Annotated in this window: 60 protein-coding genes and 1 pseudogene (1 of these 61 running past the window's edge); 35 read left to right on the forward strand and 26 right to left on the reverse strand. The window is 62.9% G+C overall.

The genetic code is table 11. The features are described from left to right. The 3 genes in view from JQ600_RS03940 to ychF are tightly spaced (at most 39 nt apart) and all read left to right on the forward strand, a layout consistent with a single transcriptional unit that may run on beyond the window. Positions 1-99 carry the end of a 50S ribosomal protein L25/general stress protein Ctc gene (locus tag JQ600_RS03940; RefSeq protein WP_192737673.1) on the forward strand. The gene continues 642 nt to the left of window position 1, outside the view, so 99 of the gene's 741 nt are visible here — the last part of the coding sequence; its start codon lies beyond the left edge, outside the window; the stop codon is at positions 97-99. Positions 100-120: 21 nt separating this feature from the next. Beyond that, positions 121-726, forward strand: coding sequence for an aminoacyl-tRNA hydrolase (pth, locus tag JQ600_RS03945; protein ID WP_212270069.1), 606 nt, complete (start codon positions 121-123; stop codon positions 724-726). A gap of 39 nt (positions 727-765) precedes the next feature. Then, on the forward strand, positions 766-1,863 hold the full coding sequence (ychF, locus tag JQ600_RS03950) for a redox-regulated ATPase YchF (protein WP_212034260.1): 1,098 nt from the start codon (positions 766-768) through the stop codon (positions 1,861-1,863). Positions 1,864-1,949: 86 nt separating this feature from the next. On the opposite strand, the gene JQ600_RS03955 is transcribed toward ychF, so the two are convergent. Continuing rightward, the gene (locus JQ600_RS03955) at positions 1,950-2,243 is read right to left on the reverse strand and encodes a DUF4282 domain-containing protein (RefSeq protein ID WP_192737670.1); all 294 of its coding nucleotides are present in this window, start codon (positions 2,241-2,243) and stop codon (positions 1,950-1,952) included. 211 nt (positions 2,244-2,454) lie between these two features. Here JQ600_RS03955 and JQ600_RS03960 point away from each other — a divergent pair, with 211 nt between their 5' ends. The 3 genes from JQ600_RS03960 (at position 2,455) to JQ600_RS03970 (ending at position 3,683) form a co-directional block, all read left to right on the forward strand. Next, positions 2,455-2,916: a MaoC family dehydratase gene (locus JQ600_RS03960; RefSeq protein WP_212388493.1), complete on the forward strand. Its 462-nt coding sequence runs from the start codon at positions 2,455-2,457 to the stop codon at positions 2,914-2,916. Positions 2,917-2,924: 8 nt separating this feature from the next. Further along, positions 2,925-3,407 carry a MaoC family dehydratase gene (locus JQ600_RS03965; RefSeq protein WP_212388494.1) on the forward strand — a complete coding sequence of 161 codons (483 nt, stop codon included), beginning with the start codon at positions 2,925-2,927 and terminating at the stop codon, positions 3,405-3,407. A 135-nt stretch (positions 3,408-3,542) separates the two neighbouring features. Next, positions 3,543-3,683, forward strand: coding sequence for a hypothetical protein (locus JQ600_RS03970; RefSeq protein ID WP_192737667.1), 141 nt, complete (start codon positions 3,543-3,545; stop codon positions 3,681-3,683). Positions 3,684-3,745: 62 nt separating this feature from the next. Here the strand turns inward: JQ600_RS03970 and JQ600_RS37175 are convergent, their stop codons facing one another. The 7 genes from JQ600_RS37175 to JQ600_RS04000 all read right to left on the reverse strand — a co-directional run bounded on the left by JQ600_RS37175 (position 3,746) and on the right by JQ600_RS04000 (position 9,139). Beyond that, positions 3,746-3,877 (reverse strand): hypothetical protein, encoded by a 132-nt coding sequence (locus JQ600_RS37175; RefSeq protein ID WP_283814718.1) that lies wholly within the window; start codon positions 3,875-3,877, stop codon positions 3,746-3,748. A gap of 174 nt (positions 3,878-4,051) precedes the next feature. Continuing rightward, positions 4,052-4,474 carry a hypothetical protein gene (locus JQ600_RS03975; RefSeq protein WP_212270073.1) on the reverse strand — a complete coding sequence of 141 codons (423 nt, stop codon included), beginning with the start codon at positions 4,472-4,474 and terminating at the stop codon, positions 4,052-4,054. 155 nt (positions 4,475-4,629) lie between these two features. Beyond that, entirely contained in the window at positions 4,630-5,571 is a 942-nt protein-coding gene (locus JQ600_RS03980) for a hypothetical protein (RefSeq protein WP_212388495.1), read from the reverse strand. A gap of 278 nt (positions 5,572-5,849) precedes the next feature. Beyond that, positions 5,850-6,284: a nuclear transport factor 2 family protein gene (locus tag JQ600_RS03985; RefSeq protein WP_212388496.1), complete on the reverse strand. Its 435-nt coding sequence runs from the start codon at positions 6,282-6,284 to the stop codon at positions 5,850-5,852. Between the two features lie 196 nt (positions 6,285-6,480). Further along, a complete protein-coding gene (locus JQ600_RS03990; protein ID WP_212388497.1) occupies positions 6,481-6,747 on the reverse strand; it encodes a hypothetical protein in 267 nt (88 codons plus the stop codon). Positions 6,748-6,960: 213 nt separating this feature from the next. Continuing rightward, complete coding sequence (locus tag JQ600_RS03995; protein WP_212465211.1) at positions 6,961-7,410, reverse strand: nuclear transport factor 2 family protein; 450 nt, start codon at positions 7,408-7,410, stop codon at positions 6,961-6,963. Positions 7,411-8,326: 916 nt separating this feature from the next. Then, entirely contained in the window at positions 8,327-9,139 is an 813-nt protein-coding gene (locus JQ600_RS04000) for a hypothetical protein (protein WP_212390477.1), read from the reverse strand. A gap of 134 nt (positions 9,140-9,273) precedes the next feature. Between JQ600_RS04000 and JQ600_RS04005 the strand changes: the two genes are divergently transcribed. Next, the gene (locus tag JQ600_RS04005) at positions 9,274-9,465 is read left to right on the forward strand and encodes a hypothetical protein (protein ID WP_212489695.1); all 192 of its coding nucleotides are present in this window, start codon (positions 9,274-9,276) and stop codon (positions 9,463-9,465) included. 222 nt (positions 9,466-9,687) lie between these two features. Continuing rightward, positions 9,688-10,074: a hypothetical protein gene (locus JQ600_RS04010; protein ID WP_212390476.1), complete on the forward strand. Its 387-nt coding sequence runs from the start codon at positions 9,688-9,690 to the stop codon at positions 10,072-10,074. A 118-nt stretch (positions 10,075-10,192) separates the two neighbouring features. Here the strand turns inward: JQ600_RS04010 and uvrB are convergent, their stop codons facing one another. From uvrB to JQ600_RS04035, 5 genes are all read right to left on the reverse strand, one after another. Beyond that, the gene (gene uvrB / locus JQ600_RS04015; protein ID WP_212390475.1) at positions 10,193-13,201 is read right to left on the reverse strand and encodes an excinuclease ABC subunit UvrB; all 3,009 of its coding nucleotides are present in this window, start codon (positions 13,199-13,201) and stop codon (positions 10,193-10,195) included. A gap of 181 nt (positions 13,202-13,382) precedes the next feature. Further along, complete coding sequence (locus JQ600_RS04020; RefSeq protein WP_212390474.1) at positions 13,383-13,559, reverse strand: hypothetical protein; 177 nt, start codon at positions 13,557-13,559, stop codon at positions 13,383-13,385. Between the two features lie 62 nt (positions 13,560-13,621). Continuing rightward, the gene (locus JQ600_RS04025) at positions 13,622-13,840 is read right to left on the reverse strand and encodes a hypothetical protein (protein ID WP_212270080.1); all 219 of its coding nucleotides are present in this window, start codon (positions 13,838-13,840) and stop codon (positions 13,622-13,624) included. A 119-nt stretch (positions 13,841-13,959) separates the two neighbouring features. After that, positions 13,960-15,177: an NAD(P)-binding domain-containing protein gene (locus JQ600_RS04030; RefSeq protein WP_212489696.1), complete on the reverse strand. Its 1,218-nt coding sequence runs from the start codon at positions 15,175-15,177 to the stop codon at positions 13,960-13,962. Further along, positions 15,167-16,072 carry a LysR substrate-binding domain-containing protein gene (locus JQ600_RS04035; RefSeq protein WP_212390472.1) on the reverse strand — a complete coding sequence of 302 codons (906 nt, stop codon included), beginning with the start codon at positions 16,070-16,072 and terminating at the stop codon, positions 15,167-15,169. The genes JQ600_RS04030 and JQ600_RS04035 overlap by 11 nt, the downstream gene beginning before the upstream one ends. 89 nt (positions 16,073-16,161) lie before the next feature. Between JQ600_RS04035 and JQ600_RS04040 the strand changes: the two genes are divergently transcribed. From JQ600_RS04040 to JQ600_RS04060, 5 genes are all read left to right on the forward strand, one after another. Then, on the forward strand, positions 16,162-16,923 hold the full coding sequence (locus JQ600_RS04040; protein ID WP_212390471.1) for a sulfite exporter TauE/SafE family protein: 762 nt from the start codon (positions 16,162-16,164) through the stop codon (positions 16,921-16,923). Between the two features lie 23 nt (positions 16,924-16,946). After that, complete coding sequence (locus JQ600_RS04045) at positions 16,947-17,183, forward strand: hypothetical protein (RefSeq protein WP_212270084.1); 237 nt, start codon at positions 16,947-16,949, stop codon at positions 17,181-17,183. Between the two features lie 141 nt (positions 17,184-17,324). Then, complete coding sequence (locus JQ600_RS04050) at positions 17,325-18,032, forward strand: glutathione binding-like protein (RefSeq protein WP_212390470.1); 708 nt, start codon at positions 17,325-17,327, stop codon at positions 18,030-18,032. A 149-nt stretch (positions 18,033-18,181) separates the two neighbouring features. Then, complete coding sequence (locus JQ600_RS04055; RefSeq protein WP_212390469.1) at positions 18,182-18,877, forward strand: glutathione S-transferase family protein; 696 nt, start codon at positions 18,182-18,184, stop codon at positions 18,875-18,877. A gap of 132 nt (positions 18,878-19,009) precedes the next feature. Further along, complete coding sequence (locus tag JQ600_RS04060; RefSeq protein WP_212390484.1) at positions 19,010-19,657, forward strand: VOC family protein; 648 nt, start codon at positions 19,010-19,012, stop codon at positions 19,655-19,657. A 14-nt stretch (positions 19,658-19,671) separates the two neighbouring features. On the opposite strand, the gene JQ600_RS04065 is transcribed toward JQ600_RS04060, so the two are convergent. After that, a complete protein-coding gene (locus tag JQ600_RS04065; protein ID WP_212390468.1) occupies positions 19,672-20,463 on the reverse strand; it encodes a crotonase/enoyl-CoA hydratase family protein in 792 nt (263 codons plus the stop codon). Positions 20,464-20,548: 85 nt separating this feature from the next. On the opposite strand from JQ600_RS04065, the gene JQ600_RS04070 reads away from it, so the two are divergent. Next, positions 20,549-21,148, forward strand: a complete 600-nt coding sequence (locus JQ600_RS04070) for a TetR/AcrR family transcriptional regulator (RefSeq protein WP_212390467.1) — start codon at positions 20,549-20,551, stop codon at positions 21,146-21,148. A 135-nt stretch (positions 21,149-21,283) separates the two neighbouring features. Here JQ600_RS04070 and JQ600_RS04075 read toward each other — a convergent pair whose 3' ends face one another. Next, positions 21,284-22,000, reverse strand: coding sequence for an HAD family phosphatase (locus tag JQ600_RS04075; protein ID WP_212390483.1), 717 nt, complete (start codon positions 21,998-22,000; stop codon positions 21,284-21,286). Next, positions 21,997-22,200: a cysteine-rich CWC family protein gene (locus JQ600_RS36675; protein WP_249133849.1), complete on the reverse strand. Its 204-nt coding sequence runs from the start codon at positions 22,198-22,200 to the stop codon at positions 21,997-21,999. Before JQ600_RS36675 ends, JQ600_RS04075 begins: the two co-directional genes overlap by 4 nt. A 100-nt stretch (positions 22,201-22,300) precedes the next feature. On the opposite strand from JQ600_RS36675, the pseudogene JQ600_RS04080 reads away from it, so the two are divergent. Both JQ600_RS04080 and JQ600_RS04085 read left to right on the forward strand, forming a co-directional pair. Continuing rightward, positions 22,301-23,872, forward strand: a pseudogene (locus JQ600_RS04080) (DUF1800 family protein). 5 nt (positions 23,873-23,877) lie between these two features. After that, complete coding sequence (locus JQ600_RS04085; protein WP_409410642.1) at positions 23,878-25,107, forward strand: DUF1501 domain-containing protein; 1,230 nt, start codon at positions 23,878-23,880, stop codon at positions 25,105-25,107. 180 nt (positions 25,108-25,287) lie between these two features. Here JQ600_RS04085 and JQ600_RS04090 read toward each other — a convergent pair whose 3' ends face one another. The 3 genes from JQ600_RS04090 to JQ600_RS04100 all read right to left on the reverse strand — a co-directional run bounded on the left by JQ600_RS04090 (position 25,288) and on the right by JQ600_RS04100 (position 27,923). Further along, positions 25,288-26,229: an aldo/keto reductase gene (locus tag JQ600_RS04090; RefSeq protein ID WP_212390466.1), complete on the reverse strand. Its 942-nt coding sequence runs from the start codon at positions 26,227-26,229 to the stop codon at positions 25,288-25,290. 288 nt (positions 26,230-26,517) lie between these two features. Continuing rightward, entirely contained in the window at positions 26,518-26,979 is a 462-nt protein-coding gene (locus JQ600_RS04095) for a GNAT family N-acetyltransferase (protein WP_212269252.1), read from the reverse strand. A 131-nt stretch (positions 26,980-27,110) separates the two neighbouring features. Further along, positions 27,111-27,923 (reverse strand): PAS-domain containing protein, encoded by an 813-nt coding sequence (locus JQ600_RS04100; RefSeq protein ID WP_212269251.1) that lies wholly within the window; start codon positions 27,921-27,923, stop codon positions 27,111-27,113. Between the two features lie 243 nt (positions 27,924-28,166). Between JQ600_RS04100 and JQ600_RS04105 the strand changes: the two genes are divergently transcribed. Beyond that, positions 28,167-28,520 (forward strand): DMT family protein, encoded by a 354-nt coding sequence (locus JQ600_RS04105; RefSeq protein WP_212390465.1) that lies wholly within the window; start codon positions 28,167-28,169, stop codon positions 28,518-28,520. Between the two features lie 3 nt (positions 28,521-28,523). Here JQ600_RS04105 and JQ600_RS04110 read toward each other — a convergent pair whose 3' ends face one another. The 4 genes from JQ600_RS04110 to JQ600_RS04125 all read right to left on the reverse strand — a co-directional run bounded on the left by JQ600_RS04110 (position 28,524) and on the right by JQ600_RS04125 (position 31,447). Next, positions 28,524-29,021 carry a hypothetical protein gene (locus JQ600_RS04110; protein WP_212390464.1) on the reverse strand — a complete coding sequence of 166 codons (498 nt, stop codon included), beginning with the start codon at positions 29,019-29,021 and terminating at the stop codon, positions 28,524-28,526. A 184-nt stretch (positions 29,022-29,205) separates the two neighbouring features. Next, positions 29,206-30,366, reverse strand: a complete 1,161-nt coding sequence (locus JQ600_RS04115; RefSeq protein ID WP_212390463.1) for a PQQ-dependent sugar dehydrogenase — start codon at positions 30,364-30,366, stop codon at positions 29,206-29,208. A gap of 69 nt (positions 30,367-30,435) precedes the next feature. Then, the gene (locus JQ600_RS04120; RefSeq protein ID WP_212269248.1) at positions 30,436-30,612 is read right to left on the reverse strand and encodes a hypothetical protein; all 177 of its coding nucleotides are present in this window, start codon (positions 30,610-30,612) and stop codon (positions 30,436-30,438) included. Positions 30,613-30,793: 181 nt separating this feature from the next. Beyond that, on the reverse strand, positions 30,794-31,447 hold the full coding sequence (locus JQ600_RS04125; RefSeq protein WP_212390462.1) for a glutathione S-transferase family protein: 654 nt from the start codon (positions 31,445-31,447) through the stop codon (positions 30,794-30,796). A 640-nt stretch (positions 31,448-32,087) separates the two neighbouring features. Here JQ600_RS04125 and JQ600_RS04130 point away from each other — a divergent pair. The 3 genes from JQ600_RS04130 (at position 32,088) to JQ600_RS04140 (ending at position 34,884) form a co-directional block, all read left to right on the forward strand. After that, positions 32,088-33,290 carry a pyridoxal phosphate-dependent aminotransferase gene (locus JQ600_RS04130; protein ID WP_212390461.1) on the forward strand — a complete coding sequence of 401 codons (1,203 nt, stop codon included), beginning with the start codon at positions 32,088-32,090 and terminating at the stop codon, positions 33,288-33,290. Positions 33,291-33,613: 323 nt separating this feature from the next. Further along, the gene (locus JQ600_RS04135) at positions 33,614-34,144 is read left to right on the forward strand and encodes a DUF992 domain-containing protein (RefSeq protein ID WP_212390460.1); all 531 of its coding nucleotides are present in this window, start codon (positions 33,614-33,616) and stop codon (positions 34,142-34,144) included. 260 nt (positions 34,145-34,404) lie between these two features. Then, a complete protein-coding gene (locus JQ600_RS04140; protein WP_212390459.1) occupies positions 34,405-34,884 on the forward strand; it encodes a DUF992 domain-containing protein in 480 nt (159 codons plus the stop codon). A gap of 96 nt (positions 34,885-34,980) precedes the next feature. Here JQ600_RS04140 and JQ600_RS04145 read toward each other — a convergent pair whose 3' ends face one another. After that, positions 34,981-36,495, reverse strand: coding sequence for an outer membrane protein (locus JQ600_RS04145; RefSeq protein WP_212390458.1), 1,515 nt, complete (start codon positions 36,493-36,495; stop codon positions 34,981-34,983). Between the two features lie 284 nt (positions 36,496-36,779). Then, positions 36,780-38,294, reverse strand: coding sequence for an outer membrane protein (locus tag JQ600_RS04150; protein ID WP_212390457.1), 1,515 nt, complete (start codon positions 38,292-38,294; stop codon positions 36,780-36,782). 298 nt (positions 38,295-38,592) lie between these two features. Between JQ600_RS04150 and JQ600_RS04155 the strand changes: the two genes are divergently transcribed. The 7 genes from JQ600_RS04155 to JQ600_RS04185 all read left to right on the forward strand — a co-directional run bounded on the left by JQ600_RS04155 (position 38,593) and on the right by JQ600_RS04185 (position 45,941). After that, positions 38,593-39,630: an AraC family transcriptional regulator gene (locus tag JQ600_RS04155; protein ID WP_212468008.1), complete on the forward strand. Its 1,038-nt coding sequence runs from the start codon at positions 38,593-38,595 to the stop codon at positions 39,628-39,630. A 203-nt stretch (positions 39,631-39,833) separates the two neighbouring features. After that, the gene (locus JQ600_RS04160) at positions 39,834-40,712 is read left to right on the forward strand and encodes an SAM-dependent methyltransferase (RefSeq protein WP_212390455.1); all 879 of its coding nucleotides are present in this window, start codon (positions 39,834-39,836) and stop codon (positions 40,710-40,712) included. Next, on the forward strand, positions 40,705-41,304 hold the full coding sequence (locus tag JQ600_RS37360; protein ID WP_212269239.1) for a TetR/AcrR family transcriptional regulator: 600 nt from the start codon (positions 40,705-40,707) through the stop codon (positions 41,302-41,304). The genes JQ600_RS04160 and JQ600_RS37360 overlap by 8 nt, the downstream gene beginning before the upstream one ends. A gap of 119 nt (positions 41,305-41,423) precedes the next feature. Continuing rightward, positions 41,424-43,487, forward strand: coding sequence for an elongation factor G (locus JQ600_RS04170; protein WP_212390454.1), 2,064 nt, complete (start codon positions 41,424-41,426; stop codon positions 43,485-43,487). 167 nt (positions 43,488-43,654) lie between these two features. Further along, on the forward strand, positions 43,655-44,497 hold the full coding sequence (locus tag JQ600_RS04175) for a shikimate dehydrogenase (RefSeq protein ID WP_212390453.1): 843 nt from the start codon (positions 43,655-43,657) through the stop codon (positions 44,495-44,497). A gap of 62 nt (positions 44,498-44,559) precedes the next feature. Further along, complete coding sequence (locus JQ600_RS04180) at positions 44,560-45,186, forward strand: hypothetical protein (RefSeq protein ID WP_212390452.1); 627 nt, start codon at positions 44,560-44,562, stop codon at positions 45,184-45,186. A gap of 137 nt (positions 45,187-45,323) precedes the next feature. Continuing rightward, positions 45,324-45,941 (forward strand): hypothetical protein, encoded by a 618-nt coding sequence (locus JQ600_RS04185; protein ID WP_409363325.1) that lies wholly within the window; start codon positions 45,324-45,326, stop codon positions 45,939-45,941. A gap of 173 nt (positions 45,942-46,114) precedes the next feature. Here the strand turns inward: JQ600_RS04185 and JQ600_RS04190 are convergent, their stop codons facing one another. Continuing rightward, positions 46,115-47,251, reverse strand: a complete 1,137-nt coding sequence (locus JQ600_RS04190; protein WP_212207229.1) for an alpha-hydroxy acid oxidase — start codon at positions 47,249-47,251, stop codon at positions 46,115-46,117. A 139-nt stretch (positions 47,252-47,390) separates the two neighbouring features. On the opposite strand from JQ600_RS04190, the gene JQ600_RS04195 reads away from it, so the two are divergent. From JQ600_RS04195 to JQ600_RS04230, 8 genes are all read left to right on the forward strand, one after another. Then, positions 47,391-47,597 carry a hypothetical protein gene (locus JQ600_RS04195; RefSeq protein WP_212390451.1) on the forward strand — a complete coding sequence of 69 codons (207 nt, stop codon included), beginning with the start codon at positions 47,391-47,393 and terminating at the stop codon, positions 47,595-47,597. 181 nt (positions 47,598-47,778) lie between these two features. Continuing rightward, the gene (glmM, locus tag JQ600_RS04200) at positions 47,779-49,125 is read left to right on the forward strand and encodes a phosphoglucosamine mutase (protein ID WP_212269256.1); all 1,347 of its coding nucleotides are present in this window, start codon (positions 47,779-47,781) and stop codon (positions 49,123-49,125) included. A gap of 308 nt (positions 49,126-49,433) precedes the next feature. Next, positions 49,434-50,693 carry an MFS transporter gene (locus JQ600_RS04205; protein ID WP_212489697.1) on the forward strand — a complete coding sequence of 420 codons (1,260 nt, stop codon included), beginning with the start codon at positions 49,434-49,436 and terminating at the stop codon, positions 50,691-50,693. 278 nt (positions 50,694-50,971) lie between these two features. Beyond that, complete coding sequence (locus JQ600_RS04210; RefSeq protein WP_212269232.1) at positions 50,972-51,817, forward strand: outer membrane protein; 846 nt, start codon at positions 50,972-50,974, stop codon at positions 51,815-51,817. A 312-nt stretch (positions 51,818-52,129) separates the two neighbouring features. Further along, positions 52,130-52,945: an outer membrane protein gene (locus tag JQ600_RS04215; protein ID WP_212269231.1), complete on the forward strand. Its 816-nt coding sequence runs from the start codon at positions 52,130-52,132 to the stop codon at positions 52,943-52,945. A gap of 115 nt (positions 52,946-53,060) precedes the next feature. After that, positions 53,061-53,651, forward strand: a complete 591-nt coding sequence (locus JQ600_RS04220) for a glutathione S-transferase family protein (RefSeq protein ID WP_212269230.1) — start codon at positions 53,061-53,063, stop codon at positions 53,649-53,651. A gap of 17 nt (positions 53,652-53,668) precedes the next feature. Continuing rightward, complete coding sequence (locus tag JQ600_RS04225; RefSeq protein ID WP_212390449.1) at positions 53,669-54,139, forward strand: GNAT family N-acetyltransferase; 471 nt, start codon at positions 53,669-53,671, stop codon at positions 54,137-54,139. Positions 54,140-54,314: 175 nt separating this feature from the next. Next, on the forward strand, positions 54,315-54,527 hold the full coding sequence (locus JQ600_RS04230; RefSeq protein ID WP_212390448.1) for a hypothetical protein: 213 nt from the start codon (positions 54,315-54,317) through the stop codon (positions 54,525-54,527). Positions 54,528-54,530 lie beyond the last annotated feature (3 nt).

The following is a 54,530-nucleotide window of genomic DNA, read 5'->3' on the forward strand; positions in this document are numbered from 1 at the left end:
GCGGCTGCTGCGCCCGCAGCGGGTGCTGCTGCTCCGGCGGCTGGTGCGAAGGCACCCGCGGCTGGCGCCAAGGCGCCTGGCGGCGACAAGAAGAAGTAAGCGAACGCGGGATGCCGCGTCATGCGCCTGTTTGTCGGCCTCGGTAATCCCGGCGCGAAGTACGCGAACAACCGGCATAATATCGGTTTCGCGGTCGTCGATGAAATTGCGCGGCGTCATGGTTTCGCACCATGGCGCCGCCGTTTTCAGGGCGAGACGTCGGAAGGCACGCTGGAGCGCGAGCGCGTAGTCCTGCTCAAGCCCACGACCTATATGAACGAGTCCGGGCGCGCGGTGCAGGAAGCCGCGAACTTCTTCAAGCTCGGGGTCGGCGAGATCATCGTGTTTCAGGACGAGCTCGAACTGCCGGCGGCGAAAGTACGCGTCAAGGTCGGTGGCGGCATTGCCGGCCATAACGGGTTGCGCTCGATCTCCTCGCATATCGGCAACGACTATCGCCGGGTGCGGCTCGGGATCGGTCATCCCGGCGTCAAGGAACTGGTGCACAGCCACGTGCTGTCGGATTTCGCCAAGAGCGATCGGCCCTGGGTCGAGGCGCTGTGCGAGGCGGTCGCCGACAATGCCGGACTACTTGCGACGAACCACGACTCGTCGTTTCAGAACAAGGTGCATCTGGCGCTGCAGTCCAAGGGATTTTTCGACAAGGGCGATGACGGCGCTGCGTAACGCGCCGCCGATCGCCAGCAACAGACTTCAGGACACGTCATGGGATTCAAATGCGGTATCGTAGGCCTGCCCAATGTCGGCAAGTCGACGCTGTTCAACGCGCTGACCGAGACTGCCGCGGCGCAGGCGGCGAATTATCCGTTCTGCACCATTGAGCCGAATGTCGGCGAGGTGGCGGTGCCTGATCCCAGGCTCGACAAACTGTCCGCGATTGCCAAGTCGGCCCAGATCATCCCGACGCGACTGACCTTCGTCGACATCGCGGGCCTGGTGCGCGGTGCCTCCAAGGGCGAGGGCCTCGGCAACCAGTTCCTCGCCACCATCCGTGAGGTCGACGCGGTGGCGCATGTGGTGCGCTGCTTTGAGGATTCCGACATCACCCATGTCGAAGGCAAGATCGCGCCGCTGGCTGATATCGAGACCATCGAGACCGAGCTGATGCTGGCCGATCTCGACAGCCTCGAGAAGCGCGTCGACAATCTTACCAAGAAGGCCAAGGGCAACGACAAGGACGCCAAGGAACAGCTCGACCTCGTCAACCGCGCGCTGGTGCTGCTGCGCGACGGCAAGCCCGCGCGGTTCCTCGAACGCAAGGCGGAAGAAGAGCGTGCCTTTGGCATGCTTGGCCTGTTGACGTCGAAACCGGTGCTGTACGTTTGCAACGTCGAGGAAGGCTCGGCCAAGGACGGCAACAGCTTTTCCAAACAGGTGTTCGAGCACGCCAAGAAAGAGGGTGCGGTCGCGGTGGCGATTTCGGCCAAGATCGAATCCGAGATCGCGACGCTGTCACGCGAGGAGCGCGTCGAGTTCCTCGATACGCTCGGCCTCGAAGAGGCCGGCCTCGACCGCCTGATCCGCGCCGGCTACCAGCTGCTCGACCTCATTACCTACTTCACCGTCGGGCCGAAGGAAGCCCGCGCCTGGACCATCAACCGCGGCACCAAAGGGCCTGCGGCGGCCGGCGTAATCCATACCGATTTCGAAAAGGGCTTTATCCGCGCCGAGACCATCGCCTATGCCGACTATGTCGCGCTGGGTGGCGAAGCCGGCGCGCGCGATGCCGGCAAGCTGCGGCTGGAAGGCAAGGAATACGTCGTCGCTGACGGCGACGTCATGCATTTCAGGTTCAATACCTAAGCATGAACCGGAAAAGTGGGTACCGGTTTTCCGAACGGATCATGCTCAAACAAGAAATAAAGCGGGATGACTGTTAGTCATCGCGCTTAATGCGTCTGGCCCTGGTCGCGGATCGCTCCGAGGTGCTCGTTGATGCGGAACACGATCAGGATGAATTCTGCGGCGATGCGTGAGAACACCACGCCGACCACGACGCTGGCGATCGAGGACAGCAGCACGATGAATCCGCCGAACGGGCTGATCGCCATCGCAGCGAGGCCGGAGAAAATGCCGGATATGCCGAACAGCACGATCAGGCCGATCACCAGCCAGTAAAAGGTCTTGATGATCGTGGGCGTGATAAAGCGGTCCCACTGAAACAGGTCCTGAAAATCGAACATCGGTGGTTCTCCCGGCAAGTCGAAAAGTGATTCGCGTCCAGCCTCGCTCCTGAGAGCACAGGGCCTAGCTCCGAATGCGGTCCCGAGCAAGCCGAAGGCGCGCACCGGTTGCAACGGTGTTCGCCCGTCGGGCACGAGCCATGCGGGTGGGCGGGTTGAGATTGCTGCAAATAACGGCCACAATCGGGCTTCCGCACTGTAAAATCCCATCATGACAACGCTCACCTTCGAAGATTTCAAACCCGGCCATTTCGGTTCGTTCGGACCGCGCCACGTCACGCGCGAGGAGATCCTGGCTTACGCTGCGGAGTACGACCCGCAGCCGATGCATCTGGACGAAGCGGCCGCAGCCAAGTCGATGCTGAAGGGCCTCTCCGGGTCGGGCTGGCATCTTTGCTCGATCATGATGCGGATGATGTTCGACGGCTTCATCGGCCGCACCGCGTCGATGGGCTCGCCGGGCGTCAACGAGATGCGCTGGCTGTCACCTCTGCGGCCGGACGATGATCTGACGCTCGATATCGAGGTCGCGGAGGCGCGAGTTTCGCGCAGCCGTCCCGAGACCGGCATCGTGACGTTCAAGGGCGTGGTCAAGAACGCCGCCGGCGTGACGCTGTGCGAGATGGTGTCGCCGATCATCGTGCGCCGTCGCGCCGATGCCGCGGCGGAATAGGATCTTCGATGCGTTTCTTTGAGGACATTGAAATCGGTTCGCGGCGTGAACTCGGATCGTTCACCTTCACGGCCGAGCTGATCAAGCAATTCGCCGCGCAGTTCGATCCGCAGGCGTTTCACCTCGACGAGGAGGCGGGACGCCAATCGCTGTTCGGCGGGTTGGCGGCGTCAGGATGGCATGTCGGCTCGGTCTGCATGAAGCTCTTGGTCGCCGACGGCCAGCGCCTGACGCGCGAGGCTCTCGCGCGCGGCGAGGAAGTTGCGGTCTGGGGACCGTCGCCGGGCTTTCGCGAACTGCGCTGGATCAGGCCGGTACTGGCCGGTGACACCATTACTTTTTCGAGTGTCGTCGAAACCAAGCGCACGTCGGACAAGCGTCCCGAATGGGGCATCCTGCAGGCCCGCAACACCGGCACCAACCAGCGCGGCGAACAGGTGTACTCGTTTCTGGCCACCGCCTTCGTGCCGCGGCGGAATCCCGGTTCCTGACCCGAGCCGGTATGCTTAGCGAACCGTTTCTTGGTCCGGGCGCGTTTACCATTCTGCGAAGCAATTTATTTGCTAACACATTTTGAACTTTCTGCCTGCCATATGAGACTGAGGGGAAGTACCGAGGGGATGACCATGGCAGATCGCAGCCACCTGAAACTTGTCGGCTTTATTTTCGCTACCGTCACGCTTTGCGTGATGCTGACGACTGCGATGGTGGTGAAGGGTTATGCCGACGGCGGCTACACGCTCGAGAGCACGTCGTCCGTCCAATAAGGTCAGGCTTTGCTAACCATGGCGCTGGATCGTACCAGCACTTGGAACCGCCCGTCGCCGTGTCAGCTGTTCCAGATCAGCGTCATGAGCACCACCGCAACCGTCAGCAGTCCGACGAACCGGACCATGAGCGTGCCCATGCCATGTGCCGAATGCGGCAGTGGATGGGTTTTGTTGGGCTGACTGTTTTGCATCTCGTATCCCTGGAAGTTTGCCTACCGTTGGTGGCGGCACCCGTCCCTTGATCCCGACGCGCTGCTTATAAAGTTCAAAACAGCCACATATCAAACGAAACCGCCGCCTTCTGTTGAAGAAGACGGCGGGTGTAGGATTTTTGCAACGGTCTGGAATCAGTAGAAGATCCCGGATCAGCTGTTGCGCAGCCCGTCGGCGGCGCGCTTCCACTGCGTGACGTTGTCGGCGATCATGCGCGTCGACTTCATCGCCGCCTGGCTGAGCTGCGCATAGCCGGAGATTTCGCGCTGAACGCGCTGGCCTTCGGCATGCAAGAGATCGCGCAGGCTTTCGAGTTCCGAAATCAGCTTCTCGATTTCAGCAAGCGAGGTGCCGGCGACGCGCTGGATCAGCGAGTTGACGTTGTTGACGGTGGCTTCCGCGGTGGCATCGAGCGGCACAGTTTCCGCGGCACCGGCCGGCGGACGGCGCAGATAGGCGATGTCGTTGCGGACGAAGTCGCGGATCCCGGCCTCGACTTCCGAGACCGCGGCGAGGTTGCTGTCGACGGCATCCTCAGTTGATTCAACTTGTTCGGTTCGATTGGTAGCGTTCATCGGCCATTCCTCTGTTTCGCGATAAGCGAGCGCGGACGTCCCCCGCACGACGAAGTGAAGCGTTCCTATCAGTAGTGTGGAATTTGTCTGCATCTGGGCCAATATGCGGCAATGCTGCATCATTCTGAAAAGGATTGGCGAAGAGGCGCAGGGGCTTACCAGCTGCGCTTGAAGCCTGCGCCAAAGCTCTTGTTAACGACGCCCGACGGGGTCTCGCCGACCGAACCCGAGATGGTGACGCCGTCGAACAGTTTCTGCTCGGCGCCGACCTTGCGCAGCCATTTGTCGTCCGAGGTCGACAGCGTCTGGCCGGCCACGAAGCTGGTGCCGGTATCGGCGATGCTCAGTCGCGCCGACTGGTCGGTCTCATAGCTGCGGGTCGGATGGCTGATGATGCCGGGCACCGGAACGATGCCCTGCTGGATCAGATTGTAGCCATTCTGCAGCGTGAGCGAATATTGCTCGCTGAGCGGCAGCGATTTGCTCAGGGAGGTGCCGAGCCTGCTCTGGTCCGCCCCGGGATCGACGCGGGCTTCGACTGACGTCTTGTCCCAGATCGAGCCGACACCCGGCGCTGTGATCGCGGCCCAGGCGGTGCCGGACGATTGCGGCAGGCTGCCGCCATTGGCGAGTTTTTCCGACAGTAATTCCTGGGCCGTCAGCGTGCCTTGCCGGGCAACCGTCATGTCGGCGCCGATCCGCGCGTCCCAGAACGGGGTCAGCGTCTGCTTGACCGACACGGCGGATGTACCATTGGCCCTTTGGTTCGCCGACCAGGCGGTGTCCGCGCTGGTCGCGGCTTTCGACGCGGCGCGGGTTTTTGCGGCAGGCCCGGTCAGGGGCGCGGCATCGAGATCGAGCTGGCTCCAGTCGAGCTTGGAGACGTCGATATCCTTCATGATATCAGGGTCATTGACATCAGGCGCTACCGCGACGCCAGGCGCCGCTGCGACGTCGGGGGCTGCTTCCTCCGCCGGCTCTTCGGTATCTTCATCGGCGGGCGGCGTTTGCGCCGCCACGGCCAGCACCGCGCCCAGACTGAAGCCGGCCACCAGCAACGGCAGCCTTATCCAGCCAAATCGTGTCGTGGAAGTCATAACCCGCCCGCATTCCAAATCAGGTGCAGAATGCGTTGGCGGTGGTACGAAATTATGGCGAGGGCGCATTCGCGCGCCCTCGCACTCCGTCATGTCCGGGCCACAGCGCCGAGTGCAGCTTCGCAAGCTCGATCAAGCGCGAAGCGCGTCGTTACGCCTTTGTCGCAACCACGTCTTCCAGGGGCTGGTGAGGAGGACGTGGGTCCCCGCGATCTCCAGCGCGAAGACGCGCTTCGCGCTTTGGCCCGGCCATGACGAAACGGATTGGTGAGGGCTAACTAGACCGCTATTCGCGGCAGATGGATGGGATAACCCACCGCCTGCTCGACCAGGTCGAAGGTGTCGACCAGCACGCGGAGATTGGTCAGCTTGCCGGCCTTGAACTGCGCGAAATGCGCAACCCGCAGGCTGATCGGCTTGTTGGAATCCAGCGCGGTCAGCGAATAGCGCATCATCGAGGCGGCGGAATCGACCCCCAGCATGATCGACTCGCGGTCGAAGCGATGGACGCGGATGTTCTCTGCAATCTGCCTGACTACCTCGATCACGGCTTCCTTGCCCCGGCGCGAACCGAAGAACGGAAACATGTCGATCGGGCCATAGATCGCCCAATCGACGTCCTCGTCGAGCAGGGCTTCGAGATCGGCGGGCTGGCGTTCATTGATCGCACGATGCAACGCGCGCGAAAAACGCCAGAGACTATGCTCTGTCATTTGATTTCGTCCTTGAAACTGATTCAAACGGCAACGGCCCAGGGGGCGTCCGCGTCGACGCCGTGCAGTTGCTAAATTCTCGCCGCTAAATTCATTCGTACACTAACGATAGGCGTTTTTTGTTAAAATACAACCGACGTTTCTGCATTGCACAAATGCAGGATTTTCCGCGTTTTTACCGCCGCTGGCGCCGTTTTTACCCCTCCCGGCGGCGCACCGGCTCGCGCTCGATGGCGATTTCGGCGTCCTTGATCGCGATCACGCCGAACAGCAAAGCGCCCCCGATACCGCCGATCGCGGCGCCCAGCGGCATGAAGGTGAAGAACACCAGCATGCCGTTATAGCCTTCAAAACTCGTGGTTTTAAAGATCTCGACCCAGGCCAGCCCGGCCCCGATTCCAAGCGCCGCACCTCCCAGAGCCCCCAACGCCAAACCAAGCAGAGCCAGCAACGCGATCTTCATATGTTCTTCTGTCCCGGAAAAAGCCTTGTGGTGTGTCGCCGCCGGGGCGGTGAGGTTCAACGTCGCCGGGAAAATAAGGCGGGCTGTCATTCCGGGATGGTCCGCAGGACCAGACCTCAGGTGCGCAATTGCGCACCGGGGAATCTCGAGATTCTCAGGTGCGCAATTGCGCACCATAGTTCGATGCTTTGCATCGCCCCGGAATGACGTCGTCTAGATTTCTACCAGCCTCTCTCCCCTCAGGATCGCGCTGAGATCGCGCTCCAGCACCTGCTCGACCATGTCGAAGGTGTCGATGATCTCGCGGATCTGGGCGATGCGGCCGTCGCGGAAGGTATAAAACGCCGCGATGTCGAACTGCACCATCCGCTGATTGCTGCGCTTGCGGAAAAACACCCGGATGTTCGCCGCCACCCTGTCGCCCTCGGCGACCAGGATCGGCACCTCGCAGCGCATTTCGGAATAGCGGGCGCGGACGGTGGTCCACATCTCGCGCATCGCGGCGGTGCCCCGGCGATGACCCATGTGGGGAAGCAGATCGACCGGGGCGTTGGCGACGAACGCGACATCGTCGGTGCAGCGCGCCAGCGACCCCTCGATGTCGCCGGCATAGTAGACGTCCAGGAAATTCAGTAGGCGCTGCCGATGCAGGTCCGCGGTCATCCAGTCTTTCTCCGCCGAGTTTCAACCTGCCCCGCGGCGGCCGATCCCACAGCGAACGCCATAACACAGCGGCCGATCCGCAAAAGCAGGCACAAAGTCTGACGTCGCCAGCGTGGAAACGGTTCACTACCGTGAGCTGTGGTTGGTCAACCTGCGCTTGTCCTGGCCGGCGCGGCTAAGCTGGTTTCGAATTTCAAACAGCCTGGACGACGCGGATATAGTTTCGCATTCTCGCGACGCATTGCGCCCGAGCTTTGCTGGAAACTTCTCGCCCTCGAATTCAGAGGGCGCAGGGAATGCCGGATGCGCGCTGCACCCGCGGTCTCATGTGCGATTGTGCATAAGAGTGCTGCACATGAGCATACAGGGCAGCGGAGAGCATCCGACATTCCCTGCGCAATGGCTTTACGGCTTATAGCGTGCTCTCCCCGGTGAGACGGCCTCTATTGCCACCGTCACCCCTCGGAAGCGTTAGCTTCTTCAGAGCTTGACGCCGTTACGGGCGCCAGGACCACACGCCTTCACCGTACGCATCAGCCGCGACCGTCAATCGCAACGTCAACGTCCACCGCATCCCCGCCCCTCGTCATGACGACGGCCGACGCCCCTCTGAGTGGGACGGGATGGCTATTGATGTGCAGGTGATTTGGGGTGGAAGGAAAGAGAAATATTTTTGATTTTCGGAAATTTTGGACTTGACATGATTTCCGTAAATCAGAAGTGATTTGCCCGTCGTGCCGTTTTGCCGCGGTTGGTCGCCATTGAAGCCGTCGTCCCGGCCTAGTGCGCAATTGCGCACGGGGGCCGGGACCCATACCCACCAGCGGCAATTGGTACAGACGCTGGTCGTTATCTTCCTTCTTCACCAACGTCCGCCGCGGCGTATGGGTCCCGGCCTTCGCCGGGACGACGTAAGTCACTCCTGCGGCGTCACCTTGCGCGTGACGAGATCGATGATGAATTTGCCGCGCTTCTCGTAGCCTTCGGGCACATAGGCCTCGCCGCGCGAGAGCTTGCCGAAAATTTCCTTCGGTTTGGGAAACCCCTTGCGGCAGGCCTTCCCGATTGTTGCCGCGTCGGCATGGCGAACCGTCACGGTCACTGTCTGCGGCCGCGGCCCGGCCTTGATGTCGGAGATCTCGAAATATTTCGAACGTTCCTTGCAGGTGACGACGTTGGCGCCATAGGCGCGGATGGAATCCACCGCGGTCACGAGGAAGTCCGGCGAAATGCTGACGTTCCTGCTGTAGTCCTGGGTGAACACGAACTCCGCGACGCCGGTTTCCAGATTGCCCTGGCCGATATGGCCGGTGATGCACATCAGCCAATCCTGTTGCGCGCTCCTGGACAGGGTGATGCAGTCATTGACCTGCGAACCCGGCTGAAAGCTCCTGAAGATGGTCTTGCCGCCGCTCTGCTCGAACACGACGGCGCCGCCATTATCGGTCGCGTGCGGCTCGCATCCGCTCTCGTAATTGACCACCAGCAGCGGATTGCCCGCGGCGATGAACCTTCCGCTATGGCGATCGCTGGTCAGCTTGACGTCGCACGCGCGGTCTCCCGCGTCCGGATAATTCCTGGCCCGCGTGCAGGTCGATTCCTTGATATCGGCGGCGTCGCAAAACGTCGACAGCAGCGCACGGTCGGCATCGTCAGCGCGAGCCGGGCTGGCGAACAGGCAGGCGCCGGCAAGGGCCAGCGCGACGACGGCAGGAAACTGTTTCGGCATCGGGCGGATCATGCTTTCGGTCGGCGGGAACAATTAGCTCATGTCGGCTTGGTCGGTGCAAGGCGGGGCGGCGTTCACGCCGGGAACGAGTACGGCCTGTCCCGCGTTTCTCCTGCCATACAATGGAGAATCTGATGACCAAACCGCTTGAAAAAACCATTACGCCCGTTCCCGAGGAGAACAGGAGTCACAAGGGCGCCGGCAGCACGCCGACTGTGCCCGTCGATACCACCAAGGGCCATCGCGACGACGAGAAGAACAACATCCGCGAGCAGGGCGACCACGGGAATATGACGCAGAACACGAGTAATCGACGGTCGGGCTGAAGAAGGGCGCGCTCCACCACACTTTGTCATTCCGGGGCGCGCGTAGCGCGAACCCGGGATCCATAACCACGATGGTTAGTATGGATTCCGAGCTCTCGCTTCGCGAGCCCCGGAATGACGGAGTGCTTGGCCAATCCGTGACACGCATCACGTCTCACCCCGGCACAACCACCTATCCTGGCGGCATCAACGTCCCCAAGGGGACCACAGGAAGCCGCCGCCATGAACGCCATCACCGCTCCAAAATCCAGCTCGCGGAACCGTCTCGAAGGTTTCGTGCTGACCGCGCTGTTCCAGGGCTTCCCCACCTTCGCCGCCGCCGCGCTGATGCTCAAGCTCGTCGGCAGCCGCGAAATCGTCGGCCAGCGCTACGGCGCCGCCATCTTCGTCGTGCTGGCCGCGCTGTTTTACGCGCTGTTCACGCCGTGGCTCGCACGCAAATTCCCGAAGCGGTTCGGGCAGGGCTTCGAACCGCTGTTCTTCGACGCCAGCCTGTCCTTTATCGAAAAGATCGCGCGCTGGCGGACCCAGCCGGTGACCTCGCTGCAACTGGTAACCAACGTGATGCTGCTGTCGCTGCTGGCGGTGGGGATCGCGAGCGTGGGGTAGGGCTCGTCATTCCGGGGCGATGCGAAGCATCGAACCCGGAATCCATTACCACGATTGTGAGTATGGATTCCGGACAGCCGCTTCGCGGCTTCCGGAATGACGACTTAATGATTGATCGCTACCTCTTCTTCCACCCACCCCGATGCCCCGGCGCACCGCCGCTCGAACGCGGAGCCGGGCCGAACTCGGGGCCTGATTGCCGCGAGTCGGTGGGTTGGAAGATTTTGGTGCTGCCGCCGATGTCGGGTTTGCGCGGCTTGGCGCCGCTGGGGCGGTAGGGCAGGGATTCCGGGCCGTGCATTTCGTCGAGGTGGGGTTTGTGGACTTTGGAGGCACTGCCGCTGCCGACAGATTTCACCCCACCCCGCGCGCCTGCGGCGCGCGACCCTCCCCCTCCAGGGGAGGGTGAAGAGAAGCCGCCGCGCTTCTTCGAGGCGCTCGCCGGCAAATTCGCGGAGTCGCCGTATTTCTTCGTGCCTGCATAGGCACCAGCCTTTGCCGCCACGCCGCGCTGCTTGATGGTGGGATCGTCCACCACCGCAAGCTCTGTCGCGCGGAGGCGTTTGACTTCGTCGCGGAGGCGGGCGGCTTCCTCGAAGTTCAGGTCGGCGGCGGCTTCGCGCATTCTTGTTTCGAGATCGTTCAGCACGGTCTCGAAATTGTGGCCGATGCTGATGACGTCGTCGGCCATGCCGCCGTCGCCGATTTCCACCAGCACATGGTCGCGCTCGTAGACGCTGTTCATGATGTCGCCGATGGATTTCTTGATGCTTTCGGGCGTGATGCCGTGGGCGGTGTTGTATTCGACCTGCTTTTCGCGGCGGCGGTCGGTCTCGGCGATGGCGCGCTCCATCGAGCCGGTCATCTGGTCGGCATAGAGGATCACCTTGCCGTCGACGTTGCGCGCGGCGCGGCCGATGGTCTGGATCAGCGAGGTCTCGCTGCGCAAAAAGCCTTCCTTGTCGGCGTCGAGGATCGCGACCAGCGCGCATTCGGGAATGTCGAGGCCCTCGCGCAGCAGGTTGATGCCGACCAGCGCGTCGAACGCGCCGAGGCGGAGATCCCTGATGATCTCGATGCGCTCGATGGTGTCGATATCGCTGTGCATGTAGCGCACGCGAATGCCCTGTTCGTGCAGATATTCGGTGAGGTCTTCCGCCATGCGCTTTGTCAGCACCGTGATCAGCGAGCGATAACCGGCCTGCGCGGTGGCGCGGACTTCGCCGACGAGATCGTCCACTTGCGTGCGGGCAGGGCGGATGTTGACCGGCGGATCGATCAGGCCGGTGGGGCGGATCACCTGTTCGACGAACACGCCGCCGCTCTCGTTCAGCTCCCAGCCCGATGGCGTCGCCGACACCGCGACCGATTGCGGGCGCATCATGTCCCACTCTTCGAAGCGAAGCGGGCGGTTGTCCATGCAGGAGGGCAGGCGGAAACCGTATTCGGCCAGCGTCGCTTTGCGCCGAAAATCGCCTTTGAACATGGCGCCGATCTGCGGCACGGTGACGTGGCTTTCGTCGGCGAAGACGAGCGCGTTGTCGGGGACGTATTCGAACAGCGTCGGCGGCGGCTCGCCAGGGCGGCGACCGGTGAGGTAGCGCGAGTAGTTCTCGATGCCGGCGCAGCTTCCCGTGGCTTCCATCATTTCGAGATCGAACGTAGTGCGCTGCTCCAGCCGCTGCGCTTCCAATAGCCGGCCCTGGTTGTTGAGCTGGTCGAGCCGCAGCTTCAGTTCGGATTTGATCGACTTGATCGCCTGCACCAGCGTCGGGCGCGGCGTCACATAGTGCGAATTGGCGTAGATCTTGATGAATTCGAGATCGTCCTGCTTGTGGCCGGTGAGCGGATCGAACTCCTCGATATTTTCGACGGTGTCGCCAAACAGGTTCACGCGCCAGGCGCGGTCTTCATAGTGCGCCGGAAAAATGTCGATGACGTCGCCGCGCACGCGAAAGGTGCCGCGGGTGAAATCGGCCTGGGTGCGCTTGTATTGCAGCGCGACGAGGTCGGCGATCAATTGCCGCTGGTCGATGCGCTCGCCCTTCTTCAGCGCGAAGGTCATCGCGGTGTAGGTCTCGACCGAGCCGATACCGTAGATGCACGACACGGACGCGACGATGATGACGTCGTCGCGCTCCAGCAGCGCGCGCGTCGCCGAATGGCGCATGCGGTCGATCTGCTCGTTGATCGAGGAGTCCTTTTCTATGTAGGTGTCGGTGCGCGGCACATAGGCTTCGGGCTGGTAGTAGTCGTAGTAGGAGACGAAATACTCCACCGCGTTGTCGGGGAAGAAGCTCTTGAACTCGCCATAGAGCTGCGCCGCCAGCGTCTTGTTCGGCGCCAGGATGATGGCGGGGCGTTGCGTCGCCTCGATTACCTTGGCCATGGTGTAGGTCTTGCCGGAGCCGGTGACGCCGAGCAGCACCTGGGTGCGGTCGTTGCGCTGAATGCCCTCGACCAATTCCTTGATCGCGGTGGGCTGGTCGCCCTTCGGCTCGTACTCGGACTTGATCTCGAAGCGCACGCCGCCTTCGGACTTCTCCGGGCGGGGCGGGCGGTGCGGCGTCCAGACCTTCACGCCGCCGCCTTCGCCCTTGAATTCGGGCCGGCCCTCGCGGATCAGATCTTCCAGCGCATCGGCCGTGGCCTGCACGCCGAGCGCCTCCATCTTGTTGCGCGGCGGCCGCGCCAGCGCAGCGGCGTCCTCCTCCTCGGTGGTGAAGCCGAATTGCTTGGCGAGTTCCGGATCGAGCGTCGGGATCGTGGCGGACGTGCCGTAATTGGCTTGCGGGGCTTCGTCGAGGCCGTCCGGGCTTCGTGCGCCCGGCGGCTGCGGATTCGGGCGCAGCGGTTGCGGATAGGGATCGGCGGAACTCGGCGGAAAATTCTTCGGCGTCGACGATCGCGCGCGATGCACGGCGGCTTCGCCGCCGGAACGGCGGTCCTTCGAATTATCCGGCGGGGGCTGCAGGCCGGTGCCCGAGCCCATGCCGGCATCGCCGCGGTTGATCGCGGGATTGAGCAGTTCCGCCAAAGCGGGACCGATCGGCTGAACTTCCGGCCGGTGAGCTTTGGATTTCGGGGTTTTGCCTGATTTTTTTGGGGAGTCGGGTTTCTTCGCCATGGGGCGAATATGGGGCCAATCGGCGCGCGAAAAAAGGGCAAAGCCGGTGTTGATTCACCTCGTCATGCCCGGCCTTGTGCCGGGCATCCACGTCTTGGCTGCAGTGTGAAAAAGACGTGGATGGCCGGGACAAGCCCGGCCATGACGGTGTTGACTATTCCAATGTCAGCAGATGTCAGCGTCAGGCGAAGACGTCGCTGGAATCCACAACCGTCGCGGCAGGTGAATCCGCCTGGACGATGTCGAGATGGATGCCGCCGCACTTCGTGCAGCGCATGGTCCAGTATTCGGCGCCGGCCTTGCCGGAGATGATGCGCAGCACGGCGAGGGCGGCGCTGCATTGCGGGCAGTTCGACATCACCTGCCTGGATGGCTGCGCCGGCGGATTTGGTTCGGGGGACTGTATCGCAGCCGCCTGTTTCAGAGCGACGCCGCCGTGTAGCGCTGCCGGTTGTGGTCGATATGGGCTTTCGCATCCGCGATCGCCGCTTCCGGATCGGACCATGCAAAGCCGACTTCGAGCGTCGGAAACGACAAGCCATCGATGACGACCGGCGCGAGATCGGCTCGTTGTATCCTGGCGTGCCATTGCCCGCTCCCCGCTTCGAACGACTGAATTTCAAAGCCGCCGTAAATCATGGCTGAACTCCCGGGATCACGATCGCCCCCGCGATCATCCGGGCCTGAGCAGACCATGGATTTTCGACGGCCGGTGTGAACCGGTTCACATCTCGCGGATTTTTGCGGAAGCGGGAACTTCAGCGGCGGGCGGCAATGTGATCGGCGAGCACGGCGGCATCGTCGCCGACGCCCGACAAAAAGGCGGAATACAGCTTCGACAGATAGGGCAGGCCGAGGAAGTAGAGCCCCGGTACCTCTGACACGCCACCCCGATGGACCGGTTCCCCGCTGCCATCCCTGACCGGAAGGTCGATCCAGCTGAAATCGACGCCGTAGCCGGTGGCCCAGACCACCGCTTGGATCTCTTCCTTGCCGAGGTCGAGGCGCCGGATCGGGTCGGTGACGCAGGGCGGGTCGGCCAGCACGGTACGGGCGGCGGGGTCCGCGGGCAGATGGAGGCCGTGCTGTTCGACATGCGCGTCCAGCATGTCGAGGAAGCCGGCATGATAGAGATCCCCGTTGGCGAGATTTTCGGCGAGACCAGGGGCAATATCGAGCACGCCGTCGCGCGCCGCCTGCACCCGTCCCAGCAGCGTGATGCCGTCGGCGGCGAATCGACGGAAGTCGATGGTGTAGCCGCCATAGGCGCCCGTGATCGACGGGTTGACCCGGATCGGCCCACGCTGCTCCGCCGTCATGTCGAACAGGCGAAGGGCGCCGAACCACCAGGTCAAATCCTGACCACGATAGCGGCGCGGCATGCGGGTGTGCTGGCCGACCGAAAGAAAAACGCGGCGGCCGGCGCGATGCAGTTCGTCGGCGATCTGCGCGCCCGACGCGCCCGCGCCAACCACCAGCACGGCGCCCGGTGGCAGCTGGCCGGGATTTTTGTAGCCGCTGGCATGGACCTGAAACACCGGATCATCGCGCAGCAGATCCGGCATCAGCGGCTGCTGATAGGGCCCGGTCGCGACCACGACGTTGTTGGCCTCGATGGTGCCATCCGTGCACTCGGCGATAAAGCCGGCGTCGCCGCGCTTCAAATGCGTCACCTCGACGCCGCAGCGGATTGGCGGCGCGATGAATTCCGCAAAGGCGTCGATGAACTCCACGATCTCGCATGATGTGGCGAAGGCGTCGGGATCGCTGTGCGGAAAGGCAAAATCCGGCAGTTGCACCGACCAGTTCGGAAACTGGAATTTCAGCCCGTCCCAGCGCTCGCTGCGCCAGCGCTCGGCGATGCGCGCCCGCTCCAGCACCAGATGCGGGATGCCGCGCTGCTTGAGCCGGTAGCTCATGACAAGCCCGGCCTGGCCGCCGCCGATCACAAGCGTGTCGATGCGTTCAATTGGCATGGCGCGGGCCCTTGCGGCGGGCGGCGGGTTCGGCGGCTGCGCGGATGATCCAGCGCCGGAACGCGACGAAGTCGCGCTGGCCGGTGCGGAATTCGCGATAGACCAGGTACCAGCGCATGCCCTTGGGCACGCTCTGCGCAAACGGCGCCACCAGCCGCCCGGCTGCAAGGTCGTCGTCGATATAGGGGCGGATGCCCATCGCGATGCCGAGGCCGTCGACCGCGGCCTGCAGCGCCTGGCCGTAGAATTGAAACTCCGGTCCGCGCGCGCTGACGCGGGCGACGCTTGCCGCCTTCAGCCATGACGGCCAATCGTCGGGCGAATGCGCGACGCGCAGCAGCGTGGGCCCCTTCAGATCGCCGGGCCGCTTGAGCGAGCTGGCAAGGCGGGGCGCGCAGACCGGCAACAGGTCAGCCGCGAACAGCGGCTCGGCGATCAGCCCCGGCCATTCGCCGTCGCCGAGCTGGATGCCGCAGCTCCAGTCCTCGCCGAACGGCGCGGCCGCGCCGCCGGTGGTGATGCGCACGTCGATATTGGGTTCCTGCTTGTGGAAATCCGCCAGCCGCGGGATCAGCCAGCGCATCGCAAAGGTCGGCCCGACGCCGATGGTCAGCACGCGGACGGAGGAGGGCGCGGTGACCTGCGCGGTCAGGCTCGCCAGCGCGTCGAAGATCGGCGTCAGCCCGCTCTGATAGGCGCGCCCGGCGGCCGTCGTCACCAGGCGGTTGGCCTTGCGCTCGAACAGCGCCACCCCGAGCCGGTCTTCCAGAAGATGCACCATCCGGCTGACTGCCGCCGCCGAGACGTTGAGTTCGCTACCTGCCGCCGCAAAGCTGCCGCTGCGCGCCGCGGCTTCGAACGCCTTGATGCCGTTGAGGAAGAGCAGCCGCCGCATATAACCCTCAGGAAAACTGATGCCAGGGCAAGATAACTCAGTTTGCACGCGCCGTCCAAGCGCGGCAAAACAGTAACAAGGAGATTTCGATGACGCCGCTTTTGATCGCAGCACTTGGCTTGTTGATGGTCGCGACAGCTTTCCTGTCGGGCCTGTTCGGCATGGCCGGCGGCATGATCCTGATCGGCGTGCTGCTGGCTTTGATGCCGCTGCCGACGGCGATGGTGCTGCATGCGATCACGCAAATGGCGTCCAATGGCTGGCGTGCCTTCCTGTGGCGCGCGCATATCCGCTGGCGGCCGGTGTTCGTGTATCTGATCGGCTGTGCGCTGGCGCTCGGGCTCTGGTCGCTGACCCGCTACGTGCCGGACAAGCCGATCGCGCTGCTGCTGCTCGGGGTCACGCCGTTCATGGCGCGGCTGATGCCGGCGAATCTGAAGCCGGACCCTGACAGCATCTGGCAGGGCAGTTTCTACGGCTTCATCTGCATGGGCCTGATGCTGATGACCGGTGTGTCCGGCCCATTGATGGATACGTTCTTCCTCGGCGGCAAGTTCGACCGCCGCGAGATCGTCGCGACCAAGGCGACCTGCCAGGTCGCGAGCCATCTCGTCAAGCTGGTCTATTTCGGCGGCATCATCGATCAGGCGGCGACGCTCGATCCGGTGCTGGCGCTGGTTGCGATCGCGGCCTCGATGCTCGGCACCACGCTGGCGCGGCGCATCCTGGAAGCGATGAGCGACGCGCAGTTCCGCACCTGGGCCGGACGGCTGATCACGACGGTCGCCAGCTATTACATCCTCTATGGCGGCTGGCTCTTGGTCACGCGCTCGAGCGCGATGGCTTTCTAGTCGAGATTTTGAAGGAGGGCCCGATGACCGAGACGACAGACGCACTGGTGCTCGATCTCGTCGAATGGGTGGCGCGCGAGCCGCGGCTTTATGCCGAAGTGATCGAGACCTGGCGCACCTCATGCCCGCGGCTGACGATCTGGGAAGACGCGGTGGATCGCGGCTATGTCGCGCGCCAGCCGGTCGAGGGCCTGGGCGTGCGCGTCGCGATTACCGAAGGCGGCAAGAATTTGCTGCGGGAACACGGCCGGGCGAACTGATCCTTTCGCGCGCGTGCGGGAAGTCATCACATTCGCGCGCTCGGGACCAATTCCATTGACTTCACGGCGCGACCCGACCACATTCATGCATCCGCATCCTTTTTGCGATGCGTGCAATTTCCTTAACGCGGGACCGTGCCAATGATCGACCTTCATTACTGGACCACGCCGAACGGCCACAAGATCACGATGTTCCTCGAAGAGACCGGGCTGAAGTACAAGATCTTCCCGGTGCAGATCGGCAAGGGCGAACAGTTCAAGCCGGAGTTTCTGGCGATCGCGCCGAACAACCGCATTCCCGCGATGGTCGATCATGAGCCGAAGGGTGGCGGCAAACCGATCTCGGTGTTCGAGTCCGGCGCGATGCTGCTGTATCTCGCCGAGAAGACCGGAAAGTTCCTGCCATCAGATCTCTATGGTCGCTACGACGCGATCCAGTGGACGTTCTGGCAGATGGGCGGGCTCGGGCCGATGGCCGGGCAGAACCACCATTTCCGCAACTACTCGGTAGAGAAAATCAAGTACGCCATCGACCGCTATGTGAACGAGACCAACCGGCTCTACGGCGTGCTGAACAAGCGTCTCGCCGACCGCGAATTCATCGCCGGTGATTACTCGATCGCCGACATGGCGAGCTATCCCTGGATCGTGCCCTACAAGAACCAGGAACAGAACATCGACGACTTCCCGCATCTGAAGCGCTGGCTGGAAACCATCCGCGCACGGCCCGCGACCGAACGCGCCTACGCGCTGGCCAAAGAGGTCAATCCGAATTTCGGCCAGCCGGTCAACCGCACCGAGGAAGAGCGCCGGGTGCTGTTCGGCCAGACCGCGGCGGTGGTAAGGTAGGTTTGCGCGCTTGTCATACGCGGGCTTGACCCGCGTATCCATCTTCCCTGAAAAAGGATGGATTGCCGGGGTCATAGGCGAGCGGAAGCGACGCCGTCCTTCAGACGGCTATGCCCGGCAATGACGACAGCGACGCGCGAGACCAACTCATGACTCTCAAACTCTTCGAACTCGTCGGCGCCGACGCCGCGCGCCCGTTCAGTCCGTACTGCTGGCGGACGCGGATGGCGCTGGCGCATAAGGGGCTTTCCGCGGAAACCATCGCGTGGTGTTTTACGGAAAAGGACGCGATCGCGCCGCACGGATCCGAAAGGGTGCCGGTGCTGCTCGACGGCGACACGTCGGTCGTCGATTCCTGGACGATCGCGAACTATCTCGAAGACAAATTTCCGGACCGGCCGTCGCTGTTCGGCGGCGAGGGCGGCCGCGCGATGGCGCGCATGCTGAACTGGTGGGGCGATGTCACCGTGATCGGCGGCCTGTCTCCGATGATAGTCGCCGACATCCCCTTGAACCTGAAGCCGGTGGACGCCGCCTATTTCCGCAAGTCACGGGAAGTGCGCTTCGGCAAGCCGCTGGAAGAGGTGGTGGCCGGCCGCGACGAGACAGTCGAGGGCTTTCGCAAATCGCTCGATCCATTGCGGCTGACCTTGAAGACGCAATCCTATCTCGGCGGCGGGCAGCCGAACTATGCGGACTACATCGTGTTCGGCGGGTTTCAGTGGGCGCGCGTGGTCAGCCCGTTCAAGCTGCTTAAAGAAGACGATCCGGTCTATGCCTGGCGCGAGCGGCTGCTCGACGCTTTCGACGGCATGGCGCGCAAATCGCCGGGGTTTGCGGTGTAGGTTCCGGCGCGCGACAGCCCGCTTGACAGAAACCGGTCGTCTCCGTCATTCTTGCCGGGCTGCATGTAGGGCGCATCGGCTTTCGCCGAAGGGGCAATGCCCACCTACGTAACGTCAACCGTAGCTGCGCCCATGCCGAATCTCGAAAACCTCAGGAAGCAGGCCAAGCTCGTTCTGCGCTGGCATCGTGACCGCTATTATCCGGTCGCGGCCCAGATCAGGTCGGGGCTGCCTCGCTATGGCCAAATGACTGATTCCGAAATCCTCGCGCGACGCTTCAAGCTCGGCGATGCGCAGGAACTGGTCGCGCGGCAGCATGGCTTCGAGAACTGGCAGGCGCTCAAGACAGGACTCAACACCATGTCAGATCATGCAGCCGTCATTTCCACCAAAGCCGTCATATCAGCCGCCGAGCCGCAACTTTTCGTCGCCGATATCAAGGCTTCCTGTGATTTCTTCACCGGCAGGCTCGGCTTCACCGTCGCGTTCACCTATGGCGAGCCGTCGTTCTATGCACAGGTGAAGCGCGATGGGGCGCGGCTCAATTTGCGTTGCGTCGAGGCGGCGGTGATTGATCCCGGTCTGCGCGACCGCGAACAATTGCTCTCTGCTTCGCTCACGGTCGCGACGGCGGAAGCGATCAAGCAACTCTTCCTCGAGTTCCAGGCCGCGGGTGTCACGTTCTTCCAGACACTCAAGCGAGAGCCATGGGGCGCCAGGGATTTCATTCTGAAAGATCCAGACGGCAATCTGCTGCTGTTTGCCGGGCCGGCGGAGTAGTCCGGCAACCAACATCACCGGCCGCGATAGCTCGGCGGCCGCCGCCCGATCCACGCGGCCAGGCCTTCGCGGATGTCGCTGGTCGGCACCATGGCGGCGAACTGCTCGCTCTCGACTTGCAGTCCTTCGCCGATGGCCATGTTCAATCCTCGGGTGACCGATGTGATGATGCTGCCGACCGCAAGCGGCGAGTGACGCAGGATGCGACCTGCCAGTTCGCGCGCCGCCGGCAGCAATTCATCATGCGGCACGACTGAATTGACGAGCCCGATCTCCAGTGCCCGCGCGGGCGAAAAGGCATCGCCGGTCAATAGCAGTTCCAGCGCGCGCTTGCGCCCGGCCAGCCGCGGCAGCCGCTGGGTTCCGCCAAAGGTCGGCGGCATGCCGAGATTGATTTCCGGTTTTGCAAATTGCGCCCGGTCGCTGGCGATGGCCAGATGCACCGCCTCGGTGATCTCGCAGCCGCCGCCGAACGCGATGCCATTGACCGCGGCGATCACGGGTTTTCGGAATGCTTCAAGGCGCGCGGTCATCGCCTGTCCGCGCCGGACGAAGTCACGTATCGCCGCATTCGGGCCCTCCCGAACGCTGCCCGAAAACTCCTTGATGTCGGCGCCTGCCGAGAACGCCCGCTCGCCCGCGCCGGTGAGGATCACCGCGCCAATGCCGGCGTCGGTCTCGATACGATCGAGCGCGGCCATCAAACGATCAATCAGATCGTAATTCAGCGCGTTGAGCTGGGCGGGCCGGTTGAGCGTGATCAGCGCAATCCCGTCTTTGGTTTCGAGCAGCACGGCGTCGGACATGATGGTCTCCGCAAATGTCGGTGTCGGTGGCACCTTAGGCGCGGCATCAGATTGTGTATATTCACTGGTCGGTATACATAGAGACATGGCGAGATCGGAAACCCCCACCCGCGAGCGGATCGTTTCGGCGGCAAACGCGCTGTTCTACGCCGACGGTATCCGCGGCGTGAGCGTCGACGCGGTGGCGGCAAAGGCCGGCGTCACCAAGCGGACGCTGTACTATCATTTCAAGAGCAAGGATGACCTCGTGGCGGCCTATCTTGCCGGCCGCGACCAGCCCAATCTCGCGCTGTTCAAGCAATGGTTCGCGGAGGCCGACGGCGGATTGCCGGTAAAAATTGAACGGATTTTTCGCAATCTCGCCCGCTCGGCCCGGCATCCCAAATGGAAGGGGTGCGGCTTCCTGCGCACCTCGGCGGAGCTGGCCAACATGCCCGGCCATCCCGCGATGAAGATCGGCGCCGCCCACAAGAAGAAGTTCGAGCACTGGCTGCGCGCCACGTTCGAGGCCGCCGGGATCGCCGAAGCATCGCAGCTCGCCCGGCAGATATTGCTGTTGCTGGACGGATCGTTCGCGGTCGTTCTTCTGCACCGTGATCCCAGCTATATGGAGACCGCAGGTCAAGCCGCGCATGCGCTGACCAAGGCGGCACTGCCGGGGCGGGGGAAGCCGCGGGCGCGGTAGTCGCCAGCGGCCCGGACCTCTCAACGAGTCGTCCCGGCCTAGTGCGCAATTGCGCACGGGGGCCGGGACCCATACCGCGTGATCTACCGATTGATGCACTGTGGCCGACGCCTTTCGCAAAACAAGCGTTGGTGGCTATGGGTCCCGGCCTTCGCCGGGACGACGCAAGAATTTCGAATGCAACCCACCGCGCGTTCGCAGCACCTCAAGCACCTTGCCAAGATCATCCACCACCGCCGCACATCGCGCGCGCGACTCGTCCGTCGGCGGCACCATATCAGGCACCATGATCGTGATCGCGCCCGCGGCATGCGCGGATGTCACGCCATGATTGGAATCCTCGACGGCCACGCAGAACTCCGGGTTCAGGCCGAGCCTGGACGCCGCCAGCAGATACAGATCAGGGCTCGGCTTGCCGCGCGTGACGTCGTCGCGAGTCAGGATATGGTCGAAACGGCTGCGGATTCCGGCCAGCGTCAAATGCGCATCCGCCGTGTGCCGCGACGATGAGGTCACGATCGCCATCGGGCATTCGCTTCCCTGCAACGCATCGAGCAAGTCGACGGCGCCGCGCTTCAGCGGCAGGCCGGGGCTAAGAATCTCGTCGCGCCGTGCGATGAAGGCCTCGTTGATCGCGGGCAGCGGAAAGTCCTCGCCATAGCGGGCATGGAGCATGGCCTCGCAGTCCGGACCGGGCAGGCCGACCATCGCATGGCACAGCGTCTCGACATCATCGGTATAACCGAACGCGCCGAGCGCCGAGACCAGGCTGTCGAAGTAAACCCGCTCGGTGTCGAGCAGCGTTCCATCCATGTCGAGCAGAACGGCCCGGACGTCCCATTCGCCGGTCACGTCGCGGCCGCGCTCGAGGCGCTCGCCGCCGCCTTGCGCAGGCAAGCCGGGCACAGGCAATCGCTGCCGTCCAGCGGCATCGGCATCCGGAACGTTTCCTCGCTGCACCAGCACGGCCCGGACAGGCTGCAGGAGAACTCGGTGCCGCAGCCGGCGCAGGCGAGGCGCCGCGAGGGAGGATTGTCTGACCGATTTGGCATGAAACGGGGCGTTTTCTAACCGGGTTTTAATTCGGGGTTCATCCCGAAAGGCGTTATGATCGCGCAGATCATATACCGGGGACGTGCTGAGGGAAATCCGATGGCCCGCGATTCGCAAGCCGCATTGGTGGCGCTCACTCGCTTCGGATTCGGCGCGCGCGGCGGCGCATCCGGCGATTTCGTCAACGCGGCTTCTGATCCCCGTGGCTTCGTCAAGGCGGAGATGAGCCGCCCCAATGGGGTGCTGCTCGAAGTGCCCGGCCTGTCGTCGACCTCGGCGCTCGGCAAGGCGGTGTTCGACTATCAGTTCGAGATCCAGCAGGCGCGCGACGCGGCTTCTAAATCCGCGCCGTCAGCCGCGACCGAAGGGCCGCAACCGCCTGTCGATGCGAAAGGGCAACGGCGAAACCTGTCGCTCAACAGCATTGCCATGGACATGGCGCCGAGGGAGCTGCCGGCGAAGCCGCAGGAAAACGCCGCCGCGCCGAACGCGTCGCCCGCGGCAATGTCTCCCGAGACGACGCAGCCAAATGCGCCGAGACCGCCGCCGCAACCGCTCAACATCATCCAGAAGACGTTTCGGGCCGAAGCGCTGGCGCGGCTGCAGCGGGCCATCATCGCCGATTGCGGGTTCACTGAGCGGCTTGTCGTGTTCTGGTCCAATCATTTTTGCATCTCCGCCAACTAGGGCGGGGTGGCGCGGATGTGGGCGGGCTCGTTCGAGCGTGAAGCGATCCGGCCCTTCGTGCTCGGACGCTTCGGCGACATGCTGAAGGCGGTCGAGCAGCATCCGGCGATGCTGTTCTTTCTCGACAACCAGCAATCGCTGGGTCCGGATTCGCGCGCCGGGAAAAACCGCAACCGCGGCCTGAACGAAAATCTCGCGCGCGAAATCCTGGAGCTGCATACGCTCGGCGTCGGCGGCGGCTATTCGCAGGACGACGTGACGTCGCTGGCGCGGATCATCACGGGGTGGACCTATGCCGGACGGCAGGGCCAGCTCGGCGCGCCCGGCACCTTCGTATTCAACGCCAATGCGCACCAGCCGGGCGCGCAGCGCGTGATGGGCAAGAGCTACGAGTCCAATGGCGTGGTGCAGGGCGAGGCGGTGCTGGCGGATATCGCGCGGCACCCCTCGACCGCAAAATTCATCGCCACCAAATTCGTCCGTCATTTCGTCGCCGACGATCCGCCGCCGGCGTTGGTGGCGCGGCTGGCCGATGTATTCGGCAAGACCGACGGCGATCTCAAGGCGCTGGCGACGGCGCTGGTTGATTCCGACGAAGCCTGGAAGGCGCCGCTGACCAAAGTGCGCTCGCCGTATGAATTCCTGGTCGCGAGCGGCCGCTTGCTGGCGCAAATCCCCGGCGATCCCGGCCGCTATCTCAACGGTCTCAACGTGCTGGGTCAGCCATTATGGGCGCCCGCCGGCCCGAACGGGTTTCCCGACAGCAACGCGGCATGGGCGGCCCCTGAAGGCATGAAGTTGCGGCTCGATATATCGGCGCAGATCGCCTCGCGCCTCGCCGACACCATCGATCCGCGCGACCTGCTTGAACTCGTCGCTGCGGACGCAGCGTCGATGGAAACAAGGCGCACGGTCGAGCGCGCGGAATCGCGGCAGCAGGCGCTGGCGCTATTGCTGATGTCGCCGGAATTCCAGAGGAGATGACGCCAATGGAAACGAGCATGGACTGCTGCGAAAGCCCGACATCCCCCTCGCGCCGTGCCGTGCTGCTCGGTGGCGCTTCCTTTGCGGCCTGGGCTTATTTGCCGAAATTCGCGCGTGCTGCCGATGGTCGCGATCCACGTCTGGTTGTCGTCATCCTGCGCGGTGCGCTGGATGGCCTTGCGACCGTCGCCCCCATCGGCGACCCCGATTATGCCGGCCTGCATGGCTCGATCGCGCTGAATTCGAGCGGACCCAACGCCGCGCTGATGCTGGATTCGTTCTTCGCGCTGCATCCGGCGATGCCTGAATTCGCGCGGATGTACCGCCAGAAGCAGGCCGCGGTGATTCATGCGGTCGCGACCTCCTATCGCGAGCGCTCGCATTTCGACGGGCAGGATGTGCTCGAAAGCGGCTTTGCCGGTCCGGGCCGGGTGCAATCGGGCTGGCTCAACCGCGCGCTGGAATCATTGCCGAAGGGCGAACGCGTGATGAGCGCGCTCGGCGTCGGCCCAGCCACGCCGCTGGTGCTGCGCGGCGCGGCGCCGACCGTCGGCTGGACCCCGGTGGCGCTGCCGCAGGCCGCCGAGGACACCGCAATGCGCCTGATCGAACTCTATCGCCACCGCGATCCGGCGCTGGCGGCGGCGCTGACGCAAGGGCTCGCGCTCGACAAGGCCGCGCAAGGCGACGACATGAAGCCGAAGCCGGGCACCAATGGCGCAGGTGCGATGCGGCTGGTGGCGCGCGGCGCCGCCAAGCTGATGGCGGCCGATGACGGCCCGCGGATCGGCGCGCTCGCCTTCGACGGCTGGGATACCCACGCCAATGAAGGCGGGCCGGTCGGACGTCTGGCGCAGTTGCTGTCGGGCCTGGACGGCGCGCTCGCGGAATTCGAAAGTGGCTTAGGGGCACGCTGGCGCGACACCGTCGCGGTGGTCGTCACAGAATTTGGCCGCACCGCGCGCATCAACGGCACCGCAGGCACCGACCATGGCACCGGCACCGTGGCGCTGCTCGCCGGCGGCGCGGTGAAGGGCGGCCGGGTGATCTCGGACTGGCCCGGCCTGAAGGTAGCCAATCTCTACCAGGCCCGCGACCTCGCCCCGACCACGGACCTCCGCGCCATCATGAAAGGCGTGCTGCAGGATCAGTTCGGCCTGGCCGAGCGTGTGCTGGCGGAAACGGTGTTTCCGGACAGCGCGTCAGTGAAGCCGATGAAGGGATTGGTGGGGTAGGGCGGCGCCACTGACAGTGTCGTCCCGGCCTTGAGCTCAGATGCGCAATTGCGCATCGGGGGACCCATACGCCGCGGCCCATCGGTGAGATCGCCGGCGTTAGCGACCTTCTGCAACAATAACGGCCGCGGCGTATGGGTCCCGGCGTTCGCCGGGACGACACCGTTTATGTTGCCTCCACTACCCCTTCGTAATCGCATCGATCTCCGCCAGTTCCTGCACGCTCAACTGCCAGCTGATCGCTTTTACGTTCTGCTCGACCTGTTCGACGCGGGTGGCGCCGGCGATGACACTGGAGACTTGCGGGTGCGAGGCGAGCCAGGAGAAGGCGAGCTCGAGCATGGTATGGCCGCTCTTGTCGGCGAAGGCCTGCAGCTTCTCGACGATGTCTTCATTACGCGGCGTGACGTAACGCTCCTTGAGCGCGGGGGCTTTTGCAAAACGCGTGTCGTCGGGCGCGGCGGCGCCGCGCTTGTATTTACCGGTGAGCAAGCCGCTTGCCAGCGGGAAGAACGGCAGCAGGCCGAGCTTGTATTCCTTCGCGGCCGGCAACAGATCCTTTTCGATGTCGCGCACCACGAGGCTGTATTCGTCCTGGCAGGAGACGAAGCGGTTGACGTTCATCTGCCGCGCGACCAGTTCGGCCTCGGCGATGCGCCAGGCCGGAAAATTCGAATTGCCGATGTAGCGGACCTTGCCCTGGCGGACGAGATCGTCGAGCGCGCGCATGGTCTCCTCGATCGGCGTCAACGGATCGTAATCGTGCTGCTGGTAGAGATCGATGTAGTCGGTCTTCAGCCGTGTCAGGCTGGCCTCGACCGCGGACATGATGTAGCGGCGCGAAGCGCCCTGCTTGGTGCCGTCCGTGCTCATCGGCTTGGAATATTTCGTCGCCAGCACGATGTCCTTGCGGCGGTCGCCGAGCACGGTGCCGAGCACGGTCTCGGAGCCGCCCATCCCGGCATAGATGTCGGCGGTGTCGAACAGGGTGATGCCAAGGTCGATCGCCTTGTGGATCACCTTGCGCGATGTTTCGAGGTCGGTGCGCTGGCCGAAATTGTTGCAGCCGAGGCCGACGGCGGAAACGCGCAGGCCGGAGCCGCCGAGATTGCGAATTTGCATGGGAGATCCTGTGGGGTGGGGCGAGGAGGCCGCATTGTGGCCCGCGCCCCCCTCAGCCCGCAAGATGCGGTCTGACCGCGCACGGCATGCCTGAGCAGCAGTTCCGGCGTAGCTCGGCGTAAAGGGTATGAAAGTGCTGCGAAAAAAGATGCGGCCCCGGTCAGACGCGGCGACTGACGGGGGCCGCTGGGGGCGCGTGATCCGAGACGGGGGGCCTGATCAAACGCAGGCGCAACCTAACCGGGCTTTGTTACGCCCCGGTGACATCTGGATTTATCCACAGGCTGTTCAGAACACCTTGCGATAGACGACAATCCCGGTCTTCTCCGCCACCTTGTCGTAAAGCTGCATCGCGGTGTGATTTGTGTTGTAGGTGAACCAGTACACGCGCGGCGATCCGGCGAGCCTGGCCTGTTCGTAGACGCCGTTGATCAGCGCGCGGCCGACACCCTTGCCGCGCGCGGCTTCGCTGGTGAACAGATCCTGCATGTAGAACGTCGGCTCGATCGCGGTGGTTGAGCGGTGAAGCAGATAATGTGCCAGCCCGAGCAGTTCTCCGTCGCGTTCGGCGACCAAAGCGTGCACCGGCTCGTAGGCATCGAAGAAGCGCGCCCAGGTCATCGCGGTGATGGCGGGATCGAGCGCGGTCGGTCCCGTCCGCTCGTAGAACGCGTTATAGCCGTCCCACAAAGGCAGCCATTTTGCGTAGTCCTGTCTCGTGACAAAACGAATCGTTACATCGCCGGGCATGTTTGATTCCGTATTCGGCAAGGGAGCTTCGGGAAGGGAGCGGCGTCGTCGACGCGCTGGCTGATAGCGCCAGCCTACAGGCGCCACCGCAACGGATCAATCGGGAGAGAGGCTTTGCCGCGTCGCTGCTGCTATTCGGCGGCGCGCAGGTGCCGCGCCAGGCTGCGTTCGCCGCCGCCGCGCAGCGAACGGTAGTAGTCGGCATTGCCGATGTCGTCGGTATGGCGGACGAGGTCGGTGACCGGCGTATAGCTCAGCATGCGCCCGCCATCGGGCAGCGCCGTGCAGGAAAAGCGCAGTACCTGCCCGTCAGCCATCTTGATGTTGATCGGCGTGGAATCGCCGGCCCGCATCATCTCAGTGCGCTGCGCGATGAAGAGGCTCAATTCGTCTTCCGGCAACTCGTAGGCGCCGGTGTCGCGGCCGTGATACATCAGCGCGATGAACGGCGGCTTGGCGTCGGCCTGCTCGTCGGACAGCGAAAAATAGTCGCGAAAGGCACGGTTGATGAATTCGGCGCGGGTGTCGGAATCGAGCAGCACGATTCCGATATCGACCTGGTCGAGCGCGGCCGACAGCCGCATCGCGGTGGCATGGTGCTTCTGCTCCCAGGCGAAGGCGTCGATCCATTTTTGCCGCAGCAGGCCGGTGATCACAGCGGTTCCGACCGCGGTCGCCGCCAGCAGCAGCATGCGCATCAGGTCGGAGGCGTCATAACCCGGCACGGCGCGATGGTTGAGGAAGAACAGCGCCGAGGACACGACGGCAATCGCGGCGCTGGTCAGGCCGGAGGCGAGCCCGCTGATGGAACTGGCCAATGCCACGATGCAGACGAACAGCGGTGCGGGGTTCGGGACCGCAATGACATAACGGTCGACCAGGAAGGCGGCGAGCGCCGTCGCTGTCGTCAGAGCCGGACCGGAGATGGCGCGCCAGTCGAACATGCCGGTTCTCGCTGCCTCCCAAGGCGTTGATCGAGCGGCCGTTTGAGGCCGTCCCGTTGCGTCGAGAATAAGGCACGCAGTGTGACGGATGTTTCATTTTGCGGCGGGTTTTCTTTTTCTTTCATTAAGACAGGGTTGACTGCCTGCGCAAAGCTTTCGCGTTTTTGAATTCAAATGCTATGCGAAACGGCTGGAACCGGGCTCCGTGCCCGCTTGTTAGCGCACGTAATTCATGAGGACATGATGCCGACCGTCTCCCCGCAGATCCTGCCGATATTGATGCTGTTTGCCTCCAACGTCTTCATGACCTTTGCCTGGTACGGCCATCTCAAATTCAAGCAAACCCCGCTGGTGCTGATCATTCTGGCGAGTTGGGGGATCGCGTTTTTCGAATACTGGCTGGCGGTGCCGGCCAACCGCTGGGGCAGCGCGGTCTATTCGGCAGCCCAGCTCAAGACCATGCAGGAAGTGATCACGCTGGTCGTGTTCGCGGCATTTTCGACGCTGTATCTGAAGGAGCCGCTGGCCTGGAATCACGCTCTGGGTTTTCTCTTGATTGCCGGCGGGGCATTTTTGATTTTTCACAAATGGGGCTAACTCTCAAAGACCGGTGATCGAGCGATAGTGATCGAGCAGGCTCTTGCCGGAATCATAGATGATGTTGGCGATGCGCCAATCGTCGTCCGGACCGATGACGTGAACCAGGATCCGGTGCGGCTGGCCGCGATGCTCGATCTCGACGCGGATGGTGGCCGGCCCCATCTCGTCGCCGGAATGGTGCTCGACCTTGCCGACCTTGATCTCGGCGCCCGGCAGCACGCCCCAGCCGAAGAAGGCGTTGAGCAGCGGGCCGATCGTCTGGTTCTTCGGATATTGCCGCGGCGCCTGCATCAACCGGCGCATGCCGGGCGAGAACAGCGCGTGGAAGGCGTCGTTGCCAAGCGGGGTCTTGGCGGCGTGCAGGCGCGCCTGCTTGTAATAGGTGGTTTCGACGAATTCCCTGACGCTGAGGCCGCCGCATTCGGCGCGGCCGGGCCGCGTGGCGGCGAGCAGTGTCAGGGCTCCCGACATGACGAAAACAAACTGGCGCCGGTTCATGCGTTGCGTGTCCGAAAACTGTTGGACCTTGCCTTTGGTCGCAGCTTCCCGTTCACGCGTTCATCCGCGTTTGGGCGTATAGAGCGTTTTCCAGCGAAGTGGATACCGGTTCGCGTCAAGAAAACGCGTCAAAACAAGAATCTAGAGAGCCGTTCCGATTCCATCGGAACGGAAAAGGCTCTAGTCACTTTGCAGAGGGCGTCACCCGCAGGATCCGTCCGTTGGAGCTGTCGGTCAGCAGCCACAGGGCGCCGTCCGGGCCTTGCCTGACGTCGCGAATCCGCTCGTGCAGATTTTGCAGCAGGCGCTCTTCGCCCGCGACGCCATTGCCGTTCAGCGACAACCGCACCAGCATGCTGCCGGACAGCGCGCCGACGAACAGGCTGCCGGACCATTTTGGAAACAGCTTGCCGGTATAGAACAGCATGCCGGATGGGGAGATCGACGGCACCCAGTATTTGACCGGCTGCTCCATGCCGTCTTTGGCGGTGCTTTCATGGATCTTGCCGCCGCTGTATTCGAGGCCGAAGCCGATCACCGGCCAGCCGTAATTCTTTGCCGTCCTGATGATGTTGAGCTCGTCGCCGCCGCGTGGGCCGTGCTCGACTTCCCAGACGTCGCCCGACGCCGGGTTGATCGCGAGGCCCTGTCCGTTGCGGTGGCCGTAACTCCAGATTTCCGGCTTGGCGCCGGCGCGGCCGATGAACGGGTTGCCGGCGGCGGCCGATCCATCCGGTGCGATCCGGATCACCTTGCCGAGATGATTGCCGAGGTCCTGGGCCTGCTCGCGATGTGAACCGTGGTCACCCAGCGTCACGAACAAATTGCCGTCGTCGGCCTGCGCGATGCGGCAGCCATAGTGGTTGCCCGACGACAGCGGCCCTTCCTGGCGGAAGATGATTTTGGTTTCGTCGAGGCGGCCGCCGCCGTCGTTGAGTTTGGCGCGCGCGATCGCGGTGCGGCCGCCGCCGCCGGTCCGCTCCGCAAAGCAGAAATAGATCGTCTTGTTTTGCGCATAGGATTTGTCGATCGCGACGTCGAGCATTCCGCCTTGGCCGGACGCCCACACGTCGGGCACGCCCTTGAGCGGCGGCGACAGCTGCCCTTCCGCGGATACTACTCGGATTCGGCCTGGCCGTTCGGTCACCAGCATCCTGCCGTCGGGCAGGAACGCCAGCGACCACGGATTGACCAGACCCCTTGCGAAGGTGCGCACTTCGAGTCCGCCGGCGGACGACGGAAACTCCGTCTCTTCGCCGCGGGTGCCGGTGGCGATCACCAAGGTCGCGGTCAGCAGGATCGCTGCCGTCAGCGCCACGGTCACAAGTCCGACAGGTGTCTTCATCTTCGTCCGCCCGCGATGCCAATCATCGCGCGTTGCTCTCGGAAAAAGTCCAAACAGGAAATGCCGGAGTCACGCCGGAATCGGCATGGCCATGGTCACCTTGATCGAGAGCACTGTCAGCGTGACGACGAGGCACAGCGACAGCGTACCGATCGCAAGAGAGGCGGCAATGGCGTTGGTCAGTCGGGCGGAAGCGACTGGCGCAGGGCGGCTTTCGAAGCCGGCCGTGCCGGGCGACCGTATCATGGGTCTAATTCCTTCAAGACGCGGGCGAATCACCCGCGACATCGGGAAGTTCACAATTGTGGCCGGCAATATTGGGGCGCGAGAGTGCCAAAAATGGCGAAATCACGGCAAAGGTTAACGTTATTCCCGCTGTCCTTAACCTTTGGACGCCTCTTCAAGCGAACGTGAATCCGTCCGCGCCTCAAGCTCCGGCGGCGACGCTGGCGGGATCATCGACCTCGGCATCCGGCCGCCAGTCCATGGTCACGAAACCGGGGTTCTGTTCGATCCGCCGCAGCCAGGCGCGGATCGCGGGGAAGGTCGCCAGGTCAAAGTCGCAGCGGTCGGCGACATGGGTGTAGCCGTACAGCGCGATGTCGGCGACCGTGAGCTGGTCAGCGGCAAAATAGGCCCGGGTCTTGAGATGGTTTTCCATCACCTGAAGCGCGGCATAGCCGCGCTCCATCCAGTCCTCCAATGCGTGGGTCTGCAGGTCGCGGCCGCCCTTGACCAGCGACAGCCAGAAATAGGCCGCGCCGAGATTGGGCTCCAGCGCGTGCTGTTCGAAGAACATCCACTGCAGCGCCTCGGCGCGCTCGACCCGCGATTCCGGCGCCAGCGAGGTGCCGCCGGCGACGTACCACAGGATGGCGTTGGACTCGGCGAGGTAGCGTCCCTCGGCGACTTCCAGCAGCGGCACCTGTCCGCTCGGGTTCATCGCCAGAAAATCCGGCGTCCGGCTTTCGCCGCGCAGGATGTCGACTTCGATCGCGCAATACGGCGCTTTGAGCAGCGACAGCGCAAGGCGGACCTTGTAGCTGTTGCCGGAGCGCTGCATCGAATAGAGCTTGTACATCGTATGAATTTCAATCGATCCGTTGGACGTCTGTCGCGCGCGGATCGCCGCAACGCGGCTAAACAATGATGCCGTTGGGGGTGCGTCGCAAGGCCCGCATTATGGAAAAAGTCGAAAACCTCTACTGCACTGCACGCGCGCAGAACGCCATGCCTCGACGCAGGGATCACGTGGTCGGGATTTGTGATCGGAACGCTCCAAGCTTTCGCGATATTGCCGATACGTGCAGGCGCGGATTTTGAAATCTCTGCGAGATGGATCGACGTCTATTCTGAATTGACCTCGGAGCAATCGCGGCACCTGATCGCGTCGGAGGGCCAGACCCCGGCGCGGCGTGCGGGCCGGGGATGATCAGGCCATCGTCCAAGCCCATCGTCCAAGACCGTCGCCAAGACCGTCACCAAGTCCGTCCCGGCCGCGCCGGTTTCCTTGGCCAGATATGAGTCATTTCGGCGCAGAATTTTTCCAAATATTGCGCCGATCGGGCCTGCGACCCCGTAAAATTTGAGCCTTTCGGGCCAAGCTTCTTGCGATGCGGCGCTGAGCGCTTTAGGGTGCGCCGATCCCAACATTTGGAATCACGGATCATTCCCGAAACGGGCACACGTGTGCCCACACATGCCATTCCTAGGAGATGATGATGCCTTTTCTGTCCGCTGCGCTCGACCGTGTGAAGCCGTCCGCGACGATCGCGGTCACGGATAAAGCACGCGCGCTGAAAGCGGCCGGCCGCAACGTCATCGGCCTTGGCGCCGGCGAGCCCGATTTCGACACGCCCGCCAACATCAAGCTGGCGGCGATCCACGCCATCGAGGCCGGCAAGACCAAGTACACCGCGGTCGACGGTATTCCCGAGCTGAAGGAGGCGATCATCGCCAAGTTCCAGCGCGAGAACGGCCTGACCTACAAGCCGAACCAGGTCATCATCGGCACCGGCGGCAAGCAGGTGCTCTACAACGCGCTGATGGCGACCATCAATCCGGGCGACGAGGTCATCATCCCGGCGCCCTATTGGGTGAGCTATCCGGAAATGGTGGCGCTGGCCGGCGGCGTGCCGGTCTCCGTAGTGTGCACCGTGGCGCAGGGCTTCAAGCTGCAGCCCGACGCGCTGGAAAAAGCGATCACGCCGAAGACCAAATGGATCATTCTCTGCTCGCCGTCGAACCCGACCGGCGCGGCCTACTCGCGCAGCGAGTTGAAGGCGCTCACCGACGTGCTGGTGAAGTATCCGCACGTCTGGGTGATGACCGACGACATGTACGAGCACCTGGTCTATGACGACTTCGTGTTCACCACGCCGGCGCAGATCGAACCGAAACTGTACGACCGCACGCTGACGGTGAACGGCGTGTCGAAGGCCTATTGCATGACCGGCTGGCGCATCGGCTATGCCGGTGGCCCGGCCGAACTGATCAAGGCGATGGCGACGATCCAGTCGCAATCGACCTCGAACCCGTCGTCGATCTCGCAGTGGGCCTCGGTCGAGGCGCTCAACGGTCCGCAGGACTCCATCCCCGCCAACAACAAGGTGTTCAAGGAACGCCGTGACCTCGCGGTGTCGATGCTGAACCAGGCCAAGGGCATCGAATGCCCGCGGCCCGAGGGCGCGTTCTACGTCTATCCGTCCTGCGCCGGCACCATCGGCAAGACTGCGCCGTCCGGCAAGGTGATCGCGAATGACGAGGACTTCGTCACCGAGCTGCTGGAGACTGAGGGCGTTGCCGTGGTGCAGGGTTCCGCGTTCGGACTTGGCCCGGCGTTCCGGATCTCCTACGCCACCAAGACTTCCGATCTCGAGGACGCCTGCAAACGCATCCAGCGCTTTTGCGGTAATTTGCGGTAGAGCGTTTTCGAGCGAAGCATGCCCTCGGACTTGATCCGGGGGTGGAATCCGGTTCGCGTTAAGAAAATGCGTCAGAAAAAATAGCGCGTTTTGAAGCGAAGCCTGTCCCGCCAATGATGCGGGGCGGGTTCCGGTTTGTGTCCCAAAATTTCTGTCAAAGAAAACGCGCAAAGAAAACACGTCCGAAAAAAGGCGTGTCAAATCACATCACGCTTAGACTGCATGATGTTTTGAAGTCTTCTTTTTGCAAAGCGCCATGTTTTGAACACGGCGCTTCCTTCCTGTCCGCCGCACACATTCAGTTCATCAAGCGGGGACGACACATGCTTTTCGGAAAACGCCTTACGACCTTCGGCATCGCCATCGCGGCGCTGATTACGCCGATCGCGAGCGCAGATGCGGCACCGCCGGTTCGCGCCGGCGTCCTGCAATGCCAGGGCGGCCAGAATGTCGGCTTTGTCGTCGGCTCCGTGACCAGCCTCGAATGCGTGTTCAAGAGCGAAGGCCGCCGGCCGGAACCCTACATTGCCACCGTGCGCCGCTACGGCCTCGATCTCGGCATCACCGCGCAGACACAATTGGCCTGGGCGGTGAACGCGCCGAACAGCCGGGTCAGCCGCGGCGATCTCGCCGGCAGCTATGGCGGCGTCGGCGCCAACGCGTCGGTCGGTATCGGCGGTGGTGGCAACTTCCTCGTCGGCGGTCCGGCCAATTCCTACGCGCTGCAGCCGCTCAGCGTGCAGGGCCAGACCGGGCTGAACGTCGCCGCCGGGATTGCCGATATCCAGCTGGAGCCGTTCCGCGGCTACGGCCCTCCGCGCCGTCACCACCGCCGGCATCATCGCCGCGGCTGATCGATGGTTTTGATGAAAAGGCCCGCGAGAGCGGGCCTTTTTTATCGCCGTCATTCCGGGGCGCGAAGCGAACCCGGAATCTCGAGATTCCCCGATGCGCAATTGCGCATCTGAGGTTCGTGCTTCGCACGCCCCGGAATGACGAACCAAGGCCCAATCTGGAACCGTCATCGTTGTTGTGCCATAGAAAACCGTGCGACCTCGCTCCTGCGCTCTCGCTTCCCTGCTCGCATCACATCGTTTCAGCCGGAGATTTCTTCATGCGTCACTCCCTTCTCGCCGCTGCCGCCATCGCCGTGTGGGCCACCTCGATCGCCGGCGCCAACGCGCAGCAGGTGGCGCGGGTGCAGGTCGGCATTCTCGAATGCCGCGGCGGCGCCAGCGTCGGCTTCATCGTCGGATCCGTCACCAATCTCGGTTGCGTGCTGCGCGCCGACGGCATGCCGGAAGACCGTTACGTCGCCACCATCCGCAAAGTCGGCCTCGATCTCGGCATCACCCAGGAATCCGCGCTGGCCTGGGGCGTGTTCGCGCCGTCGGCGCAACTCGGACCGGGCGGCCTCTCCGGCGATTATGTCGGAGCGCAGGGCAGTGCCACGCTCGGCGTCGGCGTCGGCGGAAACGTGCTGGTCGGCGGTTCGGCAAACTCGATCGCGCTGCAGCCGCTGAGCCTGCAGGGCCAGGTCGGCGTCAGCATCGCCGCCGGATTGGAAAGCCTGGAGCTTCGGCCGGGGCGGTAACCGGGACAATCGAAAAAGGCCCGCGGAATGCGGGCCTTTTGTTTGTCCGGTCTGTTCAGGAAATACTAAGACCTGAGGCTTTTCGCAATGCGCCGATCAGTATCGGGCACTGACTGCGACCGGCGTCGGGTTGAAGTGATAGTTCACGCCGAACTTGATGAGGTGCAGGTCCTGCGGCATCTTGTCGAACTGAGTGGAAGAAGCGCCCGATCCTACGATGGGCGGAGCGTTGATGTTGCGAACGCCGGTCGCCGTCAGGTTCTGCGCAAGCATCTTGATGTAGTCGTATTCGAATTTGGCCGACCAGTTGCCGCCGAGGGCGTACTCAACGCCGGCACCCGCCACGACTCCGGTGTGCAAGGCTTTGGCTTCCAGGTTGAAGACCGCGCCGAGATTTGGAGCGATCCGGGTGTCGGTAAGCGTGTGCCTCTCGTCAGCGAGCGCGACGCCGGCCTTGCCATACACCATCAGGCGGTCTGCAGTTACAAAACCTGCGCGCGCTGCCGCGATCGCAAGCCAATTGATCTTTGTCTCGAAGTCAAAAGTCTGAGTGGCCGCACCAAAGTTAAGGACTGTTGTCTGACTGCCTTTGATGCCGGTCCACATCCATTCGCCTTCGACGCCGAAGACCAAAGTGCCTGCCTGCGCGTTGACCCCGACAGTTCCGCCGGCAAGCCATCCATTTGCATCATACTTTCCGGTTTGGGGATTTGCCGGATTGAACAGATCGGGCCATTCCGCGTGGCCGAAACCGTATCCGCCCTGTACGCCGACATAGGCTCCCGACCAGTTGTATCCCGGCGCGGCCTTGACCGGCGCAAGAGTCAGATCCGTCTGAATTCCGCCAAAACGATAATTCACGCCGATCTTGCCGAGATGGAGCGCCTGCTCGATTGATGCGCCGGCCGCACCCAAGGGAGTTACAACGCCATTGACGTTCGCCGTTCCAGTAAGTCCCGCCGTTCGGGTGCCGAGATGGACGTAGTTGTACTCGGCTTTGACCGACCAGTTGTTTCCCAACGCATACTCCGTTCCGAAGCCGACAACGGGAGCCCATCGATGCTCGCTGCCGCTGCCTGAGGCCATTTCGGTAGAAGGAGCCAGAGGCGCGAAGCTCGAACTGCTAAAGCTGAAAGAATGCTTTTCCTGCGCGACTGCAAGGCCGCCCTTTGCGTAGACAAACCAACGGTCGGCAGCCAAACCGGCACGCCCCGTAAACGTCACCAGGCCATTGATCTTCGAGCTAGCGGTGGCTTCTGTCTGGAATCCAAGGGGTGGTCCGCCGTTGAGAAGCAACTGCGAGCCACCAATGTCAGCCCACGATCCGTCAAGCTCAAGGCCGAACACGAGGCTGCCGATTTGCTTGTTGATCCCGATCTGGCCGCCGGCGAGGAAACCCTTCGCAGTGAGATCGGCACCTAGCACACCGGTCCAATCCTTCATGCCTCCGCCGTAGCCGGCATGCATACCGATATAGACGCCGCTCCAGTCGTAAAGGGCCGGCGCGATCGCCGCCGCCGGGCGAGGTCCGAGATCGGCCGCGAACCCGGCAGAGAGACTGCCCAATGAAATGGCAGCGGCTGCGAGCGTCGTCCGCGATAGATGATTCATGATGTCGCCCCCGAGCAATTCTGCGGATGAGTCCTGATCCTGAATCGTCAGGTCCGGGGTTCATCAGATCCTGTTTCATTCTTAGCGAGGCGCCCAAAATCGGTTTGTCCTCGTTGGCGCTCGATTTGCACGGCGTGGCATTAGCCGGCGATTGCCGGCGAGCGTTGCAATCGCGCCACGCTTTCTGTGCTTGGCCAACAGAAAAGGCCCGCGAAATGCGGGCCTTTTGTTTGTCCGGTCTGTTCAGGAAATACCAAGACCTGAGGCTTTTCGCGATGCGCTGATCAGTATCGGGCACTGACTGCGACCGGCGCCGGGCTGAAGTGATAGTTCACGCCGAACTTGATCAGGTGCAGGTCCTGCGGCATCTTTGAGAACTGGCCGGCAAGAGCGACCGATTGCACGATGGGCGGGACGTTCACGCTCTGGGTGCCCGTCGCCGTAAAGTTCTGCGCAAGCATCTTGATGTAGTCGTACTCGAATTTGGCCGACCAATTGCCGCCGAGGGCGTACTCAATGCCGGCACCCGCCACGAGTCCGGTGTGCAGGGCTTTGGCTTCCAGGTTGAGTACCGAACTGAAACCTGGATCGATCGTGCTTTGAGTAAGCGTGTGCCTCTCGTCAGCGAGCGCGACGCCGGCCTTGCCATAGACCAGCAGGCGGTCGGCGGCCACAAAACCGGCGCGCGCTGCCGCGATCGCAAGCCAATTGACCTTTGTCTCGAGGCCGGTCTGCGTTACTCCCACGCCAAAATCAAAAACCGTTGTCTGATTGCCTTTGATGCCGGTCCACATCCATTCGCCTTCGACGCCGAAGACGAATGAGCCTGCCTGCGCATTGACCCCGACGGTTCCGCCGGCAAGCCATCCGTTCACATCATACTTTCCGGTTTGGGGATTCGCCGGATCGAACAGGTCGGGCCATGCCTTGTGGCCGAAGCCGTATCCGCCCTGAACGCCGACATAGGCGCCCGACCAGTTGTATCCTGGCGCGGCCCTGACCGGTGCGAACGTCGGATCGGTCTGAATTCCGCCAAAACGATAATTCGCGCCGATCTTGACGAGATGGAGCGCCTGCTCGATTGGCACGTTGGTCGGATCAAGGGGAGCTGCGAGGCCATTGAAGTTCGCCGTTCCGGTAAATCCCACCGTTCTGTTGCCCAGGTGGACGTAGTCGTACTCGGCCTTGACTGACCAGTTGTTTCCTAACGCATACTCCGTTCCGAAGCCGACGGTGGGAGCCCATCGATGCTCGCTGCCGCTGCCAGAGATGGCGGCGGTAAACGGAGGTGCTGGCGGGAAGTTAAAACTGTTATTGCCGAAAGAATGCCTTTCCTGCGCGAGGGCGAGGCCGCCCTTGGCATAGACGAACCAACGGTCGGCGGCCAAACCGGCACGCCCCGTCAACGTCACAAGGCCATCGATCTTCGATCGGCCGGTGATGTCTACCTGGAAGCCAGCGGCCGGTCCGCCGTTGGAAAGTAGTTGCGAGCCCCCAATGTCGGCCCACGATCCATCAAGCTCCAGGCCGAACACCAGGCTGCCGATCTGCTTGTTGCTTCCGATCTGGCCGCCGGCGAGGAAACCCTTCGCAGTGAAATCGTTCCCCAACGCTTGGGTCCAATCCTTCATGCCTCCGCCGTAGCCGGCATGCAGACCGACATAGACACCGCTCCAGTCGTAAAAGGCCGGCGCAATCGGCGCCGCCGGGCGCGGTCCGAGATCGGCCGCGAACCCGGCAGAGAGACTGCCCAATGAAATGGCGGCGGCTGCGAGCGTCGTCCGCGATACATAATGCATAGTGTCACCCCCGAACAATTCTGCGGATGAGTCCTGGTCCTCAAAGCGTCAGGCCCGGATTCATCAGGTCGCGTTTCATCAAGTCTCGGTGCACTCTTACCAAGCCGCGCAGAGTGGGATTGTCCTCAGTGGCTCCTGATTTGCACCGCGTGGCATCGCCTCCTGATTGCTGGCGAGCGTTGCAATCGCGCCACGGGTTGCGAAACTGGCTGGCACAATTGGTTCAACTGGCACTGTCTGGATCGTGCCGATGCAGCTATTTTGACTTGATCGGGATCTGCTCGAAGCGAAGCGAATTTTGAAGGCATCGCAGGCGATGGACGTTGATGAGTTGGGCGGAAAGGCCGTTGGCGGCAGGATCCAGAAAGTTGTTTTTGCGTCGGAGCAACTTCCGTCCCATCTGAACGATCAGGAAAAATTCTCGCTTTGGCTGGATCAGTGGAATGCGCTTTACGGTTCGGTCGATCTCCAGCGTGCGGAAGACCGCCCGTTCACGGTGAACCTTGAATTCGTGCCGATCGGCGCGGTCGGTATCGGTCGGCTCGACGGCAGCATCGATCGGATGAGGCGCAGCCAGCGCGACGTCGCTTCCGATGGTGCGGACAATTTTTGCGTCGCGCTTTATAACGGTCGCTCCGATATAATCAGCATCCAGAACGGGCAGGAGGCGACGATCAACCGCGACGCAGCGGTGCTTCTGACTGCCGAACCCGGCGAGATGCTCGTAGGTCCGGAAAATGGCTGGTATGCGATCAATATTTCGCGCGCCCGGCTTCTTGCATTGGTCCCAAACGCTGACGACCTCATAGGCAAGCCGCTCGATGCGTCCTCACCGGCATTGCGTCATCTCGGCCGGTACGTCGAGTTTCTCATGGGCCTGAAGCAGGAAAGCGATCCGGCGCTCGACCGGCGCATCGAGACGATGCTTGTCGATCTCATCGCACTTGCGCTCGGCGCGCGCGGCGATCCGTCGGAGATTGCCGTGACCCGCGGCCTGCGCGCAGCACGATTGCACGACGTTCTTGCGGCCATTAAATCGGGCTTTCACGATCCGGAATTCTCGTCGCAGAGCGTTGCGCAGCGTTTGGGCCTGTCGCGTCGTTACGTGAACGATCTTTTGGCCGAAAGCGGATCGAGCTTCGCCGAGCGCGTGCTTGAGATGCGGCTGCATGAGGCCAGGGTGATGCTGATGGATGCAGCCCACGATCGATTGAAGGTGAGCGAAATTGCATGGACCTGCGGGTTCAACGAGGTCCCTTACTTCAATCGCCGCTTTCGCCGCCGTTTCGGCATGACGCCGACGGATCTACGCGAAGCGTCGCGGCGCGCAAAATAAGGGGTGGCGATCCACGGTTCGGCGAACTTCAATCGCGCGCGGCCGGGCGTGCGGTACCCGGCCGGCGTCAGCATCGCCGCCGGATTGGAAAGCCTGGAACTTCGGCCGGGAAGGTAACCTTGGTCTGGATTCACGGCAGCCAATCTTGACAGTGACGGTGGCTGGCCTTAAAAAGAATAGACGTTCTTTTTGAGGAGAGCCAGATGCGCAGTCAGGAAGTCAGTCGGACCGCGGAATTCATGGCGGTGTTTCGTGCCTCCGAACATGCCAAGGCGCCGAACTCGCGCGCCTTTGCCGATCCGCTCGCGGCCGCTCTGTTACCGAGTGAACTGCGACTGGCGGCAAAACTTTTCGGTTTGCGCCCGGCGGCGGCACTGTTGAACAACTATATCGACCGCCGCTGGCCTGGCGCGCGAACCTCCGGTATCGCCCGCACCAAATTGATTGACGACTGGATTGTGCAGGCGGCGGCCGAGATCGATCAGGTGGTGCTGCTCGGCGCTGGTTTCGACACCCGCGCCTGGCGTCTGGACGCGCTCGCGACCGCCCGGATATTCGAAGTGGACCATCCCAATACCGCCAGAGTGAAGCAGGCGCGGCTGCGCTCGGCGCAAGCCGATTTGCGAAAGGTGACGTTCGTCAAGGTCGATTTCGAAGTCGACGACTACGATAAATTGCTTCGCGCCGCGGGCTTCGACGCATCGCGTCCCGCGATCGTGGTGTGGGAAGGCGTGAGCCAATATCTCACCGGCGAAGCGGTATGCGGTGTGATGCGTTGGGCGGGCCGCCTTGCGCCGGGAAGCCGCTTCATCTTCACCTATGTCCACGAGGGGGTGTTGAACGGTTCGGTCGCTTTCGCGGGCGCCGAAAAGGCCATCGCCAAAGTGGACGGAACCGGCGAGCCGTGGCGGTTCGGGCTGCTGCCCGAACAACTGGCCGCGTTCCTGCGCGAACGTGGACTTGTGCTAATGAGCGATCTCGGGGCCGACGAATATCGCGCGAAAGTGATGGGTGCGCAGAGCCGTCAAATGCCGGGCTACAGTTTCTATCACACGGTGCTGGCGGAAGTGCCACGTGCCTAGGATCAGCGCGGCACGGGCCAGTGCCCAGCGTGAACGCATTCTCGATGCCGCGCTGACCTGTTTTGCGCGCGAAGGTTTTCACGCCGCGACGATGCAGGACATCGTCGCCGAATCCGGTCTCAGTCCGGGGGCCATCTACGGATACTTCAAAGGCAAGACCGAAGTGGTGATGGCGATCGCCTCCGAACGGCACGCGATGGAGCGGCTGCGCATGCAGCATGCGCTGACCGCGGCCGATCTCGATACCAGTCTGGTGCGCCTGGTCGAAGGTTTTGTGCTGGGTTTGCGCGATCCCCAGGAAAAAAGATGGCGCAAGCTCGCGGTGCAGCTATGGGCGGAGAGCCTGTCCAATCCGCGATTAAAGCGCGAGGCCCTGGCAGGCGTCAGCCAGGCGGTCGAGATATTGTCGCCGATGATCCGCAAGGCGCAGCGCGAGGGACGGTGGCCACGGAACCTCGACCCGGAATCGGCCGCGCGTGTCATGATCGCCGTTCTGCAGGGTATCTCCCTGCAACTGGCCTGGGACGACGCGATCGATATAGCCGGTTTTGCATCGGCGTTGCGGATCATGATCGACCCGCCCGCGGTCTGATGGTCCCGACTCGCACTGCACCGCAGCGATGATTTTCTGACTTGCCAAATCGTCGCGGCGGGCGGAGCATCTGATCCGCCGACCCAATCATGGGCCGAGCTCCAAACAAGGAGGCGGCAATGGGACAAGACGTCAGAAGTCCCCCAGGTACTAAAGAATCGGGTCCACGGTGCATTGCGCTGGTGGGCCCTTTCCAGAGCGGTAAAACCACACTTCTTGAAGCCATACTGGCGCGCACAGGCGCCATCCACCGCGCCGGCAGCGTCGATGCCGGAACTTCGGTCGGCGATTCCAGCCCCGAGGCGCGGCACCACAAGATGGGCGTGGCCTTAAGTGCAGCCACCACCACCTTCATGGGCGACAGTTACACCTTTATCGATTGTCCCGGCTCGATCGAGTTCGCGCAGGACATGCGCTCGGCACTGCCGGCGGTCGATGCCGCGATCGTGGTTTGCGAAGCCGATGAAAAGAAGCTGCCGCAACTGCAGATCATCCTGCGCGAGCTCGAGGAAATGGGCATTCCGCGCTTTCTGTTTTTGAACAAGATCGACAAGGCCAACAAGCGCATCCGCGAAACGCTGGCGACGTTGCAGCCGGCCTCGCGCGTGCCATTGGTCTTGCGCCAGATTCCGATCTGGAACGGCGAATTGATCGAAGGCTTTGTCGATCTGGCGCTGGAGCGCGCCTTTGTCTACCGCGAACACAAGCCCTCGGAAGTGATTGCGCTGGACGGCGGCAATCTCGACCGCGAGAAGGAAGCGCGCTTCTCGATGCTGGAAAAGCTCGCCGATCACGACGACGTGCTGATGGAGCAACTCCTGGAAGACATCCAGCCGCCGCGCGATGCGGTGTTCGACGATCTCGCGCGCGAATTGCGCGAAGGCCTGATCTGCCCGGTATTGCTGGGTGCCGCGACACGCGAAAACGGCGTGCTGCGGCTGATGAAGGCGTTGCGCCATGAAGCGCCCGGCGTGACCGAGACCGCCAAGCGCCTCAGCGCGTCTTCGCCCAAGGATGCGCTGGGCTATGTGTTCAAGACCCTGCATCAGCCGCACGGCGGCAAGCTGTCGTTGGTGCGGCTGCTCGCCGGGCACCTCGATGACGGTGCGACGCTGCAATCCTCGTCCGGCGAAGCGGGCAGGGTCTCCGGCATCCTCGCGGTCAGTGGCGGGCACGACAGCAAACGGGCGGCGGCGGAAGCCGGCGAAACCGTGGCCCTCGGCAAGCTCGACGCCATCAAGACCGGCGACACGCTCTCGAGCGGCAAGACCGCGCCGGCCTCGCTCGCGCGGGTCGAGCCGACGCCGCCGGTGCTGGCGATGTCGCTGGCCGCGAACGATCGCAAGGACGACGTCAAGCTCGGCCAGGCGCTGCTGCGGCTGAACGAGGAGGATCCGTCGCTGACGATGATCCACAACACGCAGACCCACGACATCGTGCTGTGGGGGCAGGGCGAGATGCATCTGCGCGTCGCGCTCGAGCGGCTCAAGGATCGTTTCGGCGTCAACGTCAAATCGCAGGCGCCGGCGATCGGCTATCAGGAGACGATCCGCAAATCGATCACGCAACGCGGGCGCCACAAGAAGCAGTCCGGTGGCCATGGCCAGTTCGGCGACGTGGTGCTGGACATCAAGCCGATGCCGCGCGGCTCGGGCTTTGAATTCCACGAAAAGGTCGTCGGCGGCGCGGTGCCGCGCAACTATATCGGCGCGGTGGAAGAGGGCGTGGTCGACAGCCTCACGCGCGGGCCGCTCGGCTTTCCCGTGATCGACCTCCACGTCACCCTGACCGACGGCTCCTATCACAGCGTCGATTCCTCCGATCTTGCCTTCCGCACCGCGGCGCGGCTCGGCATGAGCGAGGCGCTGCCGCAGTGCCAGCCGGTGCTGCTGGAGCCGATCCACATGGTGGAGATCGTTTGCCCGACCGAAGCGACGGCAAAAATCAACGCCATCCTGTCGGCGCGGCGCGGCCAGATCCTCGGCTTCGACACCCGCGAGGGCTGGGCCGGCTGGGATTGCGTCCGCGCCACCATGCCGGAGGCCGAGATCGGCGACCTGATCGTCGAGCTGCGGTCCGCCACCGCCGGCGCCGGCGGCTTTACGCGGCAGTTTGACCGCATGGCCGAAGTGACCGGCCGCGCCGCCGACCAGATCATCGCCGCGAATCGGGTCGCGGCGTGATGGTTTGACGTTCGTCATTTTCGTGATGGCCGGGCTTGACCCGGCCATCCACGTCTTTCTTGGTTAAGTGAAGACGTGGATGACGAGTTTGGCTACAAGCAACCCGCTCCATCCCGGCACCGCACCCCGGCATTGACACCGCCGCCGGCATGGCCGAATTGACTGCCATGACCCGTGCCACCAGACCCCCTGCCGCATGCCTGATCGGATGGCCAGCCGCGCATTCGCGCTCGCCGCTGATCCATCATTACTGGCTGCGGACGCTGAGGATCGAGGGCGGCTACGTCATCGAGGCGGTGCCGCCCGACGAGTTTCAGGACTTTGTCTTTCGGCTTTCGCTGCGCGGCTTTGTCGGCGCCAACGTCACCATTCCGCACAAGGAGCGCGCGCTGGCGCTGTCGAAGCCGGATGACCGCGCCCGCGCGGTCGGCGCCGCCAACACCTTGTGGTTCGAGAACGGTGAGCTGTGTTCGACCAACACCGATGTCGAGGGTTTTATCAATAATCTCGATGCCTGCGCGCCCGGATGGGAGCGTGCCGAGGAGGCGCTGGTGCTGGGCGCCGGTGGTTCGGCGCGCGCCGTGCTGTTCGGGTTGATCGAACGCGGCGTCAAGCGCGTGCATCTGGCCAACCGGACCGGGGAGCGCGCGCAGGCGCTGGCGGATCAATTCGGCGCGAGCGTATTGCCGGTGGCATGGGATGCGCTGGACGAATTGCTGCCGCGCGCCGGGCTGCTGGTGAACACGACCTCGCTCGGGATGCACGGCCAGCCGGCGCTCGAACTCGATGTCGGCCGGTTGCCGCAGGGCGCCGTCGTCAGCGACCTGGTTTACGTGCCGCTGGATACGCCATTGCTTGTCGCCGCGCGCGGGCGCGGGCTGCAGACCGCCGACGGGCTCGGCATGCTGCTGCACCAGGCGGTGCGCGGGTTCGAATTGTGGTTCGGAAAGCGCCCCGAAGTGACATCAGAACTTCGTGCGATCGTCGAGGCCGATCTCAACAAAGTTTGAGCGGGAGTATCGTTGCGGGAATTGGGGGCAATGGCTACGTGGTGGCCTACCGGAGATCCCTCATGTCCAAGCATCGTTCTACACTCATCCGCCCGCTGTTCGCCGCCGCGATGGTGGCCGCGTCCACGATATACGCCATCGCCCAGCAGCCGCCCACGCCGACGCGGGTTCGCGGCACCATCGAAGGTGTCGAGGGCGACATACTTGCGGTCAAGTCGCGCGGCGGTGAAGACGTCAAGCTGCACATGACCGGCGATATCAGGGTGGTCGGGATTACCAAAATCCCGCTGTCCGATGTCAAGGTGGGTTCCTTCATCGGCGCCACCACGGTGCCGGGACCGGACGGCAGCCAGAACGCGGTCGAGGTGCACGTGTTTCCCGAGGCGATGCGCGGCACCGGCGAGGGTTCGCGGCCTTATGATCTGCGCCCCAACAGCACCATGACCAATGCGACGGTGGACCAGTCCGTAGCCGGCAATGACGGTCACACGCTGTTGATCAAATACAAGGGCGGCGAGAAGAAGGTTCTGGTCTCGCCGGAGACGCCGGTCGTGACCTTTGTCCCCGCCGACAAATCCGATCTCAAGGCCGGCGCCAAGGTGATCGCTTTCATGAAGCAGCTGCCGGACGGCTCGTTCGAAACCAACCGCGTCAGCGTCGGCCGCGATGGGCTGACCCCGCCGATGTGAGGCTTGTTTCCCTCTCCCCTTGTGGAAGAGGGCGGATTCGCGAAGCGAAGGGAGAAGCCAACACCTGGAATACGCACTTCCCTCCGGTGTTCGCGTTGGTGGGACGCTCAAACATTGGAAGGGATACCGCCATGCGGATGACGTCATGCCTGCTCGCTGCTTCACTGACATTTGCCACCATGCTCGGAACGACGGTGTGGGCGCAACAACCGCCGACACCGACGGTGCGGATCCGCGGCACCATCGAGGCCGTCGATGGCAATGTTCTCTCGATCAAGTCGCGCGAGGGCGCCGACCTGAAGGTGCGGATGACCGACAATGTGGCGGTGTTCGGCGTCGCCAGGACCGAACTGTCGGAGATCAAGGAAGGCTCCTACATCGGCGTCACCGGCATGCCGGAGCCCGACGGCACCCAGCGGGCGGTTGCCGTTCATATTTTCCCGGAAAACCAGCGCGGTGCCGCGGAGGGTTTCCGGCCCTGGGATGCGCGGGCGAACTCCACCATGACCAACGCCACCGTCGCCCAGACGGTCAAGGGCACTGACGGCCAGAACATCCTGGTCAAGTACAAGGACGGCGAGAAGAAAGTCGTGGTGCCGCCGGATACGCCTGTTGTCACCTTCGTCGCCGGCGACAAGTCCGAACTGAAGCCGGGAGCAAAAATCATCATCTTCGGTGCGGCGAAGAAGGAAGACGGCACGCTGGAAGCTGCCCGCGTCAATGTCGGCCGCAACGGGATCACACCGCCGATGTGAGAGATGATGCGCTGCATCTCATTGTCGTCCCGGCGAAGGCCGGGACCCATAACCACCGCTGTTTGTTGTTAAACTGGGCGGTAGCTCCAGCCTTCGAAAATACGACGGCCTGTGGTTATGGGTCCCGGATCGCGCTTCGCTTGTCCGGGACGACGATGGAATTTTTCCGATAGCTAAATCGCCAGCACGTGATCGTCGATTTCGGCGATGGTGTTGACGCCGCACAGGCCCATCGTCACCAGCATTTCGTTGCGGATCAGATCGAGCGCCTTTGCGACACCCTGTTGTCCGCCGGCGCCGAGGCCGTGGACGAAGGCGCGGCCGATCATGCAGGATTTGGCGCCGAGCGCGAGCGCGCGCATCACGTCCTGGCCCGACCTGATGCCGCCGTCGAACATGATTTCCATCTTGTCGCCGACCTCATCGACGATCTCCGGCAGCACCTCGATCGACGACGGCGCGCCGTCGAGCTGGCGGCCGCCATGGTTGGAGACCACCATCGCATGCGCGCCGGTCTTGACGGCCTCCTCGGCGTCCTCGACGTCGAGAATGCCCTTGAGGATCAGCTTGCCCGGCCAGATCGAGCGGATCCAGTCGACATCCTTCCAGCTCAGCGTGGTGTCGAACTGCGCGTTGGTCCATTGCGAGAGCTGGGTGATATCGTCGGTGCCTTTGACGTGGCCGGCGATGTTGCCGAAGGTGCGGCGCTTGCCGCGCATCACGCCGGCGACCCAGGCTGGCTTGGTGGCGAAGTCGATCAGTTTCGACAACGACCATTCCGGCGGAATGGTCATGCCGTTCTTGATGTCCTGGTGGCGCTGTCCCATCACCTGCAGGTCGACGGTCAGCACCAGCGCGCTGCATTTCGCCGCGATCGCGCGCTCGATCAGGGATTTGATGAAGCCGCGATCCTTCATCACGTAAAGCTGGAACCAGAACGGCTTGTCGACATTGGCGGCGACGTCCTCGATCGAGCAGATCGACATCGTGCTCAGCGTGAACGGAATGCCGGCGGCCTGCGCGGCCCGGCAGGCGGCGATTTCGCCGTCGCCGTGCTGCATGCCGAGCAATCCGACCGGGGCGAGGCTCAGCGGCAGCGCGGCCGGCTCGCCCAGGATCGTCGTCGACGTATCGCGCCTGGACACATCGACCAGGATGCGCTGGCGGAACTTGATCGCTTCGAGATCGGCGCGATTGGCGCGCAGCGTGTCCTCGGAATAGGAGCCGCGATCCGCATAGTCGAAAAACGCCTTCGGAACTCGGCGCTTGTGCAACTGACGCAGATCCTCGATGCAGGTAATGTGCTTCATGGACGTTCCCGGCCCCTTCCTGGATCTCTTGCTTGAATTTCTTTTCTGTGTCGTCATCTAGCATGGTTGATACGTCAGCCAAATCAGGCTCGCGGAACCCTGCGTGGGGACAGTCCCAAGGAAAACATAAGGACATCTCATGACCGGACCTGATCGCCATCCCAAGCCCGCCCGCGAGTCCCGCGAGAGCGCTGAAAAGCGCCGGTTGGACGAGGCCCTGGAGGAGGGGCTTGAGGAGACCTTTCCGGGCTCGGACCCCGTGAATGTGACCCAGCCGCCGCCGTCGAAGGGCGACCATCACATCAAGCGGCGCGATCAAGGGGTACCCAGGCAGCGGCTGGATTAAAAAATATCATGTTTTGCAATGGGTTATGCTCCGATCGCGACTTCCGGTGCCGGTAATGATTCATCATATTTTTTGAAGCCATTTTAGCGCCTGAGAGACTATAAGGCCGGTGCACGCTATGGTGCGCGTTCGCTGCTTCTTGCCGGATGGCTTTAAGAGGCGCGGAATGGCTGGGGGTTATATGAGCCGCAAATATTTCGGTACCGACGGAATTCGGGGCCGTGCCAATGGTCTGATCACACCGGAGCTCGCGCTCAAGGTGGGGCAGGCGGCTGGCTTGGTGTTTCAGCGCGGCGATCACCGCCATCGCGTCGTCATCGGCAAGGACACGCGGCTGTCCGGCTACATGATCGAATACGCCATGGTCGCGGGCTTTACCTCTGTCGGCATGGACGTGCTGCTGCTCGGCCCGATGCCGACGCCGGCGGTCGCGATGCTGACCAAGTCGATGCGCGCCGATCTTGGCGTGATGATATCAGCCTCGCATAATCTGTTCGAGGACAACGGCATCAAGCTGTTCGGCCCGCAGGGTTTCAAGTTGTCCGACGACGTCGAGAAGCAGATCGAGCAATTGCTCGACGAGCCGATCGATCGGCGTCTGGCGCAGAGCGCCAGCCTCGGGCGCGCCCGCCGCATCGACGGCGTTCACGACCGCTACATCGAATTCGCCAAGCGCACGCTGCCGCGCGAACTCTCGCTCGACGGCCTGCGCGTCGTGATCGATTGCGCCAACGGCGCGGCTTACAAGGTGGTGCCGGAAGCGCTGTGGGAGCTCGGCGCCGACGTCGTTGCCATGGGCGTCGAGCCTGACGGTTTCAACATCAACAAGGAATGCGGCTCGACCTCGCCGGAGGCGCTGAGCCGCAAGGTGCGCGAGATGCGCGCCGATATCGGCATTGCGCTCGATGGCGACGCCGATCGCGTGATCCTGGTCGACGAGCGCGGCCATGTGGTCGACGGCGACCAGCTGCTCGCGGTGATCGCGCAGAGCTGGAAGGAAGACGGCCGTCTCGCCAAGCCGGGCATCGTCGCCACCGTGATGTCCAATCTCGGGCTGGAGCGCTTCCTCGAAGGTATTGGGCTGGAGATGGTGCGCACGCCGGTCGGCGACCGCTATGTGCTCGAGCAGATGCTCAAGCAGGGCTACAATCTCGGCGGCGAGCCGTCAGGCCACATCATCCTGTCCGACTATGCGACCACCGGCGATGGTTTCGTCGCGGCGCTGCAGGTGCTGGCCGTGGTGCAAAAGCTCCGCCGCCCGGTGTCGGAGGTCTGCCACAAATTCGATCCGCTGCCGCAGATCCTGAAGAACGTACGCTATCGCAGCGGCAAGCCGCTCGACGACGCCGAGGTCAAATCCGCGATCGTTGATGGCGAAAAACGCCTCAACGGCTGCGGCCGCCTGCTGGTCCGCTCGTCCGGCACCGAGCCCGTGATCCGTGTGATGGGTGAGGGCGACGATCGCATCCTGGTCGAGGAAGTGGTCGATCACATCGTCACCGCCCTCGGCCACGCCGCCGCGGCCTGAGGCGCGCACCATCAATTGAGGAGATCTTCCCTTCTCCCCTTGTGGGAGAAGGTGGCGCGAAGCGCCGGATGAGGGGTATCTATCCGTAGAGGGATTTTTATCCGCGGAGACAGACCCCTCACCCGTCCGCGATGCTTCGCATCGCGTCCACCCAAGAGCGAGCTTCGCTCGTCTCGGCTCCCACAAGGGGAGAGGGGAAGAGCCGCACCCCAACGCATCGCAGCCATTAGCTATTGATGCTGGTCGCCGCCATGCGCGCGGCGTAGGAACGGGCATTATTCACCAGTCGATATTCGGGAATCGCGCCCTTGAACAAGCCCGTCACCGTCTCCGAGGAAGCGCTCACTGCGCCCGTGGTGGTGCCCGACGTGTCGCCGGCGCTCGCCGCCAAGGTGGTAGCCGCAGGGCCGGCCTATGTCGTGCTGGCCGGGATCAGCTTCTCGCACTTCCTCAACGACACCATGCAGTCCCTGATTGCGTCGGTCTATCCGATCCTGAAGGACAATTACGCGCTGGACTATGCGCAGATCGGCCTGATCACGCTGGCGTTCCAGTTCACCGCGTCGCTGCTGCAGCCGCTGGTCGGGCACTTCACCGACAAGAAGGCGCAGCCGTTCTCGCTCGCGATCGGCATGGGGTTCACATTCTTCGGCCTGCTGCTGCTCAGCGTTGCGCATCAATACACGATCATTCTGATCGCGGCTTCGCTGGTCGGATTGGGATCGGCCGTGTTCCATCCGGAATCGGCGAGGATCGCGCGGCTTGCCTCGGGCGGGCGCTATGGCTTTGCGCAATCGGTGTTTCAATTGGGCGGCAGTTTCGGCACCTCGATGGGGCCGGTGCTGGCGGCGTTGATCGTGGTGCCGTTCGGCCAGCCCAGCATCGCCTGGTTTTCCTCGATCGCGTTTCTGGCGATCGTGACCCTGTGGCGGATCGGCGTCTGGTACCGGCCGCAGATCACGACGAAGAAGTCCGCCGTGGTCGAACGGCATCCGGATGCGCCGGACGCGCGCCGCGTCAAGATCGCACTCGTGGTGCTGGTGGCGCTGCTGTTTTCAAAACAGCTCTACGTGTCGAGCCTGTCCAGCTATTACATCTTCTATCTGATCGACAAGTTTGGCGTCTCGACCCAGGCGGCCCAGCTCTATCTCTTCATCTTTCTCGCCGCCAATGCCGCAGGCGCGTTCTTCGGCGGGCCGCTCGGCGACCGCTATGGCCGCAAATACGTCCTCTGGTTCTCGATCCTCGGCGCGCTGCCGTTCACATTGGCGCTGCCCTATGCCGGCCTGTTTGGAAGTGCGGTGCTGACTGTCATCATCGGGTTGATCCTGTCCTCGGCGACGTCGTCGATCATCGTGTTCGCGCAGGAGCTGATGCCGCATCGCTTCGGAATGATTTCCGGCGTGTTCTTCGGCGTCGCCTTCGGCATCGGCGGGCTCGGGGCGGCGGTGCTCGGCAAGCTTGCCGATCACACCGGCATCGCCTTTGTCTATCATCTCTGCGCCTACCTGCCGGCGCTCGGCCTGCTCGCCGTGTTCCTGCCGAAGATGCCGAAGCTCGCGCGTTAACGAAGCGTTTGCAAACGGCGCGGGCAAGCAAGCGGGTAGGTCAGCATCCGTGTCATTTCCGTCAACACATCGTTAGGATGTATGGCGGTTTCGCCATTTTCTGTGCTGCAAATGCATCAGCTTGCATTGTGCGAACACGTGCTGGCCGAAATATTCGGAGATTATCAACCTTAAAAATTAGGGTTAAGCGCCGCTTAAGCATTTGCTGGCATCGTCCGCTCGTGAGTTTTTGATGTGAGGCCTCCGCAGTCGCCTCACCGGACAAAAGGACGAAGCCAATGCGTAGCGTTAAGTCTCTTCTTGCCGCCGGAGCGGCATCCCTGTTGTCGTCGGTTGCCTTCGCCGCGGACATGCCTTCGATCGCACCGCCACCTCCGATGGCCTATGCACCGGCTCCGGCGCAGGATTTCGGTGGCTGGTATCTGCGCGGCGATATCGGTATGACCAACACCCAGAGCAAGCTGCACGTCAACGCCTACGACACCCTGCCGGCCAATACGGTTTGGAGTCAGAACGGCCATGGCTTCGACAGCGGCACGCTGTACGGCGTCGGTGTCGGCTACCAGTTCAACAGCTGGTTCCGTGCTGACATCACCGGCGAGTATCGCTCGAAGGTCAGCTTCAAGGGCACGGACTTCTTCATGTTCAATCCCGGCGGCGGGCTCGCTGATGCCTACAACGGCGGCTACAAGAGCTGGGTCGGAATGGTCAACGGTTACGTCGACCTCGGTACCTGGTGGTGCATCACGCCGTTCATCGGTGCCGGCTTCGGCGCAGCCACCATCAAGACCACCGGCTTTAGCGATGTCGCGACGTTCCCGGCGTTCGATGGCCGCGCCAGTTCGTACTTCGCTGAAGGCGCGAGCAAGACCAACTTCGCATGGGCCGTGCACGCCGGTCTTGCCTACAAGGTCAGCAACAACTTCACGGTCGAACTGGCGTACCGCTACCTCGACATGGGTACCGGCATCCACGGCCAGGGCCGCTTCTTCGATGGCACGCCCGCCGGTACCTCGACCTTCCAGTACCGCGACATGACCTCGCATGACCTCAAGCTCGGCGTGCGCTGGAACCTGGAAAGCCCGCAGGTCTATGCGCCGGCGCCGCTGATGCGCAAAGGTTAATTGCGACTTCCATCTGTTAAGGATTGAGAACGGCGCGGGATCTTCCCGCGCCGTTTTGCTTTTGGCGCGGCGCACCTAGAGCTTCGCTTCTGATTGAATCAGAACCGAAGCTCTAGACTCTTGTTTTGACGCGTTTTCTTCACGCGAACCGGTATCCACTTCGCTCGAAAACGCTCTGGCGCCTGTCGCAGGCACGCGATGCGTTTGGCTTTTTCCCGCAAGATCACGTCTCATCGGAGCCTGCGATAACGATTGGTTAGGGTTAACGAGCCATGATCAACGCAAGTTAGAGTTGTTCGATGGAGTGTTGCGATGCGTCGTTTTTTGCTGGTGGCGGTGATGTGTGGCGCGGTGACCGGCGCGCAGGCGGCCGATATGCCGGACTATCTCCGCGGCAGTTTCACCGACGGGCTGAGCAGAAGCAGCGTCAACTGGTCGGGCGTCTATGTCGGCGGCCATGTCTCGCATGGCGCGGCGGACATGGACTTCACCAATTCCGGCCAGGATTTGCTCGCCAAGCTCCTGAACAATCTCGATCTGGAATCGCAGTTCAACATTTCGCAATGGCCTCTGCTCGGGAAGTCCCATATGCAGAGCAGCGGCTACGGCGGGTTCGTCGGATATAATTTTCAGTGGAGCGAAGCCCTCATCGGTATCGAGCTGAACTATACCCACGGCAACTTCTTCGGTGCCAACAGCGGTTCCCAGGGTCGCTCGTTCCAATACCCCACCGATTACATATCGACAGCGCGCGTGTCCTCGAGCGCCTCGATGAAGATCACCGATTACGGCTCGTTGCGGGTACGTGGCGGATATGCCATCGACAGCTTTCTGCCATATGGATTCGTCGGCGTTGCGATGGGGCAGGCGAATATCAATCGCAGGGCCGATGCCAGCATTGATTATCTCTATGTCGGCACGAACGGACTTCCCAATTACTCTGCAGCCGGTTTCTTGACGGACAACGCCAATTCCAAGTTCATCACAGGATTTGCCGGCGGTCTCGGCATCGACATGATGCTGTATGCTGGTCTTTTCCTGCGCGCCGAGTGGGAATATCTCCGGTTCACCTCCAGTGTCGATACCACCGTCAACACGGTGCGCGCGGGCCTCGGCTACAAGTTCTGATGGGCTACAGGCTCAGACTTAGCCTCAGACTTGGCCTGGTCCGTCGTCGATCCTGATACCGTTGACAGATTTGCCGCGGGCTGTTGCACTGTCGCCATAACGAGGGCGACCGCGCATGAAAATCTACGGCGATACCAATTCCGGCAACTGCCTGAAGGTGAAGTGGGTGTGCGACAAACTCGCGCTGCCCTATAGCTGGGTTGCGATCGATACGCTCAAGAGCCAAACCCGCACGACCGAGTTCCTCAAGCTCAACTATGCCGGCCAGGTGCCGGCCGTCGAATTCGACGACGGCCGCACGCTGGCGCAGTCCAACGCCATCATCCGCTATCTCGCCCGCGGCAGCGACCTCATTCCAGCGGATGCGTTCGCCGCCGCGAAGATGGACGAATGGCTGTTCTGGGAACAATACAGCCACGAGCCCTATATCGCGGTCTGCCGTTTCCAGATGTTCTATCTCGGGAAATCTGCCTCCGATCTCGACCCCGACAAGGTCAAGCGCGGCTATGCGGCGCTGGCGCGGATGGAGCACCAGCTCGCCATCACGCCGTTCCTGGTCGGCGACGCCGTCTCGCTCGCCGACGTTTCGCTGCTGGCCTATACAAGGCTGGCGCATGAAGGCGGCTTCCATCTCGACGGCTATGCCGCCGTGCGCCGCTGGATCGGCGAGACCGAAAAATCGCTCGGCCTGCCGCCGGCGCGCTGAATTCACCGGAAAACCCCATGGCCACCGTTTCGCAAGTCACCATCCGTCGCGCGCGCCGTGACGACATCGCCGTCATCGTCGCCATGCTGGCGGACGATCCGCTCGGTGGCCCGCGCGAGCGGCTCGAAGATCCGCTGCCGCAAGCCTATTTCGACGCGTTCGAACGCGTCGCGGGCGACCGGAATATCCAGATCGTGGTCGCCGAGGATGGCAAGGGCGCTGTCGTCGGCTGCCTGCAGCTGTGCATCCTGCCCGGCCTGAGTTCGCAGGGCGCCTCGCGCGGTTTGCTCGAGGATGTCCGCGTCGCCAGCCATTGCCGCAGCCGGGGCATTGGCGAGCAGTTGGTGCAATGGGCGGTTTCAGAAGCGCGCGCCAAGGGCTGCAAGCTGGTGGAACTGCTGACGCATCATACGCGCGTGGATGCGCAACGGTTTTATGAACGGCTTGGATTCGCGCGCAGCCATCTCGGCATGACCTTGAGATTCTGATGCTTTATTCTTGTGCAGCTGCGTCACGACGCAGGCAATTGCCGATGGTCGTTCTGACTCTGCGATCCCGTTAACAGGCGATAAACTACCTCGACCTCCGTGATTTTACGGAGAGGAACGTCTCCGCTATGTCAGCGTCTCCCATGGGGCCGTGGGCAACTCTGGGGGATTTTCGATGAAGGATTATTCGATCGTGCGGATCGGCAATGAATATGTCGTGCAGGCCGGCGAAAAAAGCGTTCTGAAAACTTCGAGCCGGCGAATGGCCGCCAGGCTGATCAACGATGCGGCTGGACTGCTGGAGCAGCAGCCGGTCTCGTCCACAGCTGTCGATGTTTCAATCACCTGTGATGTCAGGGACATATCGGAAGCGCCCGAAGTTCCTTGACGA

This window comes from Bradyrhizobium sp. AUGA SZCCT0176 (assembly GCF_018130145.1).
In the GTDB taxonomy this organism is placed as follows: Bacteria; Pseudomonadota; Alphaproteobacteria; order Rhizobiales; family Xanthobacteraceae; genus Bradyrhizobium.

Bases quoted from the DNA above. Each gene is read 5' to 3' on its own strand.
- JQ600_RS04195 (WP_212390451.1), top strand. From the start codon at position 47,391: ATGACCGGACCTGATCGCCATCCCAAGCCCGCCCGCGAGTCCCGCGAG.
- JQ600_RS04185 (WP_409363325.1), top strand. From the start codon at position 45,324: ATGACGTCATGCCTGCTCGCTGCTTCACTGACATTTGCCACCATGCTC.
- uvrB (WP_212390475.1), bottom strand. From the start codon at position 13,201: ATGGCGAAGAAACCCGACTCCCCAAAAAAATCAGGCAAAACCCCGAAA.
- JQ600_RS03965 (WP_212388494.1), top strand. From the start codon at position 2,925: ATGCGTTTCTTTGAGGACATTGAAATCGGTTCGCGGCGTGAACTCGGA.
- JQ600_RS04140 (WP_212390459.1), top strand. From the start codon at position 34,405: ATGCGTCACTCCCTTCTCGCCGCTGCCGCCATCGCCGTGTGGGCCACC.
- JQ600_RS04115 (WP_212390463.1), bottom strand. From the start codon at position 30,366: ATGAAGACACCTGTCGGACTTGTGACCGTGGCGCTGACGGCAGCGATC.
- JQ600_RS03995 (WP_212465211.1), bottom strand. From the start codon at position 7,410: ATGACCGCGGACCTGCATCGGCAGCGCCTACTGAATTTCCTGGACGTC.
- glmM (WP_212269256.1), top strand. From the start codon at position 47,779: ATGAGCCGCAAATATTTCGGTACCGACGGAATTCGGGGCCGTGCCAAT.
- JQ600_RS36675 (WP_249133849.1), bottom strand. From the start codon at position 22,200: ATGCCAAATCGGTCAGACAATCCTCCCTCGCGGCGCCTCGCCTGCGCC.
- JQ600_RS04005 (WP_212489695.1), top strand. From the start codon at position 9,274: ATGACCAAACCGCTTGAAAAAACCATTACGCCCGTTCCCGAGGAGAAC.
- JQ600_RS04050 (WP_212390470.1), top strand. From the start codon at position 17,325: ATGATCGACCTTCATTACTGGACCACGCCGAACGGCCACAAGATCACG.
- JQ600_RS04030 (WP_212489696.1), bottom strand. From the start codon at position 15,177: ATGCCAATTGAACGCATCGACACGCTTGTGATCGGCGGCGGCCAGGCC.
- pth (WP_212270069.1), top strand. From the start codon at position 121: ATGCGCCTGTTTGTCGGCCTCGGTAATCCCGGCGCGAAGTACGCGAAC.
- JQ600_RS04095 (WP_212269252.1), bottom strand. From the start codon at position 26,979: ATGCCCGGCGATGTAACGATTCGTTTTGTCACGAGACAGGACTACGCA.
- JQ600_RS04110 (WP_212390464.1), bottom strand. From the start codon at position 29,021: ATGAACCGGCGCCAGTTTGTTTTCGTCATGTCGGGAGCCCTGACACTG.
- JQ600_RS04065 (WP_212390468.1), bottom strand. From the start codon at position 20,463: ATGTCCGACGCCGTGCTGCTCGAAACCAAAGACGGGATTGCGCTGATC.
- JQ600_RS03980 (WP_212388495.1), bottom strand. From the start codon at position 5,571: ATGACTTCCACGACACGATTTGGCTGGATAAGGCTGCCGTTGCTGGTG.
- JQ600_RS04090 (WP_212390466.1), bottom strand. From the start codon at position 26,229: ATGCAAATTCGCAATCTCGGCGGCTCCGGCCTGCGCGTTTCCGCCGTC.
- ychF (WP_212034260.1), top strand. From the start codon at position 766: ATGGGATTCAAATGCGGTATCGTAGGCCTGCCCAATGTCGGCAAGTCG.
- JQ600_RS04170 (WP_212390454.1), top strand. From the start codon at position 41,424: ATGGGACAAGACGTCAGAAGTCCCCCAGGTACTAAAGAATCGGGTCCA.
- JQ600_RS04230 (WP_212390448.1), top strand. From the start codon at position 54,315: ATGAAGGATTATTCGATCGTGCGGATCGGCAATGAATATGTCGTGCAG.
- JQ600_RS04150 (WP_212390457.1), bottom strand. From the start codon at position 38,294: ATGCATTATGTATCGCGGACGACGCTCGCAGCCGCCGCCATTTCATTG.
- JQ600_RS04175 (WP_212390453.1), top strand. From the start codon at position 43,655: ATGACCCGTGCCACCAGACCCCCTGCCGCATGCCTGATCGGATGGCCA.
- JQ600_RS04130 (WP_212390461.1), top strand. From the start codon at position 32,088: ATGCCTTTTCTGTCCGCTGCGCTCGACCGTGTGAAGCCGTCCGCGACG.
- JQ600_RS04060 (WP_212390484.1), top strand. From the start codon at position 19,010: ATGCCGAATCTCGAAAACCTCAGGAAGCAGGCCAAGCTCGTTCTGCGC.
- JQ600_RS04000 (WP_212390477.1), bottom strand. From the start codon at position 9,139: ATGCCGAAACAGTTTCCTGCCGTCGTCGCGCTGGCCCTTGCCGGCGCC.
- JQ600_RS04135 (WP_212390460.1), top strand. From the start codon at position 33,614: ATGCTTTTCGGAAAACGCCTTACGACCTTCGGCATCGCCATCGCGGCG.
- JQ600_RS04120 (WP_212269248.1), bottom strand. From the start codon at position 30,612: ATGATACGGTCGCCCGGCACGGCCGGCTTCGAAAGCCGCCCTGCGCCA.
- JQ600_RS03990 (WP_212388497.1), bottom strand. From the start codon at position 6,747: ATGAAGATCGCGTTGCTGGCTCTGCTTGGTTTGGCGTTGGGGGCTCTG.
- JQ600_RS04215 (WP_212269231.1), top strand. From the start codon at position 52,130: ATGCGTCGTTTTTTGCTGGTGGCGGTGATGTGTGGCGCGGTGACCGGC.
- JQ600_RS03955 (WP_192737670.1), bottom strand. From the start codon at position 2,243: ATGTTCGATTTTCAGGACCTGTTTCAGTGGGACCGCTTTATCACGCCC.
- JQ600_RS04225 (WP_212390449.1), top strand. From the start codon at position 53,669: ATGGCCACCGTTTCGCAAGTCACCATCCGTCGCGCGCGCCGTGACGAC.
- JQ600_RS04010 (WP_212390476.1), top strand. From the start codon at position 9,688: ATGAACGCCATCACCGCTCCAAAATCCAGCTCGCGGAACCGTCTCGAA.
- JQ600_RS04040 (WP_212390471.1), top strand. From the start codon at position 16,162: ATGACGCCGCTTTTGATCGCAGCACTTGGCTTGTTGATGGTCGCGACA.
- JQ600_RS04210 (WP_212269232.1), top strand. From the start codon at position 50,972: ATGCGTAGCGTTAAGTCTCTTCTTGCCGCCGGAGCGGCATCCCTGTTG.
- JQ600_RS04180 (WP_212390452.1), top strand. From the start codon at position 44,560: ATGTCCAAGCATCGTTCTACACTCATCCGCCCGCTGTTCGCCGCCGCG.
- JQ600_RS04070 (WP_212390467.1), top strand. From the start codon at position 20,549: ATGGCGAGATCGGAAACCCCCACCCGCGAGCGGATCGTTTCGGCGGCA.
- JQ600_RS04100 (WP_212269251.1), bottom strand. From the start codon at position 27,923: ATGTTCGACTGGCGCGCCATCTCCGGTCCGGCTCTGACGACAGCGACG.
- JQ600_RS04025 (WP_212270080.1), bottom strand. From the start codon at position 13,840: ATGATTTACGGCGGCTTTGAAATTCAGTCGTTCGAAGCGGGGAGCGGG.
- JQ600_RS03960 (WP_212388493.1), top strand. From the start codon at position 2,455: ATGACAACGCTCACCTTCGAAGATTTCAAACCCGGCCATTTCGGTTCG.
- JQ600_RS03975 (WP_212270073.1), bottom strand. From the start codon at position 4,474: ATGAACGCTACCAATCGAACCGAACAAGTTGAATCAACTGAGGATGCC.
- JQ600_RS03985 (WP_212388496.1), bottom strand. From the start codon at position 6,284: ATGACAGAGCATAGTCTCTGGCGTTTTTCGCGCGCGTTGCATCGTGCG.
- JQ600_RS04145 (WP_212390458.1), bottom strand. From the start codon at position 36,495: ATGAATCATCTATCGCGGACGACGCTCGCAGCCGCTGCCATTTCATTG.
- JQ600_RS04220 (WP_212269230.1), top strand. From the start codon at position 53,061: ATGAAAATCTACGGCGATACCAATTCCGGCAACTGCCTGAAGGTGAAG.
- JQ600_RS03970 (WP_192737667.1), top strand. From the start codon at position 3,543: ATGGCAGATCGCAGCCACCTGAAACTTGTCGGCTTTATTTTCGCTACC.
- JQ600_RS04055 (WP_212390469.1), top strand. From the start codon at position 18,182: ATGACTCTCAAACTCTTCGAACTCGTCGGCGCCGACGCCGCGCGCCCG.
- JQ600_RS04085 (WP_409410642.1), top strand. From the start codon at position 23,878: ATGGAAACGAGCATGGACTGCTGCGAAAGCCCGACATCCCCCTCGCGC.
- JQ600_RS04045 (WP_212270084.1), top strand. From the start codon at position 16,947: ATGACCGAGACGACAGACGCACTGGTGCTCGATCTCGTCGAATGGGTG.
- JQ600_RS04190 (WP_212207229.1), bottom strand. From the start codon at position 47,251: ATGAAGCACATTACCTGCATCGAGGATCTGCGTCAGTTGCACAAGCGC.
- JQ600_RS04020 (WP_212390474.1), bottom strand. From the start codon at position 13,559: ATGTCGAACTGCCCGCAATGCAGCGCCGCCCTCGCCGTGCTGCGCATC.
- JQ600_RS04160 (WP_212390455.1), top strand. From the start codon at position 39,834: ATGCGCAGTCAGGAAGTCAGTCGGACCGCGGAATTCATGGCGGTGTTT.
- JQ600_RS37175 (WP_283814718.1), bottom strand. From the start codon at position 3,877: ATGCAAAACAGTCAGCCCAACAAAACCCATCCACTGCCGCATTCGGCA.
- JQ600_RS04105 (WP_212390465.1), top strand. From the start codon at position 28,167: ATGCCGACCGTCTCCCCGCAGATCCTGCCGATATTGATGCTGTTTGCC.
- JQ600_RS04035 (WP_212390472.1), bottom strand. From the start codon at position 16,072: ATGCGGCGGCTGCTCTTCCTCAACGGCATCAAGGCGTTCGAAGCCGCG.
- JQ600_RS04125 (WP_212390462.1), bottom strand. From the start codon at position 31,447: ATGTACAAGCTCTATTCGATGCAGCGCTCCGGCAACAGCTACAAGGTC.